Origin of the sequence: Streptomyces sp. NPDC058001, assembly GCF_042886315.1 — a bacterium.
Classification (GTDB): domain Bacteria; phylum Actinomycetota; class Actinomycetes; order Streptomycetales; family Streptomycetaceae; genus Streptomyces.
Window position 1 is genome coordinate 1 of the sequence record NZ_JBHVQT010000013.1, and the last position, 56088, is coordinate 56088.

Sequence of the window (56088 nt, forward strand, 5' to 3'; positions counted from 1 at the left end):
AGTTTCCGCATGGCGTCAGCCTCCTGTGAGTCGGTATTCGGCGTACAGACCAGCACGGCGCGCAAAACTCATCGGTCAGGCCACACTGCCGCAGTAAATACCGGATTTACTGCGGCGGAGCCGTGCATTGACACACGATGCGGAGGACGGCACGTCCACGCCGATGCTGCTGGCCCGCTCCCGCCATGCCTCCGTCCGTTCGCTGGAACGCTACGCCCGTCCCGGAGTCGATGCCGTCGCCCGTCATGTCGCCGAGCGTGACCCCGCCGCACATCGCCGGACGTGACGGCCCTCCGGCTTCGAGCTTGTCGACGTCCGCCCGGTCGGCCGGCAGAAGCGCATTCCCTGGTCAGTGAGGCCCAGGGACGCGACCCCGGGTCACAGCAGTGAGCGGGTGAGCCATACCACTTCGCCGTTGTCTTCCGTGGATACGTGATCGCGCTCGAAGTCGAGCTTCTCCAGGACACGGAGCGACGGTGTGTTCCACGCACCGACGGTCGACCAGAGCCGTTTCCGCCCGGTCGCGATGGCGGCATCGAGCACCGCGCGGGCCGCCTCGGTGGCGTAGCCACGCCCGTGCGCGCGCTGGAACAACTCGTACGCGATTTCAGGCTCCTCCAGGGTGGAGCGGCCGATGATCAACCCGCAATAACCGATGAAGTCGCCTTCGTCACGGCGCTGGATGGGCAGCAGGGCAATTCCCGTCGTCGCCGTCGCAGCGAGGAGTTCCGCGATGGACGTCCGGATGTGCTCAACCGTGGGCGTCCCGTTGCCGCGTTCGGAGAGGAGGGCACAGAACTCAGCGGCGTCCGACTCGACCCACGGCCGCAGAATCAGCCGCTCGGTCTCAAGGTGGAACGACATCGTCTCGTACGTAGACATGGGCCCTACTCTCCCCCATGGGTCACCACGAGCTACGGCTGGCCGTCACGTCGCCGTCTGCTCGATCCGGTGGTTGAGGACGTCCGTGAGGTAGTCGGCGTCGAGCGTGAGGCGGACGATGTGGTGGTCCGAGATGTCTGCCGGGACCTCGATGACGTCCACGTCGGTGACTGCGCCGAGTAGGGCGGCGGAGGTGTAGACGCGGTCGATTCGGGCGTCCGGGCCATGTGTTGCGCAGGCGTTCACCGTGTGGGACACCGCGTCGTCCGTGCCGCCTTCCGTCGTCGCCCAGTGGCGGGCGACGTCCTCCAGGCCCGCTGTGCGCAGCACCTCGTCGGGGCGCGTGTCCATCACCCGTGTGCCGTCGGGGCCGTAGTGCGAGCGGTGAAGGCGGTGTGGCTGGTCGGCGATGGCCTTCAGTTCCGGCAGCGGTACGTCGCCCTCCACCCCCGGCACCGGGTACGAGTTGTTGTCGCCGGCCATGAGCGCGGGCATCCGTACCGTTTCACCGTCCGGCCTTGTCCACTTCTTGTCGGCCCACACGGTGAGCCATTCGGTTTCGGCGAGTCGGTTCGCCGACGAGGCGTAGTTGAGGTGGTACGAGGCCACCGCGATCGGCATGGACTGGCGGCCCGCCGGTGTGAACCGAAGGGTGAGCGCGGTCGGCGGGAGCAGCCACATGGGGCCGGTCAACGGCCACTCCCGCACCGGCCGGAACGTGGCGGGGTCGGCGAAGACCGCGGTGCAGGCACCGGGACCGAGCCAGCCGCGCATACCTAGCACGTCCTCCAACTCGTACATGATCTCGTTGCCGTTGGCGTCCGCTCCCCACATCTCCTGCCGTAACACGAGGTGCGGGTCGAGAGACGCCAGTACCTCGTGGGCGTGGACGCGCATGGACTCGTCGCCCGCGCCGTTCCGCTCGTAGTTCCAGGACAGCACGGTGATGTGCCCGTTCTTGCTGTTCTTACTGTTCCTACTGCTGCGCTCGTTGCTCATGACTTTGTGGCTCCTTCATTTCGTGTATCCGTAGAAACGGACCCGCTCGGGGTGGCCTATCGGCAGGTCAGGGGCGCGGGCTCCCCACTCGACCAGCCAGGCGTCCACGCCCGTTGGGCGGATCAGGCGGACACGCGGTACGGGGAATCCGGCGCGCCCTATCAGTGCCGTGCGGGCGGCCAGCGCCACCGTCACGGAGGCCCCTATGTCTATGAATCCGCCGCGCCGACATCCGCCTACCGGCACCGCCAGCAATGGGACCCGGTAGACGCGGACGGCGATGCTCCCGTTCAGCAGGTCGATGTCGTGAAGGCGGGAGGCGACGAACTCGTAGTCGTAGGCTTCGTGGGCTGGTAGCACGTCGATCGCCAAGGGCTGGACGCCGCTCGGACCGCCGTCAGCGGGTGGCGCGCTCACGGCATCTCCTCCAGCAGCTCATCGAGCAGTCCCGCCACGGTCACGGCGAGGCGCCGCAGATATCCGAGTGCCAGGGTGAACTCGTGCGGAACCCGCTCTTCCAAGAGGCCACGAGAAGCCTCGACCGTCCCGGGACTCACCCCACTGTTCGTCTGCCGCGCCACACACATCACCCGGCGGAAGACTGTGTGGAGGCGTGGGGTCAGCTCCGCGATGTCGGCTGCGGTCAGGTCGGCGTACGGGCCGAGCACGGCCTCAAGGTCTTCGAACACCTCGTCGGCCACGGGCACTTCGGGTGACTCCAGCAGGAACCGTTCTCTCATTTTGGCCAGGATCACGGCCGTGACCCGGCGGTCGGCCCGGCGCACTGGCGTGGCCGTCGTCATCGGTTCGTCCCCGTGGGCCTGGTGAGAACGCACCAGGTGGCCGTGCCGTCCGCGCTCACTCCCCAGGAGGTGGCCAACGCGTCTACCAGGAACATCCCTCGGCCGTTCTCGTCATCGCATCCGGCGGTACGGACCTGGGGCAACTGGGAGGAACCGTCGCGCACTTCCAGGACGAGGAACTCCGTTCCGATGACGAGCCGGAAGGCGACCTCGGGGCCGGTGCCGTGCCGTAAGCCGTTCGTGACGAGTTCGCTGATCAGTAACTCTGCGTCGTCAACGAGGTCCGAAAGTCCCCACGCGGACAGCTTTTTGGCCCCGATCCGACGGAGGTCTCCGACCCGGACAGCGGTCGAACTCGACACGTCCGGGGCACCGGTTACGTACCCGCGTTCGATGGAAAGGGAGAGGTCTTCCAGGATGGCCGGCACGGGGTCCGACGGGTCCGCGAAGCGCAGTATCGCGACAATCTCCGGGCCCAGAGTGGTGACACCCATGCCTCGTTCCTCCGCAGGTCAGAGGGGCAGCGCGAGAGGGAACCCGCCTAGCCCGTAGATCGGATTCACCACTTCACCGCCCGCGATCACGCCGACCCAACTACCGTGACGGGTGGGCTGGTTCACCTGCAACCGGATCTGTGTTGAAAATTCGGCGTGGACGAAAGTGGACTATGCGCGAGCCTGCACAAGGGGCTGTCGGACCGGAGCACGAGGTGCAACTCTCCGCACACGCCACCGCGAGATCGGCACAGGAACACAAGGAGGGCGCACAAGTGGCAGCGAAGCGTGGGGCGACCGGTAGGCGCCTCGAACTCGGGCTCCGGTTACGGGGCATCCGAGAGAGCATCTTGGTCAACGGCAAACCGATGACCCGCAAGCAGGCCATACAGGGCACCAAACTCTCGGAGGCCGCACTCCAGCGCATCGAGACGGGAAGTCTCAACTTCCGCAACGTGGGCGACCTGAAGAAGCTCTTGGCCAAGTACGGGGTGGACGACGAAGAAACCATCGAGACGTTCGTCGACCTGAACCGCGATGCGACCAGCCACGACTGGGTGACGCAGTACCGAGGCCACATGCTGCCCGCGATGCAAGGCTTCGTGGGTATCGAAGCCGAGGCCGAGGAGATCCGGGCCTATCACCCGCAGATCATCCATGGGCTGCTCCAGACCAAGGCATACGCTCAGGCGATCTTCGAGATCGAGAAACCGCTCCAGGAGACCACCAGCGAGTTCATCCACTACAACGTGGCGCTGCGTATGGAACGCAAGCAGCGGGTGCTGACCCGCGAGCCCAAGCCGGTCAAACTCTGGGTCATCCTGGGCGAGGCGGGCCTGCGAAGCACCGTCGGTGGTGCGGACGTCATGCGTGAGCAGTACGCAGAAATCACGAGGCTGTCCGCACTCGGCAATGTCAAAATCCAGGTGTTGCCCATCAACGGTCTGGGGTACCGCGCGACTAACGACCTGGCCATCCTCGAACTGGGTGCTGGGCTGCCCCCGATGGTGCAGGTGGACAACCCCTGGGGGGCGGTGTCAACGTCGGACAAGCCCGGCGAGGTAGCACGGTTCACCAGGCGGTTCGACTACATGATCGCCTCGGCCCTTCCGCCCGAGGACACACCGGATTTCATGCAACGACTGGCAGGAGAGTTGTAGAGCCATGAACACTCACATCCCCGCCTCTGAGCTGGCCCCCGAAGATGCCTGGTACAAGTCGTCGTACAGCAGCGGCTCGGGCAACAGTTGCGTCGAGATTGCCAGCCGACTCCAGAGGCATGCCGACATCCTCGTGCGAGACTCGAAAGACAAGCACGGCCCGGCCATGCACATCAGTCGGGCTGGGTGGGACGGACTCTTGGATTTCGTCCGCACGAACGAAGGTGACTCGGCCTGACCTGAACCGTGCTCGACTCCAAAGGTATGGAGGCGATGGATACTCACATCCCAGCCCCTGAGCTGGCACCCGAAGATGCCTGGTACAAGTCGTCCTACAGCGACAGCACAGGCACCAACTGCGTCGAGATCGCCGACCTCACCGCTACCCACGGAGTGCTCGGTGTTCGCGACTCCAAGGATCCGAGCGGCCCAGCCCTACGGTTCGGCCCGGCCGAATGGTCCTCCTTCGTCGGCCTCATCCGCACCGGCAAGGTCTGAGCGGTCACGAACTCCGGCCGCACGCAAGCCGATGGCCCTCCTCCGGCGATGACCATGAGGGGAGGGCCATCGGTATTCGCCAGGCAGGAAATTGAAGGAGTTGCCGTGTCCTACCGTGGATTGATCCTCGACTTCGGCGGGGTCCTCACCACCCGTATGAAGCTCAACGGGGACGCCTTCGAGAAGTCCGAAGGGCTCGCACCCGGCACCTACTTCGCCGCTCTGGGCCGGCACCCGGAGGGGATCCGCGTCTACGCCGACCTGGAGGTGGGGCGCGCCACCCAAGACGATTGGAACCGGGTCATCGGCGGCATCCTGGGAATCGACCCCACCGACCTGATGCGACGGGCGCTCGCCAACTTGCGCCCCGAACCGGTGATCGTAGACGCGGCCAGGCGGGCCCGTGACGCCGGAATCAGGACCGCCCTGCTGTCCAACAGCTTCGGCCTGGAGCCGTTCAATCCGTACGAGGAGCTGGGCATACTCGGCGACTTCGACGCGGTGATCCTCTCCGAGCTGGAACGGGTGCGGAAGCCCTCCCCCGCCATCTACCAAAGGGCCCTCGACGACCTGGAGTTGACCGGACCCGAGTGCGTCTTCGTGGACGACCACGCCCCGAACCTGCCCCCGGCCGAGGCACTGGGCATCACGACGATCCACCACACGGACCCCGACGCCACGGCAACCCAACTGAACGCCCTGTTCAGTCAGTAGGCAACCAAGACGGAACTGGCCGGGGCGCATCCGCACACAGTGACCCTTTCCCGGTAACCAGTCGCCGCTCGCTGTGATCGCCGCTGCCTCCGTGTCCCTGCTGTCTCCAAGTCCGGGCAACCGTAGGGCCCCTGGTAGGAACGATCTTGCGACAGAAGGATCCGGCCGAGGGGCCTCACGGGCCGACCAGTGTCACATACACCGCCGTGCTCGATGTCCGACGTTTCACCGCCGAGCACCTGTCGGCGAGGTCGCCGCCTGACTCCCCGACATCACCCCGTCCGCGATGGCAAAGTGACCGGTGACCTGGTGCTGCTGATCGGCACCTCGGCGTGGGCGGAGTTCGCCGGTGCGGTGAGGTTGCCTGCTTTGGTATGGAAAGACGACCTATTCGGACCTGCTACCGATGCCATGATCGGCACCCTTAGTATCCGTATGGCTACCCGACGTAGGGGGTCGCTGTCCTGTCAATCACCGTGTCCTGACGGAGGTTTCAGCATGCCCCGATTCCGTAAGAAGCTGGCGGGAGCCGCAGTAGCCGCGGCTCTCTGCCTGCTCGGCGCCGGCGCGTCATCGTCCGCCCCGGCCGCAGCAGCAGGCAGCTTGCAGTGGGTCGCGCTCGGTGACTCCTACACCGCCGGCGCCATCCCCGCAGCGGGCGACACCTTCGAGGAACCCCGCGACGGCTGTCAGCGCACCACCGAGTCCTACCCCGAGGTCATCAGGCGGGACCTGGGCTCGCTGGTCCACCTACGCAACGTCAGCTGCGGCAACGCGACCATCGCCGACGTCTACCGCGAAGAGCAGACGCCGATCGGTTACGAGCTGCACATCCCCGGCGTGATCGACAAGCACGACCCCGACTACCCCTTCGCTCCGGTCCCCCCGCAGATCGACGCCCTGTCCCCCTCCACCGACCTGGTCACCGTGGGTGTCGGCGGCAACAGCCTCGGCTTCGGCGAACTCCTTGGCAAGTGCATCGAGCTCGGTCCCCAGGGATCCGTCGGCTCCAGCCCCTGCAAGGACCACTTCGAGGCGAGCATGCCAACCCGCCTTGAGACCGTCCGCGCCGAGTACGACCGGATGCTGACGGCGATCCACGCGAAGGCACCCTTCGCCAAGGTCATCACCGTCGGCTACCCGACGGTCATCCCCGACGACCCCGCCAACTGCCTGTACGGCAACCTCCTGCAGTTCTCCACCATCCGCCACGCGGATCTGAACTGGCTGCGGAAATCGGCTCTTGAGCCGCTCAACGCCGTCATCCAGCAGGTCACCGCCGCGCACGGCGACCGTTCCGTCGACATCTACTCCTCCAGCAAGGGCCACAGCGTGTGCGCTCCCGGCCAGCAGAAGTGGGTGGAAGGCATCCTGCAGCGCCTCCAGCCCCCGACCTGGGCCCTCGTCCACCCCAACGCCCGTGGCCAGGCCAACGCCGCTGCGCAGGTCGAGGACGCGATCCTCGGCGGCTGACCGTCGTACGCCGGACAGCTTGAGGCGTCCGCCGCACCCTCCGGTGGGTTGCGGCGGACGCCGCGTTTCACCCGACCTTGTGCAACTCCCCGTCCGTGAACACCGCGACATCACTTGGTCCATTCGCCTCTTCTTGGTCCAGCCGCTGACGGCTGGCCCATTCGATCGGCCAGCCGTCCGGAGTGGAAATGACCTGTACGTTCCCGCCGTGACGGCGGTGCTTCCCGCACCACCACAGGTCCGCGCCATTGGGCCCGGGGGAGCGTACGGACTACGGTGCCGTCCAGGTTCAGGTGCGTCAGTCCGGCTGTTTTCGCCCGCTCCAGCGCGGTGTGCAGATCCGGCGCCCCGGCCGCCAGGGCGGTCAGTCCTTCGTGCAGGTATCGGTAGGCGGTGGAGGACGACAGGCCGTTGTCACGGGCGAGTTGGGCCAGGCGGGTGCCGTCAAGGAACCAGCGCAGGATGAGCACGGCCTGCCGGAAACAGCCCAGCGCACGCCGTCCCCGGCGAGTGCCGATCGCCGCACGGTGGTCGCGCAGCAGCCGGGCCGGATCCTTCTGTCGCAAGATCGTTCCTACCAGGGGCCTTACGGTTGCCCGGACTTGGAGACAGCAGGGGCACGGAGACAGCGGCGATCACAGCGAGCGACGACCGGTTACCGGCAAAGGCTCAGTGTGCGTAACCGGCACACCATGTGCGCCCGTACGCCCTACCGGCCCCTGCACGACGCCGCTACCGTCGTCCCTCCCGTCGGTACGCAGGAGTTCCCATGGGCCACAGCACGCAGGACTTAGGGGCCGTCATCCGCGGCGCCCGCATCGCCCTCCGCCTGACGCAGAAACAACTCGGCCGCATGGTCGGCTACTCGGCGTCGGCGATCTCCCGGATCGAGGGCAACAAGATGCGGCTGGACTCCCACGTGGTGCCCCGCATGTCCATGGCGCTGGGCATCCCGCCCGGGTGGCTGAGCGGTGCAGGTGTGGCCGAGGGACCCACGATCGCTACGGTGGCCACCGGGTGTATGCCGGATGAGGAGGATGCGGTGCGTCGCAGGGAACTACTGACCGGGACACTGGCAGTCGGGGCAACGGCCATCGTCGGTACAGGCACAGCGGCAGCACTGCCGACCTCCGACCTGGAGGATGTCATTTTCAGACTGCCGAGCGCCGAACCGGTACCCCTTGCGTCCCTGGTGTCCCAGACCGCCGCCGCGCGCCAGACGTTCACCGCCGCACGCTACGGCGACCTCGGCCGTACGCTGCCCGTCCTGCTCGCCACTGCCGAGGCGACGAGGGATGCCGCCGGCGGCCGGGCGCGTCAGCAGGCGTCCGCCGTACTCGCCCGCGCGTATGTGCTGGGCGCGGAACTCGCCTCGAAGCAGCATTCCGACGCGGCCTGGGTCGCGGCCGACCGCGCCCTGTCCGCCGCGCGAGCCAGCGGCATGCCGGTCCCCGTAGGAGAGGCATCCCGCGTCCTGGCGATCACCATGCGCCGGTCCGGCCGCTGATCCTCCGCCGTACACCTCCTCACCCGCCGGGCAGCCGAACTCGACACCACCGAGGCACGGACCGCAGCCGTACGAACCACGCTGCTGCTCACCGCCGCGTACTCGGCGGCGGCCGGAAGAGACCGTGCGACAGCGCTCGCCCTGCTCGATGAGGCCGCGGAAGATGTCGAGCGCTGTTCTGAGACGCCCGGCGGCCTGTTCACGGTCGACGCCACCCGCACCCAGGTCGACGTCTACCGCATCGGTGTCCTCAACACCCTCGGCACCCCCGATGAGGGCGTTCAGATCGCAGCCGGCCTCAACATCGACTGCGTGCCCACGGCCGAGCGCCGCGCGCGGGCCTGGACCGACACCGCTCGCATGTGGCACGCCCTGGGCGACGGACAGCAGACTTTCGCCGCCCTGCGCCATGTCGACCAGGCGGCACCGCAGGAGGCACGACGCCCGGCTCTCAGGGCGTTGACGTCAGACCTTCTGTACGGACCCGCCCGAGTCCAGGGCCTTCGCGAGTTCGCCGTACGCACGGGGGCGCTGGTCGGAGAACCGTGATCGACAACCCGCGCTCCGGCGACCGAGGAATACCCGAACCAAGGCCGACGGCCACATCATTTCCGTCCCGGTCGGCGGCCCGATCCGGCACTGAGGTCGCCGCCCGCGTTCGCCTCGCCGGGACCAGGGGCCGCACGTGATGTACCGGCGCCCCTGAGTGGATCGGGGTGTCCGCGAGGGATCTTCGGTGAGTCACCGCGTTGCGCGGTCACCTTGAGCAACTGCTCGCCGAGCAGGGCCGGCTCGGGGCCGTCATCGCCACGGTCAGGCGCACCATCTCGGAGCTGGAATCGACGCAAGGAGGCCGACCATGCCCACGGTCAACCGCCGTACCGTTCGGGTACATCGCGCCACGGCGCCCCAGCCCGGGTCCGCCACCACCGAGGCACGTCACAAATCGATGGCCGAGCGTGCGAGCGAGCGTCAGAATCACCGTCCATGGAACCTGTCTCACTGACGACACAGCGCCTGCTCCTACGCCCGCACGGCCCCAGCGACGAGGACGCTGTCTTCGCCGCTTGCCAAGATGCCGACATTCAGCGGTGGACGGACTTTCCCCATCCGTACGAACGTCAGCACGCTTCCTTCTACTTGCGCGAACTGGTGCCACGTGGCTGGCACGACGAAACGATGTACCACTTCGCGGTGGAGGACCAGGAAAGCGGAGAGCTGGTGGCATCCGTCAATGTGCATCGCCACGCTGACACATGGGGGATCGGGTACTGGACCGTGGCAGAGCATCGAGGTCGAGGCTATGCGACGGAGGCGGTGCTCGCCCTGGCCACGTGGTCCTTCACGGAACGAGGAGTCCAGCGCCTTGAGTGGAGAGCGGAGGCGGGGAACTGGGCCTCCTGGGCCGTGGCAGAGAGGGTCGGCTTCGTCAGAGAAGGCACCCTGCGTGCGGCGCAGGCCAGCAGGAACAGCCTCAGGGACACTTGGATCGGCGCTCTCCTGCCCACCGACCTCGGTCTCCCCTTCGCCCTCCCATACTGCCCCGCACAGAGCGATCTTCCAGGGTGACGCACAGGCGTCCGCAACCCAGAGCCGCCAGAGCGAGGTGCCCCAGGCGCGGCACCCCAGGCCCCGTCCAGCACTCTCGCAACAGGCCCGAGGCGTTCTGTCCCGGGAGGTCGTGATCCCTCCCGGGATTCGTCCCCGTGATCAACGAGCTCCTGCAAGCACCCGGTTGATCACAACCTCGAACAAGGCCCTAGAAAACCGACTCCGCCTCGTCCATCCGGTCCTTCGGGACCGTCTTGAGTTCCGTGGTCGCCTCGGCCAGCGGCACCATCGTGATGTCGGTACCGCGCAGCGCCGTCATGCGGCCGTGGTCGCCCCGGTGGGCGGCCTCCACCGCGTGCCAGCCGAAGCGGGTCGCGAGGACCCTGTCGTACGCGGTGGGTGTGCCGCCGCGCTGGACATGGCCGAGGATGACCGGCTTGGCCTCCTTGCCGAGGCGCTCCTGGAGTTCGAAGGCGAGCGCGGTGCCGATGCCCTGGAACCGCTCGTGACCGAACTGGTCGATCTCGCCCTTCTGGTAATCCATGCTGCCCTCCACCGGGTGGGCACCCTCGGCGACGCAGATCACCGCGAACTTCTTGCCCCGCGCGAACCGCTCCTCGACCATCTCGACCAGGTCGGCCGGGTCGAAGGGCCGCTCGGGCAGACAGATGCCGTGCGCGCCCGCCGCCATCCCGGACTCCATCGCGATCCACCCCGCGTGCCGGCCCATGACCTCGACGACCATCACCCGCTGATGGGACTCGGCGGTGGTCTTGAGCCGGTCCATCGCCTCCGTCGCGACGCCGACGGCGGTGTCGAAGCCGAAGGTGCGGTCGGTGGACGAGATGTCGTTGTCGATGGTCTTGGGGACACCGACCACCGGCAGCCCCGCGTCGGCGAGCATCCGCGCCGCGGTCAGGGTGCCCTCGCCGCCGATCGGGATGAGCACGTCGAAGCCGATCTCGCCGGCCAGGTGAACGACGTTCTCGCAGGCCGCGCGGAACCGGTCGCGCTCCAGGCGTGACGAGCCGAGGATGGTGCCGCCCCTGGCGAGGATGCCGCTGACCGCGTTCAGGTCGAGATGCTGGTAGCGGCCGTCGAGGAGTCCCGCGTACCCGTCCTCGAAGCCGATGACGTCGTCGCCGTAGTGCGTGACGGCGCGGTGCACGACCGACCGGATCACTGCGTTCAGGCCAGGACAGTCGCCGCCTGCGGTGAGAACTCCGATACGCATCGTGCTGTGTCTCCTGCTCGCTGGTCACTTGGTCTGCTGACGGTCCCGATGAGCCGGTCCGATTGTTTCACGGCACCCCGGCCGTCGCCGATTCCGTCCCCTGACGGACCCCCGTTGTTCGGCGGGCGTTTAAACGATACGCGCAGGTATTGTCAAGAGGGCCCGACAGCGACCATACGGGAACACGTGTACGAAAACCCGAAGACCCGCATACGACGACCCCCGCACGAAAGCCCCCGTACAAAGACCCCCGTACAACAACACACCTACGAAACGGAGAGCACGCGTGACGCGGAGCGTGTACGTGACCGGGATCGACCGGGGCGACGGCCGTCAGGTCGCCGAGCTGGGGGTCATGGAACTCCTGACCCGCCAGGTCGACCGCGTCGGGGTGTTCCGCCCCCTCGTCCATGACGGACCGGACCGCCTCTTCGATCTGCTGCGCGCCCGCTACCGGCTCTCGCAGGACGCGTCCACCGTGTACGGCCTCGACTACCACGAGGCATCCGCGCTCCAGGCCGAGCGCGGCACCGACGAGCTGGTCTCGACGCTGGTGGACCGCTTCCACCGGGTGGCCCGCGACTACGAGGTCGTCCTCGTGCTCGGCACCGACTTCGCGGCCACCCAGCTCCCCGACGAACTGGCGCTGAACGCCCGCCTCGCCAATGAGTTCGGCGCCTCCGTGCTCGCGGTCGTCGGCGGCCGTGGCCAGAACGCCGAGTCCGTACGCGCCGAGGCCCGCAACGCGTACCGCGCTTACGAGGTCCTGGGCTGCGACGTCCTCGCGATGGTCGTCAACCGGGTCGCCCCCGAGGACCGCGACGAGATCCACGAGCGGCTGGAGTCCCGGCTTCCGGTGCCCTGCTGGGTGCTGCCCGACGAACCCGCGCTCGCCGCGCCGACCGTCGCGCAGATCACCCACGCGCTCGGCGGCGAGGTGCTCCTCGGCGACGACTCGGGCCTCGCCCGTGACGCGCTCGACTTCGTGTTCGGCGGCGCGATGCTGCCGAACTTCCTGAACGCCCTGACCCCGGGCTGTCTCGTCGTGACCCCCGGCGACCGCGCCGACCTCGTGGTGGGCTCGCTCGCCGCGCACAGCGCCGGCACGCCGCCGATAGCCGGCGTGCTGCTCACCCTCGGTGAGCGGCCCAGCCCGGAGATCCTGACCCTCGCCGCCCGGCTCGCCCCCGGGACGCCGGTGGTGTCCGTCGCCGGGACCAGCTTCCCGACGGCCACCGAACTCTTCGGCCTGGAAGGCAAGTTGAGCGCGGCGACCCCGCGCAAGGCGGAGACCGCGCTCGGCCTGTTCGAGCGGTACGTCGACACCGCCGACCTGCTGAAGCGGGTGTCGGCGCCCAGCAGCACCCGGGTCACGCCGATGATGTTCGAGCACAAACTGCTGGAGCAGGCCCGTTCCGACCGGCGCCGGGTCGTCCTTCCCGAGGGCTCCGAGGAGCGGGTGCTGCGCGCCGCCGATGTCCTGCTGCGGCGCGGGGTGTGCGATCTGACCCTGCTCGGGGATGTCGAGCAGATCCGCAAGAAGGCCGCCGACCTCGGCGCCGACCTCGCGGACGCCCAGCTCATCGACCCGCAGACCTCGGAGCTGCGGGACCATTTCGCCGTGCTCTACGCCGAGCTGCGGGCGCACCGGGGCGTGACCGTCGAACTCGCCTACGACGTGGTCGCGGACGTGAACTACTTCGGCACGCTGATGGTCCAGGAGGGCCTGGCCGACGGCATGGTGTCGGGCTCGGTGCACTCCACGGCCGCCACCATCAGGCCCGCGTTCGAAATCATCAAGACGAAGCCCGACGCGTCGATCGTGTCGTCGGTGTTCTTCATGTGCCTCGCCGACAAGGTCCTCGCGTACGGCGACTGCGCGGTGAACCCGGATCCGGACGCCGAGCAGCTCGCCGACATCGCCATCCAGTCGGCCGCGACCGCCGAACGGTTCGGCGTCGAGCCCCGGATCGCGATGCTGTCGTACTCGACGGGCACCTCGGGCTCCGGCGCGGACGTCGACAAGGTCCGTGACGCCACCGCGCTGGTGCGTACGCGCCGACCGGATCTGATGATCGAGGGCCCGATCCAGTACGACGCGGCCGTGGAGCCGACCGTCGCGGCGACCAAGCTGCCGGGCTCGAAGGTCGCGGGACAGGCGAGTGTGCTGATCTTCCCCGACCTCAACACCGGCAACAACACGTACAAGGCCGTGCAGCGGTCGGCGGGCGCCATCGCCGTGGGGCCCGTGCTCCAGGGGCTGCGCAAGCCGGTCAACGACCTCTCGCGCGGCGCGCTCGTGCAGGACATCGTCAACACGGTCGCCATCACGGCGATCCAGGCCCAGACCCCCTCCGACTGACCGCCCCCCGACCATCACCTCAGCAGAACAGAAGGCACCCCACCCGTGACCGAGCACCGCGTGGCGCACCGCGTCCTCGTCCTCAACTCCGGCTCCTCGTCGCTGAAGTACCAGCTGCTCGACATGCGCGACAGCTCCCGGCTCGCGGCCGGTCTGGTCGAGCGCATCGGCGAGCACACCTCGCGTCTGGTGCACACGCTGTTCGTGGACGGCGCCGAGCGGCGGGAGCGCACCGGACCGATCGGCGATCACGACGCGGCGCTGAAGGCCGTCGCCGACGAGTTGGCGGCCGACGGGCTCGGTCTGGACTCGCCGGAGCTGGCGGCGATCGGTCACCGGGTGGTGCACGGCGGCCGGCAATTCACCGAGCCGACGGTCGTGGACGACGCCGTACTCGCCGAGATCGAGCGGCTGATCCCGGTGGCGCCGCTGCACAACCCGGCGAACCTCACCGGCATCCGCACCGCGCGCGCCCTGCGCCCCGATCTGCCGCAGGTCGCCGTCTTCGACACCGCGTTCCATACGACGATGCCGGAGTCGGCGGCCCGGTACGCGATCGACGTGGAGACCGCCGACGCCCACCGCATCCGCCGCTACGGCTTCCACGGCACCTCGCACGCGTACGTCTCGCGCCGCACGGCCGCCCTCCTGGGCAAGGAGCCGTCCGAGGTGAATGTGATCGTGCTGCATCTGGGCAACGGCGCGTCGGCGTCGGCGGTGCGCGGCGGGGTCTGTGTGGACACCTCGATGGGCCTGACGCCCTTGGAGGGCCTGGTGATGGGTACGCGCTCCGGGGACATCGACCCGGCGGTCGTGTTCCATCTGAAGCGGGTCGCGGGGATGGCGACCGACGAGATCGACGACCTGCTGAACAAGCGCAGCGGCCTGGTCGGGCTCTGCGGCGACAACGACATGCGGGAGATCCGCCGCCGTATCGACGAGGGCGACCGGGCGGCGCAACTCGCCTTCGACATCTATGTGCACCGACTGAAGAAATACATCGGCGCCTATTACGCGGTACTCGGCCGGGTGGACGCGCTGGTGTTCACGGCGGGTGTCGGTGAGAACGCGGCGCCGGTACGGGAGGCTGCCGTGGCGGGCCTGGAGCAACTGGGCCTGGTGGTCGACGGCGGGCTCAACTCCGCACGGGACGGCGGGGAGCGGCTGATCTCGCCCCCGGGCGCCCGGGTCGCCGTCGCCGTCGTGCCGACCGACGAGGAACTGGAGATCGCCACGCAGACCTATGCCCTCGTGCACGGGAAGTTGGCCACCGTTTGCGCAGTTCCCCGCGCCCCTGACGGGGCACGACCCCGAACGCGCCCCTGAAAGGGGCGCGGGGAACTGCGCGACCGGCCACGGAGGGCCCGCACTGTGGAGCGGCTGAGCGCCACGGAGCACGCCCGCGCACGCTCCCGACCCGGGCCGCGCACGCCCTCTACTGAGCACAGTCCCGCCCATTTGTATCTTCCGCCAGACGGAATATTCCGTAGCGAAACAAACCGATAGGATCCGCCCTATGCGCCGTTCCAAAATCGTCTGCACGCTGGGCCCCGCCGTCGACTCGTACGAGCAGCTGAAAACGCTCATCGAGGCCGGAATGAATGTGGCCCGTTTCAATATGAGCCACGGATCCCACGAGGAGCACAAGGCGCGGTACGAGCGCGTCCGCCAGGCCGCCGGGGACACCGGCAGGGCCGTCGGCGTCCTCGCCGACCTCCAGGGCCCCAAGATCCGTCTGGAGACCTTCGCCGAGGGTCCCGTCGAGCTGGAGCGCGGTGACGAGTTCGTCATCACCACCGAGGACGTCCCCGGCGACAAGTCGATCTGCGGCACCACCTACAAGGGCCTGCCCGGCGACGTCCAGAAGGGCGACGCGGTCCTCATCAACGACGGCAACGTCGAGCTGAAGGTCACGTCCGTCGACGGCACCCAGGTCCGGACCATCGTCATCGAGGGCGGTGTCATCTCCGACCACAAGGGCATCAACCTGCCCGGCGCCGCGGTCAATGTGCCCGCGCTGTCCGAGAAGGACATCGACGACCTGCGGTTCTCGCTGCGCATGGGCTGCGACATGGTCGCGCTCTCCTTCGTCCGGGACGCCGACGACGTCAAGGACGTCCACAAGATCATGGACGAGGAGGGCATCCGGGTCCCCGTCATCGCCAAGGTGGAGAAGCCGCAGGCGGTCGCGAACATGCTGGACGTCGTGATGGCGTTCGACGGTGTGATGGTGGCCCGCGGTGACCTGGCCGTCGAGTACCCCCTCGAAAAGGTCCCGATGGTGCAGAAGCGGCTCATCGAGCTGTGCCGCCGCAACGCCAAGCCGGTGATCGTGGCGACCCAGATGATGGAGTCGATGATCACCAACTCCCGTCCCACGCGCGCCGAGGCGTCCGATGTCGCCAACGCCATCCTGGACGGCGCGGACGCGGTGATGCTGTCCGCCGAGTCGTCGGTCGGCGCGTATCCGATCGAGACGGTCAAGACCATGTCGAAGATCGTCGTCGCGGCCGAGGGCGAGCTGCTCTCCAAGGGCCTTCAGCCGCTGGTGCCCGGCAAGAAGCCACGTACACAGGGCGGTTCGGTGGCCCGCGCGGCCTGTGAGATCGCGGACTTCCTGGACGGCAGGGCCCTGATCGCCTTCACCCAGTCCGGTGACACGGCCCGCCGCCTTTCCCGTTACCGCGCGGCCCAGCCGATCGTCGCCTTCACCACCGATGAGTCGACCCGCAACCAACTGACGCTGAGCTGGGGCGTGGACGCCTATGTCGTCCCGCACGTCGACAACACCGACGCGATGGTGGAGGTGGTCGACGCCGAACTGGTCAAGCTGAACCGCTTCAACGACGGCGACATCGTCGTGATGACCGCCGGTTCGCCCCCCGGCGTGGCCGGCACCACCAACATGGTCCGCGTCCACCACCTGGGCGGCGGCGAGCGGGCCTGACCGGTCCCCGGCCCGTTTCCGCGTACGACACTCTTCGCGTACGACACCGAGGGCGCCCCCTGCGACAGGGGGCGCCCTCGGTGTTTCTGCGGCTCCCGGAAAGGTCTGGTGTCCTGACGGGCCGGTTCCGCGCTTCAGCCGGTGAACGACCGGTCGTCAGCCGGTGATCGACTGGTGCAGTCCCGGAATGGTCAGATCCCCGCCGAACTGGCCGGCCTGAATGATCTTGACCTTGGTGAAGTACGCGATCGGGATGTCGAGCGGCGGCGGGTGCTCGGGGTCGAACACGATCGGGATCAGCCCGAAGAGGTTGCCTTCGAGGCGTTCCGTGTACATCGTCACGCGGCCGTTGCGGATCGTGGACGTGGACCCCTTGGCGGCCTGGACGTGGTACCTCTTGCCGCCGGGACCGTCCACGATCTGGTGCAGGTCGCCGATGTCGACGCCGTCGTCCGCGGTGAACTTCAGCGCCTGCTTGGTCTGTCCGTTGGGCATCGTCAGATTCACGACGCCCACGTAGTCGAGGCCCTTGAGCAGCAGCGAGCTGGCTTCCAGGTTCCACGGCTGGTTCGGAATGGTGGCCGGGGGCCGCTCGGCGTCGCCCGCGACCTTGTCCTCGACCACGCAGGGGAACGGCTTCTTGCCGTTCTCGTCCGGTGCCAACGGGTCGGACGCGCTCGGCGTGGGCGTCGGTGTCGCCGACTCCTTGGCCTGGTCCGCCGTGTCCTTGGCGGCGTCGGCGGCGTCCTTCGCGGCGTCGGTGACCTTGTCGACCGTGTCCTCGACCGGCTTGGTCACCTTGTCCAGGCCGCCCCCGTTGTCCTGCGGGTCGTCCTTGGTGTCCTTGGCGGGCGCGCTCGCCGACGGGGTCGGGGTCGGGCTCGCCGACTTCTTGTCGCCGGGCGTGAGCAGGTCACTGATGGCGTCGCCGAGGCCCAGCGGGTCGAGCGGGTTCGTCGTCTTGGACGGCGAGGGGCTCGGCGCGGGGTCCTTGGCTCCGGACTCGGCCGGCGCGGACGGCTTGGGCGTGGGGCTGGTGTCGCCATCGGAACCGGAACCTGAATCCGGGTCCGACGGACCGCTCGACGGACCACCCGACGGATCACCTGACGCACCGCCAGACGACGGCGAAGGCGTGGGCGTGGCCCCGTCCTTGGCGTCGTCCTTGCCGGTGTCGTCCTTCTGGTCCTTCTTGCCGTCCGCCTTGCCCGCCTCGTCGGGCGCCGTGACACACGGGCCGTCCTGGAACGGGTTCTTGGGCAGCGGCTTGGCCTGCGCCAGTGTGGGGGTGAGGCCCATTCCCATGAGGACGGCGGTCGGCATCGCGGCGATGGCTATCGCCTTGCCCGCGGGAACGTGCAACCGGGTCAGGAAAGGCTTCTTGGGCGCGGCGTGCCGCGGCCCGGTTCTCGCACGGGACTCACCTCCCGTGTCCGTCCCGTGGTGCACCTCGTCAGCCGGCACGGTGCCTCCCGTTCGTCCCGTCGTTCGGGCTCGTTCCTGACAGATCGCCGGGCTCGCCGCCCAGGCCGTTCACTGCCCCGGCGGTCGCGGGCTCCGGGTCGATGCCGGTGGCGGTGTGCTTCGCGAGCGGCTCCGGCGCCTCGTCGCTGCCGGGGGCCCAGGAAAGGCTGAGGGCGCCGCCGATCAGGGCGAGCAGGAAACCTATGACGAAACCACCGAAGTTGGAGACGACCAGGGAGACCAGGGCGAGCAGGATGGCGGCCACACCCGCGAAGATCCGCGAGTGTTTCTGGTACCACATGGTCAGGCCGAGCACGACCAGCAGCACGCCGATGATGAGCGAGCCGGCGCCGGTCGGCGTCCCCATCCGGATCGTCAGGGTGCCGAGCGTGAGGTTCGCGTACGGGAAGTACATGATGGGAATGCCGCCCAGCAGCGTCAGCAGACCACCCCAGAATGGGCGCTGACCGCGCCACCCTCGGAACGATCGGCGCATCCGGCCGAGCCTGTCGCCCAACCCTGTGTGCGCTTCGGCGCTCATGTCGTACAGCTCCTCGGGTATGGCGTTGGTTCTGTGATCGTGCGGATGCGGGCACGGGGACGGCCCGGGAAGTGACCCGTGCGCCCCCGCGCCCGGCCGTTCAGCACGGCGAGTGCCTCAGGGCGCCGAAACGCCTAGTAGCACTCGTGCTTGCCCTTCTGGACCTTCATACTGAGGCCGGAGAGCTTGAAGGTGCCGGCGGTGGTCGCCCACGCACGCTGCTTGACGTCGGTGAACGTCACCGACTCGGCCTGCTGCGCGAACGAGTCGGGGACGTACCTGTCGCCCTTCGACGGGCCGGGGCCCTTCGTCGTGCTGTCGACCGACACGCCGATGTCGACCTTGTTGAAGGTCGCGTTGGCCTGAAGGTCGTCGGCGTCGATGTAGAGCTTGTTGGCCTCGACCTTGGGGCCACCGGGCTTGCCGGCCGTGAGCGTCATCGACACGTCGCCGAAGACCGGCACCGGGACGACGACCGACTGGCACAGGTTGGTGATCGTGGCGTCCTCAAGGCCCACGACGGCCACCGGGTGGGCACCGGACTTACCGGTGTCCAACGACCCGTACTGAACGAATCCGGTGCCGTCCAGACGGTCGGCACTCACCTTGAACTGCTGACCCGACACACTGAACGATGCCGCGAGCGCACCCTGCGAGAGTGCGACACCTATCGCGGCGGTCGCCGCGACACTGGGCACCATGACAACGGCGAACCGCTTCCATCTGGTTCCGCCACGAGCCACGGACTCCATGATTTCCTCCTTCTCGGACGTACATCTCCGGCCCTGACTGGCCATCTGCGGCTCAGCCGGGCTGGGATGGGAGAAGTGCTACGTCCTCGGGAAGGAGAGCGCCCGCTTCTCGGTGGCGCTGACGCGCCCGATCACCGGCGATCACCCCCGAGCGACAACCACTGGGTCGCGCCTGAACGCATCACGCACAACCTCCGGACAGGCTCCGTCGCTTGGACGGAGACCCCCCTGCCCAAGACCGGCGCCAGGTGCCGCCGGCCTACTCGGTGGGGACCCAGAAACCCCGGGCCCGACTGGTGTGCCGGGTGGGGGGAACGGACCGAGCGTCGCCGATGGTGGTGCATTCTCGGCGCCCGCACAAGGGGGTTCGTTACTCGCTAGTAACGGCCGGATAACCGAACCACGACGGGCGGGCGTCAACTGGCGACACAGGGTTGCCCTCACCCCAACGTCACATCGGGCGATCCATGGGCGAATGCGGACACAATCCTGGCCTCGTCTTACTGGAAGTAACACGAGCCTCCTTTACCAAGTTTTGGTAAAGGAGGCTTCGGTGCCAAGAGTCGACGAATCTTTCACCCGGGCATCACATGCCCCAGTGTTTACGGACTGGTCAACGCCCGCCCGCCGCGGCGAAAGGACACCGACGGTCAGAACAGCGCCCGCGCCAGGGCCTTGCGCGCCGTGGCCACGCGGGGATCGTCCGCGCCCACCACCTCGAAGAGTTCAAGAAGCCGCAGCCGTACGGCGTCCCGGTCGTCGCCCGCCGTGCGCCGCACGGTGTCCACGAGCCGGCCGAAGGCGTCCTCGATATGACCGCCCATGAGATCCAGGTCGGCCGCGGCGATCTGCGCCACCGCGTCGGCGGGCCGGTCGGCCGCGTCCTTGCGGACCTGCTGCGGGTCCATCCCCTGCACACGCTGCATCAACTCGGCCTGCGCGAGCCCGAGTTTGGCCTCCGGGTTGCCCGGGTCGTCGGCCAGCACGTTCTTGTACGCCTGCACGGCACCGCCCAAGTCGCCCGCGTCCAGCGCCTGCTGGGCGGCGTCGAGCAACGCGTCGTACGGCCCGACGGGCTCTTCGGCGGGCGCGGCGTCGGCCACCTGGCCCTCGGCGTCCGGGTCGACCGTCAGACCGGTCAGCCCGAAGCGCTCTTCAGAGACCTGGATGAGCTGGTCGAGCGTCCCGCGGATCTGCGCCTCCGGGGCCGCGCCCTGGAAGAGGGGCAGCGCCTGGCCGGCGACCACCGCGAAGACGGCCGGGATGCCCTGGATCCCGAACTGCTGCATCAGCATCTGATTGGCGTCGACGTCGATCTTGGCGAGGACGAACCGGCCGTTGTACTCGGCCGCCAGCCGTTCCAGGACGGGGCTGAGCTGCTTGCACGGCTCACACCACTCGGCCCAGAAGTCGATGACGACGGGCACTTCGGCGGAGAGCTGAATGATGTCTCGCTCGAATCCCGCCTCGTCGACATCGATCACGAGGCTCGACGGGGAGACCGCGCCGCCCCCGCCCTGTCTGACCGTCTCGGCGCGCGCCTGCTCCGCCTTCGCCTTGGCCTCCTGGGCCGCCTTCACCGCGGCGAGGTCGACGACTCCGCTCATGGACATGTTCCGTGGCTGCATGAGTACATCCTCCCCCCTCCGCGCGCGGCTGCGAAAAGCCCGGTGCCGGGGTCCCCACCTCGGCGCCCACATATGGTTGTCACTCGACTGTTCACAGGGTGACCGGTACGGGGACGTCCACCCCGCACACGATTACGCTACGGGCCGTAGCGTAATCGACGACGCCCGCCGCGTCGCCCCCTTATCGGTGATCTCTCTCACGAACCTCCGCACGACCCCGCGCCGCGTTCCCTACTGGCCGGTATGGTCAGGTTCATGCAGAGCCGCATCCCGTCCACCGCCCGTACGGGCCGTCCGCGCAGCGCCGCCACGGATGCCGCGATCCTGGAGGCGACGCGCGTCGCCCTGGTCGAACTGGGCTGGTCGAAGCTGACGATGGGGGACGTGGCCACCAGGGCCGGGGTCGCCAAGACCACGCTCTACCGGCGCTGGGCGGGCAAGAACGAACTCGTCGTGGACGCGGTGGCGGAACTCTTCGACGAGCTGGAACTCCCGGACCGGGGCAGCCTGTCGGCGGACATCGAGGGCGTCGTCCTCCAGTTCGCGGCACTCCTGAACCGCCCGGAGGCCAAGACGGCACTGATGGCCGTCATCGCCGAGTCGACCCACGACGAACCCTTGCGGGAACGCATCCGCACATCGATCGTGGAGCGCCAGAAACGCCTGGTCCTCCAGGGCCGCGCCCGCGCCCAGGCCCGCGGCGAACTCCCCCTGGAACAGGACCCGGAAACAGCCTCCCGCACGGCCGACCTGATCTTCGACGTAGCAGCGGGAGCGGTGGTGCACCGCACCTTGGTCAGCGCAGAACCGGTGGACGAGGACTGGGTCCACAGATTCACGGCCCTACTCCTGACGGGCCTCCAGGGCTAAAGCTCCCATCTGTGAACCAACCTCAGAACCCGGGCGGCTCCGTATAGGTCCCCCACTCCTCACGAAGCGCGTCACAGATTTCCCCCAGGGTCGCCTCAGCCCGCACCGCGTCCAACATGGGCGGAACCATGTTCCCCGAGCCCCGCGCAGCGGCAAGCATCGCCTGCAAGGCAGTACGGACGGCCCCCTCATCCCGCCCCGCCCGACGCGCCGCGAGCCTCCGTACCTGCTCCCGCTCCACCTCATGACTGACCCGAAGAATCTCCAGATCCCCGGTCACAGACCCATGGTGGACATTCACCCCCACCACCCGCTTCTCCCCCTTCTCCAACCCCCGCTGATACCGGAACGCCGACTCCGCGATCTCCCCGGTGAACCACCCGTCCTCGATCCCCCGCAGAATCCCCGAGGTCATCGGCCCGATGGGATGCCGCCCATCGGGCCGCGCCAGCGAACCCCGCTCCCGGATCTGCTCGAAGATCCTCTCCGCGTTTGCCTCGATCCGATCCGTCAACTGCTCCACGTACCAGGCACCGCCCAGCGGATCGGCGACATTGGCGACCCCGGTCTCCTCCATGAGCACCTGCTGGGTCCGCAGCGCGATCTCGGCGGCCTGAGCGGACGGCAGCGCCAGGGTCTCGTCCAGGGCGTTGGTGTGCAGCGAGTTGGTGCCGCCGAGCACCGCGGCAAGGGCCTCCACGGCCGTCCGTACGACGTTGTTGTACGGCTGCTGCGCGGTCAGCGAGACACCCGCCGTCTGGGTGTGGAACCGCAGCGACTGCGCCTTGTCCGTCCGCGCCCCGTACACATCGCGCAGCCAGCGGGCCCAGATCCTGCGCGCCGCGCGGAACTTGGCGATCTCCTCGAAGAAGTCGAGGTGCGCGTCGAAGAAGAAGGACAGGCCGGGCGCGAAGACGTCCACGTCCAGACCGCGGCTCAGCCCCAGCTCCACGTACCCGAAGCCGTCCGCCAGCGTGTACGCCAGCTCCTGCGCGGCCGTCGCCCCCGCCTCACGGATGTGGTAGCCGGAGACCGACAGCGGCTTGTACGCGGGGATGCCCGACGCGCAGTGTTCCATCAGGTCGCCGATCAGCCGCAGATGGGGCTCGGGCTGGAACAGCCACTCCTTCTGGGCGATGTACTCCTTGAAGATGTCGGTCTGGAGCGTGCCGTTGAGGACGGCCGGGTCCACGCCCTGCCGCTCCGCCGCGACCAGGTACATGCAGAAGACGGGGACGGCCGGGCCGCTGATCGTCATCGAGGTCGTGACGTCGCCGAGTGGGATATCCCGGAACAGGACCTCCATGTCGGCGGCCGAGTCGATCGCGACACCGCAGTGGCCGACCTCGCCGAGCGAGCGCGGGTCGTCCGAGTCGCGGCCCATCAGCGTCGGCATGTCGAAGGCGACGCTCAGCCCGCCACCGCCGGCCGCGAGGATCATCTTGTACCGCTCGTTCGTCTGCTCGGCGTTGCCGAAGCCGGCGAACTGGCGGATGGTCCAGGTACGGCCCCGGTAGCCGGTCGGATACAGACCGCGCGTGAAGGGGTACTCGCCGGGCCAGCCGATCCGCTCGAAGCCCTCGTAGGCATCTCCGGGCCGGGGCCCGTAGACGGGCTCCACGGGGTCACCGGAGAGCGTGGTGAAGTCCGCCTCCCGCTTGACCGAGGCGTCGTACCGGGCCTGCCAGCGTCGGCGGCCCTCTGCGATGGCGTCAGCGTCCATACCATCGAATTTACTAGGACGTCAAAGTAAACGTCGACAGCACACCGCCGCGAGCCGTACTCGCGGCGGCGAACGTCAGACGGAGGTCAGACGAAAGTCAGAGGGGCGTCGTCAGACGGAGTCAGGCTTTGACGGTCGCCGGGGTGTCGTCCGTGACCTTGGCGGCCAGCTCCCGCGACACCTTGCGCTCCACGAAGAACGCGGCCGTGGGAATCGTCCCGGCGAGGAGCACCCACAGCTGCTTGGCGACCGGCCACTTCGCCTTGGACCCCAGATCGAAGGCGAAGACCAGGTAGACGACGTACAGCCAGCCGTGCGCGATGGACACGACACGGGTGACGTCGGCCGCGCCGTTCACGTCGAGGATGTACTTGGCGATCATGCTCAGGCACAGCAGGACCAGCAGAACACCGGTGACATAGGCCATGACGCGGTAGCGGGTCAGCACGCTCTGTTTCATGGCACGAGCGTAGCCACCCGTTTCGGGCGATCTTGCGGCGGGTCGGGCCCCCGCCGGGCGGGTCACTCCTCGTCGAAGTCCTGCGCGGCGACGCGCAGGGGCCGGAGCATCGCGAAGATCTCCAGGCACTCGTCGGCGTCGTACGCGCCCAGGCCGAACTCCATCGCCATCAGGTCGCGGGTGGCCGCGTCGACCGCCTCGCGGCCCTTGTCCGTGATGGAGGCGAGGGTGCCGCGCCCGTCGTTGGGGTTGGGGCGCTTGTCGACCAGGCCGGAACGGACCAGCCGGTCCACGGTGTTCGTGACGGAGGTGGGGTGCACCATCAGCCGTTCGCCGATCTTCGACATCGGCAGCTCGCCGGCCTTGGAGAAGGTGAGCAGTACCAGCGCCTCGTACCGCGCGAAGGTCAGCCCGTACGGCCTGACGACGGCGTCGACCTCGGCGAGCAGGATCTGGTGTGCCCGCATGATCGACGTGATCGCGGCCATCGACGGCACGGATCCCCATCGCTGTTTCCAGAGTTCGTCAGCTCGGGCGATGGGATCGAAGGCAAGGCTGAGCGGCTTCGGCACGGCCATGACCTTACCGGCCGGTCATATGGCGGTCAGCCCCGTCTCGCCCTTCGGTCCAGGCGGCCCCGCGTGCTCGGGCCCAGAGGTCCTGCGCACCTCGGCGACGAGCAGCAGACAGACGACCGTACCGATCACTCCGGCGCCCGTGACGACGGTACTGACCGCGAAGAACTCGGCGGCGAGCCCGGCGAGCGCCATGCCGACGCCCTGGATGGTCATCAGCCCTGCGGTGTGCACGGTCATGGCCCGGCCGCGCAGCTCCTCCGGTACGGAGTCGACGAACCAGCGGTCGAGCCCGAGCGTGTACGCGAATCCGGCGCCGGCCAGCACGAGGACGAGGGGCGCCCAGACCAGGTCCGGGACGAAGGCGTACGCGAGCAGGGGCAGCAGCATGGTGGCGGCGAGGGGCAGCGTGATCCGGGCACGCGTCGCGGGCGACAGGGCCGAACCCGCGTACAGCTCACCCGCGACGGTCCCGACAGGCATCGCGCACATCAGCAGACCGACGCCCGCCGTGCCGACACCGATCTCGTCGGCGTAGGGGGCGGCGAGCGCCTCGGGCGCGACGACGAACATCGGGGGCGCCCAGAGCAGCAGGAGCAGCGCGCGGATACGGCGGTGGCCGAGGATCTGCCGGGCGCCGGCGAGCGAGTACCGCATCAGGGCGCCGGTACCGGAGTCGCGGGCGGGCCTGCGACGGGTGCCGCAGCGCAGGAGCACGGCGGATACGAGGAAGGTGCACAGGGTGATGATCAGGGCGCCGCGCGGCGGGACGACGGTGAGCAGGATGCCGCCGACTCCGAAGCCGACCAGGACCGCGCTCTGCGAGACGATCCGGAGCAGGGAGCGGCCGAGGACGAAGAGGTCACCGTCGCCGAGCACGTCGGCGAGGGTCGCCATGCGGGTGCCGTTGAACACGGGCGAGACAACGGCGATCACACACCGCAGGGCAAGCAGCGCGGCGACCGGCGTCAGGGGCAACGCCATGAGCGCGGCACACCCGGCACAGACGAGATCACAGACGACGAGCACCCGCCGGGCCGGAAACCGGTCGGCGATCCCCGCGAACAGGGTGCCGCCCACGAGATACGGCAACATCCCGAGCGCGAAGGTCAACGCACTGAGCAACGGCGACCCGGTAAGCCCGTACACCAACACGGTGAGCGCGATTTCACTGACGACCACACCGAGCAACGAAAAAAGGTGAGCGACAAAGACGAACCGGAACTCACGAACGGCAAAAACTCGGCGATATCCGGTCTCTTGACCTTGTGGGCAATCGTCCCGCTGGGCGGGACGGGTGGGCACAGCCGAAGTACCGGCCAACTCCTCAGACATACGGAGGACGATGCAACCGCTCAACAGAACCCCGTAATGTTTCGGCACCAGACGAATCTTCACCACCCCGGAGGGGGAAACCGTGCCCCACCACCTCCGCTTCGGCGAGGACGACCTCCTCGCCTGCCGCTTCGCGGTCTCCCCCCTCTGGGAGACGCAGGAGGCGGTCCGTACCCTCAAGCGCCCCGAGCGCCAGGGCTACCACCCGCACTGGCTGCGCCGCGTCCGCGCGTCCGGCGCGGACCTCGACTTCGCCCCGCTCTGGCTGCTGATGCCCCAGCGCGGCCACAGCCCGGACTGGCTCGGCCCGCCACCGCTCCGCCCGTCGGGCACCTTCGACGAGGAGATCGCCGCGGTACGGACGGCCGACCCGGAGGCGGCGCGCGAGGAGATGGTGCGCGCCCTGGCCTGTACGCCGGGCGCCGCCGACACCGCGCTCGGCCGCCATCTGCTCGCGGATCCGGCACGCACCGTACGGGAGTTGGCGGATCTGATGGAGCGGGCGTGGCATGTGCTGGTCGAGCCGGACTGGCCCCGGCTGCGCGCCCTGCTTGAGGCCGATGTGGCGTTCCATTCGCGGCGGCTGGCCGATGTGGGCCTGGGCGGGCTGCTGCGGGAGCTGGATCACCGGTTCACGTGGCGCGAGGGAACGCTGACGGTGGAGTGGAAGGGACAGCACGAACGGGATCTGGACGGGCAGGGCCTCGTACTGATGCCGAGTGTGTTCTCGTGGCCGGACGTGATCAGCGGCTACGAGCCACCGTGGCAGCCGACGCTGGTGTATCCGGTACGCGGGATCGGCGGCCTGTGGTCGGCGCCGACGGAACAGACCACGGAGGCACTGGTCCGTCTCCTGGGCAGACATCGCGCGGCGGTACTCGCCGCCCTTGACCTGCCGGCCACGACGACCGCGCTGGCGCACCGGCTGGATCTGGCAGCGTCGTCGGTGTCGGCACACCTGAAGGCCCTGCGGGACGCGGGGCTGCTGACCTCGCGGCGGTACGGGCATCAGGTGCTCTACGAGCGGACACCGCTGGGGATCGCGCTGGCGGCGGGGGGCTGACCGGTACGCGGTGCCCGCGCGGGCACGTCATCGCGCGGTCATCGGACAGGGCGCAGCGGTGCCGAAGCGGTGTCACATCCCGGAGGAAACGCGCCGTTATGTCACGATTGCGCGAAAAGTCCGTCACTGTTTGGGGGCAGGATGTCCCGCCTGATCCGTAGCCGTGGGGTTTCCCGCGTACTGGCGCTCGCGGTCGTCACCGTGCTCGGGCTCGCCGCCTGCGCCGAGGGCTCCGACATCGAGGAGGCGTCCGCCGTCCGGAAGCCGTCGAAGGCGTCGGCGGGGTCTCCCGCGCAGTCGCCGTTCTGGGTCGACCCCCAGAGCCCGTCGGCCCGTCAGGTCGCCGACTGGCAGCGGACGGGCCGCGCCTCGGACGCGGAGCTGCTGCGCCGGATCTCCGAGCAGCCGGCGGCGATCTGGCCGGCCGGTGAGGACCCGGCGACGATGATGCGGGCGGCCACGGCGGGCGCCGCGAAGGACGGCCGTACCGCGCTGTTCGTCGCGTACGACATCCCGCACCGCGACTGCGGGCAGCACTCGGCGGGCGGGGCGACGAGCCCGGAGGCGTACCGGACGTGGATCGACCGGTTCGCGGCGGCGCTCGGGGACAGCAAGGCCGTAGTCATCCTTGAGCCGGACGCGGTCGCGCACACCGTGGACGGGTGCACCCCGGAGGAGTACCGCGCGGAACGGTTCCAGCTCCTGTCGGACGCGATCGACCGGCTGAAGCGGCAGCCGCACACCACGGTGTATCTGGACGCGGGCAATCCGGCATGGATCACGGACGCGTCGAAACTGCGGGAGCCGCTGACCCTGTCCGGGATCGAGCGCGCGGACGGGTTCGCGCTGAACGTGTCCAACTTCCAGACCGACACGGCCGTCCGGACCTACGGCCAGGAGCTGTCCCGGATCCTCGGCGGCAAGCACTTCGTCATCGACACCAGCCGCAACGGCAAAGGCCCGCTGACCGGCGACACGGACAACGTCTGGTGCAACCCGCCGGACCGGGCGCTCGGCACGGGGCCTACGGCTGAGACCGGTGATCCGCTGGTCGACGCCTTCTTGTGGATCAAGCGGCCCGGTGAGTCGGACGGTGAGTGTCGTGGGGGGCCGGCGGCCGGGACTTGGTGGCCGGATTATGCGTTGGGCCTTGCCCGTAACAGTTCATAGGCGGATGGCTGGTCGCGCCCACGCGGCGGAGCCGCACATGTCACAGCCCCGCGCCCCTTTCAGGGGCGCTTTGCCTACGGCACTTTGATCCACTTTGCCTCTGACGGTGTTCCTTCCGCGTCCGTCACGAAGAGCATGTACCAACCCGGTGGTACGAGAGTCCGGTCGTCCGGGACCTCGACCGTGAGCGAGTCCTTTGTCCTGGTCAGGGTGAGTGCGATGGAGCGCTGTTCGACGTCGGTGGTGTGGGTGACCGCGCTGGGCCGCATCAGTCGGGCGCCCGTGATCCGGTCCGTGTGCTCGGTCGCGAAGGTGGCGCGGCGGTTCGCGGTGAGGGTGTCGGGACCGGCGCCGAGTACGGGCCGGCCGGTGCGGTTCTTGAGGAGGGCGGGCGGGGTGAAGATCTCCATGCGCTGCTCGAAGTGGCCCAGCTTGGTGTTCTGCTGGTCGTCGAAGAGCGGGTCGGAGCCGAAGGTGGCGACGCGTCCGTCCGGCAGGAGCAGCGCCTCGGAGTGGTAGTTGCGGCCGACTCGGGGTGAGGCGGCGTCCCGGAAGGCGTTCCGCTTGGGGTCGTAGAACTGCGCCTTGAGGACGTTGCTGGCGCTGCGGCCCCGGTAGTCCGTGGAACCGTTGGTGGTGAACACCGAGTCGTCCGGCATGATCACGCTGTTGAGATAGCGGGTGCCCTGCGGAAGGTCCGGTCCGTTCACGAAGGCGGGGTTGTCCTTCTTGAGGTCGACGACGGCGGTACGGCGGGTCGCCTTCTTGGACTCGCCGACGCCTCCGCCGCCGAGGATCATCACCTTCTGGTCCTGCGCGGGCGGCAGCAGCAGTGAGGACGAGGTCTCGGTCTGGTCGATGTCGGCGAGGCCGGGGATCTTCTTGAACTTATTGGTCTTCAGATCCCACAGACCCGGCTCGCGCCCCTGGTCGGCGGGCCCGTACCCGGCGTTGGACGCGGGGTAGAAGAGCTTGCCGCCCTCGGTGAGGAACAGGGCGGGATAGGTGGGGAAGTAGCGGTGGGGGCCCATCGTCCACTTCTTGGTCCTCGGGTCGTATATCTCGTTGTCGCCGGGGTCGATGGCACCGACGTCGTCAAGGCCGGAGACGGCGAGGACCCGCCCGTCGTCCAGGCCGACGAGCGTCGGGTACCAGCGGGCCTTGCGCATGGGGTCGACGGGTATGTACTTCTCCGCCGTCGGGTCGAACTCGTAGGCGGCCCTGATGCCCTGGAAGTCCTGCTTGTCGAGGGTGATCTGCTCGGAGAGCCCGTAGGTGTTGTCGGCGTCCTTGCCGCTCAGACCGACGATCTCGTACTGGGCCTGCTTGTCGGTGACCGACTGCGGCCCCTCCTCCACGGCCTCCACGAAGACCCGCGCCTCGCTGGCGGTGACGGTGGTCTGCCAGGGCTGCATCTGGCCGGACTTGCCGTACGTGATCTTGTTCTCGCGGAGCGCCTTCGGCACGGTGACGTCGAATTTGCTGACGTACTCGACACCGGCGGGCGAACGGAAGCGGGTGCCCTTCTTCAGGGTGACCACCTTGTCGGGGTTCTCGTTCTTGACGCGCATACCGCCGCCGGGCCGGTCGACCTCCCCGTCGAGGAGTTCGTAGCGCGCGGTGCCGCCCGCCACCAGGAGCCGCCCGTCGGGAAGTGCCGCGTGTCCGGAGCAGAAGAAGTCGTCGGGGGTCGCGATCTTCTTGAAGGTGTTCGCCCTCGGGTCCCACAGGACGGTGTCGAAGGAGCCCTTGTCGAACTTCTTCTGCTCATTGCCGGACCCGGCGACGATGAGGACCTTGCCGGTGTGCAGGAGCGCCGCGTGGATGGCGTTGGTGCGGTACCGCGCGGGTATGTCGACCTGGGTCCAGGAGCCGTACTTGGCCTGGTAGGCGGGCTGCGCGATCTTGTACTCGTAGTAGCGCTCCTCGGCGAAACCAAGGGCCGCGGGCGCGTTGAGTCCGACCAGGACGGCGCCGGCGCCGACACCGAGCACGGTCTTCTTCAGCTTCTTCGACGGCTGGTATGCCATGGGTCACGAGCCTCCTGTCGTGCTGCCGGTGACGGTGGTCGACTGCGCGCGGACACGGGGGCCCTGGGCGAGCACGGCGGTGGGGGTGCGCAGGATCTCGTCGTCGAGCAGGCGCGGGGTCCCGAGCAGTGCGGCGGCCCGGCGTTCCTGGTTCCGGGTCCAGGCCCACACCGAGACGGGCGCGAGCGAGATGACCAGGGCGAGGACGGCCCAGGTCCGCATGGCCGCGTGGGTGTGGTCGAGGACGACGGACGCGACGAGCGAGGACGCCAGGAGTGCGGCCCAGCTCAGATGGATCCGGAAGGTCAGCAGCCGGTCCGGGCTGGTGCCGTCACCCTTCGGGGTGACGACGAAACGGCTGGGGCGGCGCAGTACCGCGTTGCCGAGCGAGGTGGCGTAGATCGGCGCGGACAGCGCGGACATCGCCATCCCGGCGAGACCGCCGGAGCCCTCGGGTTCGTGCGGGGACACGTTGTGCCGGCGGTTCCAGAGGTAGAGGCCGATCTGGAGGGCGGCGGCGTCGCTGTAGAGCATCAGCCACACGGAGGCGGCGACCTGGGTGCCGGAGGCGCCGAACCAGAGGAACAGCACACAACTCAGAATGCCAAGCAGCCAGTTGACGGCGGTCATCGGGTAGTAGACCAGCATCAGCGTGTACGAGAAGAGGCGCCCGGGAGACATACTGAAGGGCGCCTTCCAGTACTGCGTGAAGAGGGTCTCGTAGGTGCCGCGCGACCAGCGCATCTGCTGCGTGAAGAAGTCGGTCCAGGAGGCCGGACCCTCACCCACCGCGAGCACGTCGGGTGTGTAGACGGACTGCCACGCGTGCCCGGTACGGGGGTTCTCGCGCCGGTGCAGTTCGAACCCGGTGGCCATGTCCTCGGTGATCGAGTCGTACAGGCCGCCGATCTGACGGACGGCGGCGATACGTACGACGTTGTTGGTGCCGACGAACATGGCGGAGCGGTAACGGTTGCCCGCGCGCTGGATCAGGGTGTGGAAGAGGAACTGCTGCGACTCGGCGGCCTTGGTGACCGGGGTCTCGTAGTTGCCGTAGACCTGCGGTCCGACGACGAACGCGACATCGGGGTCCCGGAAGTACCCCATCATCCGCTCCAGGAAGGAGGGGAGCGGGACGTGGTCGGTGTCGACGGAGGCGAAGAACTCGTAGTCGCCGCCGTGCATCGCGATCCACGCGTTGTAGTTGCCGTGCTTGGTGCGGGCCTTGTGGACGCCCGTGGCCCGGTTCCACTCGGGGACGCCGTGCCGGGTGAAGTGCCGGACGCCGAGTTCGGCGCAGAGGTCCTTGGCCTGAGGGTCGTCACCCTCGTCGAGGAGCCATATGTCCAGGGGTCCGGTGTGCCGGACCCGTATCGCGCCTTCGAGGGTGGCGCGGGCCATGGCGAGGGGTTCCTTGCCGGGCACATAGGTGGTGAGGAAGGCGACCTTGGTGCCGGTCTCGGGTAGGACGGGTATCGGGTCGCGGGCGACGAGGGTGGCGTGGGCGATGCTGACGACGTTGACGAGCATGAACAGCTCGATCAGGCCGATGGATATGAGCATGGTGGCGTCGAGGACGACGAGCCAGCTCTCACCACCCTCACGGTCGGTCCAGTGCGAGGGCCACACCAGGTAGACGAGCAGGACTCCGGTGAGCACCGGTGCGAGCGTCATCAGCAGGACGGCCCGTATCCGATGGGGTTCACGGGAAAGGAGCGTGGTGTACCGCACCCGGTACGCGTGGCCGGCCGGCTCGGTGAGCGGCCCGGCGAGCGTGCTGTGGGTCTCGTAGTCATAGCCCTCAGTCCGCACGACGCCCTCCCATTCTGTTGATCGACAAGCCAATAACCTCACAAAAGTGGAGATATGGCGGCGTGTCGACTGGAAGGGACCCGAGAGGGCGTTTTTGGGGGCAAGGTTGCGCCGGTCGGCGGGGTCCGGCGGGCGGTCAGGTCGGAGGGGTGCGGCGCAGTCGGGCCGGTACCGCTCGCTGGGTCAACGGGCCCAGGGATCCCGCCGGGTCGGTGAACTCGGCGAGCGGGGTCGCCGCGAGGACCCGGGTCAGCACCTGCTCGATCTCCGCGATCCACAGGTCGAGCCCCGCCACCGTGGCCGCGCCGAGCCGTGGATTGGTCTGTGCCCCGGCGAGCAGTTGACCCAGCCGGGCGACATGTCCCCCCGCCCGCTCCTCCTCGTGCATCTCGCGCCCGAAGGCGAGAGCGATCGCTCAAATCGGTACACACGCAGGGTACGCGAAAGCCCCGGCCCACCCGGGGCCGAGGCTTCGACAGTTGACGACTGGTAGCGGCTGCTGGCGCGGAAGGGGTTACTCGGCGGCGAGTCGGCGCTCCACCGTCGCGACCTTGGACGTGAGGCCGTCCGTCACTCCGGGGCGGATGTCGGCCTTGAGGACGACGGAGACCCGGGGCGCGCGGGCCTCGACGGCGGCGACCGCCCGCTTCACCACGTCCATCACCTCGTCCCACTCCCCCTCGATGGAGGTGAACATGGCGTCGGTCCGGTTCGGCAGACCCGATTCGCGTACCACGCGGACGGCGTCGGCGACGTACTCCCCCACGTCCTCGCCGACCCCGAGCGGAGTCACGGAGAAGGCGACGATCACGCCTTCACGACGCCTTCGTTGCGGGCGCGGGACGCGATCACGGCGTTCTCGGCCTCGCGCTTGAGCATGCGCTCGGCGAAGAAGCCACCGGTCGGCAGCACCGAAAGGACGAAGTAGAGGGCGGCCGTACGGAGGGGCCACTTGGTGCGGTTCCAGGCGTCGGCCCAGAAGAGCACGTACAGGATGAACAGGACACCGTGGATCATGCCCATCGCGGGGACCGCGTTGAACTCGGTCGTCCGCTTGAGCACGGAGCAGACGAGCAGCAGCAGGAACGAGACAGCCTCGGGCGCCGAGACCAGGCGCAGGCGGCGGAGTGCGGATGCGGTCTTGATGTCCACGGGTCACCTTCGGTGGGGAATCGGGGTCCCCTCAGGGTACGTATTCCTTCTACGGATGCTGTCGGGGGGCTCTGTGCAACGGCTACCGTCGCTCCGTGGCAATGTTCCGGCTCCAAGGGAGCAAGGTGCTCGCCGTCGACATGTCCGGCGACTCCGTCAAGGCGAAGAACGGCTCGATGGTCGCCTATGACGGCCAGATGAGCTTCAAGAAGATGACCGGCGGCGGTGAGGGCATCCGGGGGATGGTGACCCGGCGCCTGACCGGTGAGCAGATGACCGTCATGGAGGTGCGGGGACAGGGGACCTGCTGGTTCGCGGACCGCGCGAGCGAGATCAACCTCGTCCACCTCCAGGGCGACAAGCTCTTCGTCGAGTCCAGCAATCTGCTGGCCACCGACGCGGGCCTGCGCACCGGCACCTCCTTCACCGGTCTGCGCGGTGCCTCGCAGGGCAACGGCCTGTTCACCACGACCGTCGAGGGCTCGGGCCAGGCGGCGATCATGTCGGACGGTCCTGCCGTGATCCTGCGCGTCTCACCGCAGTTCCCGCTCACCGTCGACCCGGGCGCGTACATCGCGCACCAGGGCAATGTGCGGCAGAGCTTCCAGTCGGGCGTGACCTTCCGCACCTTCCTGGGCGAGGGCGGCGGCGAGGCGTTCCAGATCCGGTTCGAGGGTGACGGGCTGGTCTACGTACAGCCCAGCGAGCGCAACACGATCGGAGGGGACGCCTGATGCCTTTCCGCGAGATCAACTCGAAGATGGTCGAGGCGACCGTGATGCCCGGCCAGACGATGTACAGCCAGCGTGGCGCGATGCTCGCGTACAAGGGCGAGGTGTCCTTCACGCCGAACATCCAGGGCGGTCAGGGCGGGGTGATGTCGATGATCGGGCGCCGGATGGCGAACGAGGCGACACCGCTGATGACCGTCGAGGGCAGCGGCACGGTGCTGTTCGGGCACGGCGGCCATCACATCCAGGTGATCAGCCTCACCGGCGACACCCTCTATGTCGAGGCGGACCGGCTGCTCGCCTTCGACGGGACCTTGCAGCAGGGCACGATGTTCATGGGCTCGCAGGGCGGGGTCATGGGCATGGTGCGCGGCCAGGTCACCGGGCAGGGCCTGTTCACGACCACCCTCAAGGGGCATGGCTCTGTGGCGGTGATGGCGCACGGCGGTGTGATCGAGGTGCCGATCACCCCGCAGCGGGCGGTGCATGTCGACCCGCAGGCGTATGTCGCCCACCATGGCGACGTACGCAACAAGCTGTCCGCGGCCCTGGGCTGGCGGGACATGGTGGGGCGCGGTTCGGGCGAGGCGTTCCAGTTGGAACTGAGCGGCAATGGCGCGGTGTTCGTCCAGGCGTCGGAGGAGAAGCTGTGAGCGCGTACGGAGCCACCGGGCCGACCGTGTACGACCCGATGACGCTGCCGGTCGACGACAACGTCAACAGCTACACCTTCTGTGTGGAACTCAAGAGCAGTGAGTGGTTCCTCCAGAAGGGCAAGATGATCGCCTACTACGGCTCGATCGAGTTCAACGGGATCGGGCACGGCCGGCTCGACCGCCTGGTGCGGACGGCGTTCCATTCGCCGTTGCACGCGAGCGACTGGGTGGTGGCGTCGGGATCGGGCAAGATGCTCCTCGCCGACCGGGCCTTCGACGTGAATTCGTACGACCTGGCTGAGGGCAACCTGACCATTCGCTCGGGCAATCTGCTCGCTTTTCAGCCAACTCTCGCGCTCAAGCAGTCGATCGTTCCGGGCTTTCTGACGCTCATCGGGACGGGCAAGTTCGTGGCCGCGTCGAACGGTCCTGTGGTGTTCATGGAGCCGCCGATCCGGGTGGACCCGCAGGCCCTGGTGGGCTGGGCCGACTGCCCGTCGCCGTGCCACCACTACGACCACGGTTATATGACCGGTGTGCTGGGCGGTCTACGTGCGATGACAGGCATCGGCGGGGCCTCCGGCGAGGAGCACCAGTTCGAGTTCGTGGGGGCCGGCACGGTGCTGCTCCAGTCCACGGAAGTGCTGATGGCGGAGCAGGCCACGGGGGCGGTGCCGCAGGCGGCGGGGGTGCCGGGTGGTCAGGGAGCGGGCGGACATCCGGGACAGCAGGGTGCGGCACCGCGTCTTCCCGGACAGCTCGGCGACCTCCAGCGTCGCTTCGGGCTGTGAGCGGTAGTCTGCGGAGTGTGACGTTCGAACGCGTGCGCACCGTCACACTCCGACCACTCGTTCAGTTTTCAACCTCTTAGGTAGAATCGCAAATATGGAGACCGAGACGGCCACGCCCTGGCTGACCGAAGCCGAGCAGTGCGCCTGGCGCACTCATCTGGAGGTCAACCGCCTGCTGACGCACCAGCTGGAGAAGGACCTCCAGCCGTTCGGCCTGACGATGAACGACTACGAGATCCTGGTCAATCTCTCCGAGTCCGCGGAGCTGCGGATGCGGATGAGTGATTTGGCGTCCGCGACCATGCAGTCCAAGAGTCGGCTCTCGCATCAGATCACCCGGATGGAGAATGCCGGGCTGGTCCGCCGGGAGAACTGTGAGTCCGATCGGCGGGGGCTTTACGCCGTGCTGACCGAGGACGGCTTGGCGACGATGAAGAGGGTGGCTCCGCATCATGTCGCGTCCGTACGGCGGCATTTCATCGACCTGATCTCGCCCGAGGCGCTGGAGGAACTCCATAAGTCGCTGTCGCCGATTGCCGACCATCTGCGGGGGCAGCGGCGGAATTGACCGGGACGGGGTTGGGTACCTGAGCGGTTGCGCAGTTCCCCGCGCCCCTGATGGGGCGGTGGTTGATGCCGTCGCGCAGGTGCCGGCCCGTCGTGGTTGTTTGCGCAGTTCCCCGCGCCCCTAGGGAAATCGTCCTGCCGGGACATCGGCTCGCCCGTGCGCAGTTCCCCGCGCCCCTGACGGGGCGCTTACCGGTGCGGTAGGTGTAGTTCGAAGAGGGCGCCCCCTGTTGGGGAATCTCTTACCGTGAGGGTGCCTCCGTGGCGGGTTGTTATGTCTCTTGCGATGGCCAGGCCCAGGCCGGCGCCTCCGTCGTCGCGGCTGCGGGCGTCGTCCAAGCGTACGAAGCGTTCGAAGACGCGTTCCCGTTCGGCCGGCGGGACCCCGCCGCCGTCGTCGGCGACCGACAGTACGGCGGCGCCGTCGCGTATGCGGACCTCGACCGAGACCGCCGACGCCGCGTGCCGCTGGGCGTTGTCCACGAGGTTGCCGAGAATGCGCGCCAGTTGACCGCGTGACCCGGTCACCTCGGTCGGGTCGAGGCCGACGGTCCTTACGGGGATCCGGTCGCCGGTGCGCTGCGCCAACTCGGCACGGACCAGCGCGGCCAGGTCGAACCGCTTCTCACCCGGCCGCTCCCCCGCGTCAAGGCGGGCCAGGAGCAGCAGGTCGGCGGCGAGTGTCTGGAGCCGCACGGTGTCCGCGACGGCGCCGTCCACGTCCAGCAGGTCCGGGTGTGCGGCACCCACTTCCAACTGGGTGCGCAGCGACGCGATGGGGCTGCGCAACTCGTGCGACGCGTCGGCGACGAACCGTCGCTGCCGCTCCACGGACGACTCAAGGGCGGCCAGCGTCTCATTGGTGGTCCGCGCGAGCCGTGCGATCTCGTCGTGCGAGTCCGGCTCGGGCACCCGTCGCGCCAGGTCCTGCGACGCGGTGATGGCCGCCATCTCGCCCCGGATGCCCTCGACGGGCTTCAAGGCGCGCCGCGTCACCAGCCAGGTCACCCCGGCGACGACCACGAGCAGCAGCGGGAAGCCGATCAGCATGGCCGTCAGCGCGGTGTTCACGGCACTGCGCTCGGCGGACAGCGGGGCACCCGCGTACACGGTCAGGTCGCCCTTGCCCTGGACGTTCACGCCGACCCGGGCGAAGCGGTACTCGGCCGTCGTACCGTCGACGGTCGCCGAACCGTTGGTGAATTTGACGTCGTCGGAGATCTCACCCGGCTCCAGCAGATACTCGTCGTCGTCGCCGTTGCCCCTGCCTCTGCCCTTGTGGTCGTCGTCATCGTCGTCGTGCGAGGTGATCGTCGGCGTCGGCTGCGGCCGGACGGCGCCGCTTCCCGTACCGCTGATGCGCTCCAGGTCCTCGCTCGCCGCGACGAGCCGCCCGTCGTCGTCGAGGACCTGCACCGGTGTGTCACCGCCATCGGGCAGGTCGAGTTTGTCGTACGCGATGCCGGTGGCCAGCCTGGTCGCCACCTTGTTCGCCGTCGACTGGGCGGCGGTGCCCGCCTCGTCGGTGAGGCTGGAGCGCAGCGCGAGCAGGACGGCGGACCCGGCGGCGAGCAGCGCCACGGCGACGACGAGGGTCGCGCCGAGGGTGGCCTTGGCCCGTACGGAACCGAACAGCCGGCTCATCTGGTGGACTCCAGCCGGTAGCCGGCGCCACGGACCGTGCGGATCAGCGAGGCGCCCAGCTTGCGCCGCAGCGCGCTGATGTACACCTCGACGATGTTGGGGTCGCCGTCGTACGCGAAGTCCCAGACGTGCTCCAGGATGTCGGCCTTGGACACCACCTCGCCGGGGCGCAGCACGAGTTGCTCCAGGACCGCGAACTCCTTGGCGGTGAGCGGAAGTTCCTCCTCACCGCGGCGGACCCGGCGGGCGGCCGTGTCGACCTCCAGATCGCCCAGGACATGCACGGGTGAGGCCCCCGCGCGCCCGCGCCGCCGCAACAACGCCTTGACCCGCGCCACGAGGACCACATACGAGAACGGCTTGGTCAGATAGTCGTCGGCGCCCGTGTCCAGACCCTCGGCCTCGTCGTACTCGCCGTCCTTCGCCGTGAGCATCAGGATCGGTACGTCGTGGCCCGCGGCGCGCAACGCGGCACAGACGCGGTAGCCGTTCATGCCGGGCAGCATGATGTCGAGGATCACCAGGTCGTACGCGCCGTCGCTCGCCCGGTGCAGTCCTTGCAGGCCGTCGTGGACGACATCCACGGCGTACCCCTCGGCGGTGAGACCCTTCGCGAGGGAAAGGGCCAGACGCTTCTCGTCCTCCACGATCAACAGGCGCATGCGCACAGCCTCGCAAATCGAACCTGAAGAAGTCTTCAGCCGACTTCAGCGGACCTTAAGCATCGCTCAAGCACATTGGTCCTCGTCGCACAGAACGACGACAGACCGGGCAGACCGTCCGGCCGAATCGGGGAGGACACCCATGAAGCGCAACCTCGTCATCGCCACGCTGGCCGCCGCGACCCTCGTCGGAGGCACCGCAACCGCCTTCGCGGTGGCGGGCGACGACGACGCGCCGAGCCGCGGGTCGAGCGTGCGGACCACGGACGACAACGGCAAGGACGACAGGGGCACCGATGCCCCCGGCACGGACGACAACGGCACGGATGCCCCCGGTACGGACGACAGCCGGGACGACGACGGGCGCGACGACGACAACGGCCGGGACAACGACGCCGCCGCGGCCAAGGGTGCCAAGGTGACGGCCGCTGACGCCATCGCCGCCGCGCTGCGCCACACCTCCGGTACGGCGGTCAAGGCGGAGCTGGACGACGACGATGACGACACCCCGGTGTGGGAGGTCGGCGTGGTCGGTCAGGACCGTAAGTGGTACAGCGTGCACGTGGACCGGGGTACCGGGAAGGTGCTGACCTCGCACATCGACCGGGACGACGATGACGACGCGGCCGGGGCGCTTGCCGCTGTGCGCGGGGCCTCCGTGAGCGCCGAGGCCGCGGCTCGGGCTGTCGCCGACTCGCACGGGACCGTGACGTCGGTCGAGGTGGACGACGACGGGACGTCCCGTGGGTGGGAGGTCGACTCCGTCGTGGGTGGTACGGAGCGGGAGTGGCGGGTGGACTTCGGGTCCGGGTCCGTCTCGGTGCACCGGGCTTCGGACAACCACGGGTCCGATGACCGGGGTTCCGATGACCGGAGGTCCGATGACCGTGGCCGTGAGTCCGACGACCGGGGGTCTGATGACCGTGGCCGTGGGTCCGACGACCACGGGTCCGACGACCATGGCCGTGGGTCCGATGACCGCGGGTCCGACGACCACGATGACCGTGGGTCCGACGACTGACGTGTGACGGCTGTGCTGGGTGCCGGGTGTCCTTCGGGGCGCCCGGCACTTGGGCGTTGAGGTTCAGGCCCCCTGCGTCAGGCCCGCGACCAGTTCGTCCGCCGCTCCGTACGGGTCCAAGTCACCCGTAACCACGCGTTCCGCGAGAGCGGTTACGTGGGTGTCGCCTCTCAGGTCCGCGATTTTCGCGCGCAGCGCCGTGACGGCGATCGTTTCGATTTCGTGGGCCGCGCGTGCCCGGCGGCGTTCGGTGAGGACGCCTCGTTCCTCCATCCACGCGCGGTGTTTCTCCAGGGCCTGTACGACCTCGTCGATGCCCTCGCCGCGCGCGGCGACCGTCTTGATGATCGGGGGGCGCCAGTCGCCGGGGCCTCGGGACTCGCCCAGGCCGAGCATGTGGTTCAGCTCGCGGGCGGTCGCGTCGGCGCCGTCGCGGTCGGCCTTGTTGACGACGTAGACGTCACCGATCTCCAGGATGCCCGCCTTCGCGGCCTGGATGCCGTCGCCCATGCCGGGCGCGAGGAGCACGACCGAGGTGTCGGCCTGCGAGGCGATCTCGACCTCGGACTGACCGACCCCGACGGTCTCCACGAGGATCACCTCGCATCCGGCGGCGTCCAGGACCCGGATCGCCTGGGGCGCGGCCCACGCCAGACCGCCGAGATGGCCACGGGTCGCCATGGACCGGATGTAGACGCCGGGGTCGGACGCGTGCTCGGACATCCGTACCCGGTCACCGAGCAGCGCGCCGCCGGAGAACGGCGAGGAGGGGTCGACGGCGAGGACGGCGACCCGTTTGCCCTGCCGCCGGTACGCGCTGACGAGCGCCGACGTGGACGTGGACTTGCCGACGCCCGGCGAACCGGTCAGCCCCACGACGTACGCGTTGCCGGCGAGCGGTGCGAGAGCCGCCATCACCTCGCGGAGCTGCGGGGACGCCCCCTCGACCAGGGAGATCAGCCGGGCCACGGCCCGCGGCCTGCCCTCCCTGGCCTGGGTGACCAGCGAGGAGACGTCCTGCTTCACAGCGCACAGCTCCGTTCTTCGGGCTTCGGCCCCGGGGTCGAAGCTCTCTCGTACGCGCTCGTACGCGCTCGTACGCGCGGTCAGCCCTTGGGCACTCGCACGATCAGCGCGTCGCCCTGGCCGCCGCCCCCGCACAGCGCGGCGGCGCCCACGCCACCGCCCCGGCGCTTGAGTTCCAGGGCCAGATGCAGCACGAGCCGGGCGCCGGACATCCCGATCGGGTGACCCAGGGCAATCGCGCCACCGTTGACGTTCACCTTTTCCGATGACACGCCGAGGTCCTTCATTGACTGCACGGCGACCGCGCCGAACGCCTCGTTGATCTCGATGAGGTCGAGGGCGTCGACGCCGATGCCCTCCTTCTTGAGGGCGTGCTGGATGGCGTTCGACGGCTGTGACTGGAGGGAGTTGTCGGGTCCCGCGACATTGCCGTGGGCGCCGATCTCGGCGAGCCAGTCAAGGCCCAGTTCGACGGCCTTGGCCTTGCTCATCACGACGACGGCGGCGGCGCCGTCGGAGATCTGCGAGGAGGAGCCCGCGGTGATGGTGCCGTCCTTCGTGAAGGCGGGCCGCAGCTTGCCGAGCGACTCGGTGGTGGTCTCGGCGCGGATGCCCTCGTCCTGGCTGAACAGCACCGGCTCGCCGCGTCGCTGCGGGATCTCGACCGGGGTGATCTCCGCCTCGAAGAGGCCGTTCTTCTGTGCCGCCGCGGCGCGCTGGTGGGACTGGGCCGCGATCTCGTCCTGCTCGGCGCGCTTGATACCGAGGCGGGTGTTGTGCTTCTCGGTGGACTCGCCCATCGCGATGTTCTCGAACGCGTCGGTCAGCCCGTCGTGGGCCATCGCGTCGAGCATCTCGATCGCGCCGTACTTGTAGCCCTCACGGGACTTCGGCAGCAGATGGGGCGCGTTGGTCATGGACTCCTGGCCGCCCGCGACGACGATGTCGAACTCACCCGCACGAATGAGCTGATCGGCGAGGGCGATGGCGTCCAGGCCCGAGAGACAGACCTTGTTGATCGTGAGGGCGGGTACGCCCATCGGGATGCCCGCCTTGACGGCGGCCTGACGTGCCGGGATCTGCCCTGCCCCGGCCTGGAGCACCTGGCCCATGATCACGTACTGCACCTGGTCGCCGCCGATCCCGGCCCGGTCCAGGGCGGCCTTGATGGCGAAGGCGCCGAGGTCGGCTCCCGAGAAGGACTTCAGCGAGCCCAGGAGCCGTCCCATGGGCGTACGCGCGCCCGCGACGATCACTGAGGTGGTACCGGTCGTTCCAGACATGACGTGCGATCCCCTTTCAGCGTGGAAGCTGAGGAGTGAACGAGGGTTTACCTGAATGTACTGAGCAGTATGCGTTGCGTCACCGCCACGGCGGTGTGATCGCGCGCACGTTGCGTAACCACCTCCCGGGGCGCTGCACTGAGGGAATGCTGACGCGAATCGACCACATCGGAATCGCCTGTTTCGATCTGGACACGACTGTCGAGTTCTACCGCGCGACCTACGGATTCGAGGTGTACCACTCCGAGATCAACGAAGAGCAGGGCGTCCGGGAGGCCATGCTCCGGATCAACGGTACGTCGGACGGCGGAGCCACCTACCTCCAGCTTCTGGAACCGGTGCGCGAGGACTCCACGGTGGCGAAGTGGCTGGCCAAGAACGGTGAGGGTGTCCACCACATCGCCTTCGGCACCGCCGACGTCGACGCGGACGCGGCCGACATCAAGGGCAAGGGCGTCCGGGTCCTGTACGACGAGCCCCGGCGCGGTTCGATGGACTCGCGGATCACCTTCCTGCACCCGAAGGACTGCCACGGCGTCCTCACCGAACTCGTCACTTCCGCCCCACAGGACCCTTCCGCCACGACCGAGCACTGACGGAATCCGTGCCGCGACACCGTCTCCGGCCCGATCCCCCGCTTCGCCGGGCAGGAAATGCACGTCGGCCAGGCCAACCGGAAGACCGGGCCCGGTAGGGTTGGCTGCGGCCGTCCGAGTGTGGGGCGGTCGCAGCCGGGGTCCGGGTTTCGGGGGGCGAGCGTCCGGGCAGAAGCCCATGCTCCGCCGATTGTCTGACACCATTCCCCGGGGGCCCCGTTCGGCGGACGGGTGGGGTCTTTCGGAGAGATTTGCGACCAGGGGACGGATGGGACCGCGCAGTGCGGGGCTACGAACGCCAGGAGCGAGAGCGAGCTGACGTCGACCATCTCTCTCGGTTCGAGGCCGAGATGGAGCGGCTGAAGACCGAGCGGGAAAAGGCCGTTCAGCACGCCGAGGACCTCGGCTACCAGGTCGAGGTGCTGCGCGCCAAGCTGCACGAGGCGCGCCGCAACCTCGCGACACGTCCTGCCTATGACGGCGGGGACCTCGGCTATCAGGCCGAACAGCTCCTCCGTAATGCCCAGATCCAGGCCGAGCAGCTGCGCGCCGACGCCGAGCGCGAGCTGAGCCACGCCCGCGCCCAGACCCAGCGCATCCTCCAGGAGCACGCGGAGCAGCAGGCCCGGCTCCAGTCCGAACTGCACGCCGAGGCGATCTCCCGGCGCCAGCAGCTCGACCAGGAACTGTCGGAGCGCCGCGCGACCGTCGAGTCCCACGTCAACGAGAACGTGGCCTGGGCCGAGCAGCTCCGCGCCCGTACCGAACAGCAGGCCCGCCGGCTCCTCGACGAGTCCCGCGCCGAGGCCACGCAGTCACTGGGCGCCGCCCGCGCCGAGGCGCAGCGCCTCACGGACGAGGCGAGCCGGCGCGTGGGCTCCGAGGCGGAGGCGGCGCGCGCGGAAGCGGAAGGCATCCTGCGGCGGGCCCGTACGGACGCCGAGCGGCTGCTGAACGCCGCGTCGAACCAGGCGCAGGAGGCCACCGACCACGCCGAGCAGCTGCGCAGCTCGACCACCGCCGAGTCGGACCAGGCCCGCCGGCAGTCCACCGAGCTGAGCCGCAACGCCGAGCAGCGGATGCAGGAGGCCGAGACCGCGCTGCGTGAGGCGCGGACCGAGGCCGACAAGGTGGTGACCGAGGCGAAGGAGGCCGCCACCAAGCGTCTCGCGGCGGCCGAGTCGGCGAACGAGCAGCGCACCCGTACGGCCAAGGAGCAGGTCGCCCGGCTGGTCAGCGAGGCGACCAAGGAGGCCGAGACCACCAAGGCGGACGCCGAGCAGGTCGTCGCGGACGCCCGCGCCGAGGCCGAGAAGATCGTCGCGGAGGCGTCCGAGAAGGCCCGCGCGCTGACGGCCGAGGAGACCGCGTCCCAGCTCGCGAAGGCGGCCCGTACCGCCGAGGAGGTCCTGACCAAGGCGTCCGACGACGCCAAGGCGACCACCCGGACGGCCACCGACGAGGCCGAGCGGATCCGCCGCGAGGCGGAGGCCGAGGCGGACCGGCTGCGCGACCAGGCGCACGACATCGCCGAGGAGCTGAAGGGCGCGGCGAAGGACGACACCAAGGAGTACCGCGCCAAGACCGTCGAACTCCAGGAGGAGGCGCGGCGGCTGCGCGGCGAGGCCGAGCAGTTGCGGGCCGACGCGGTCGACGAGGGCGAGGGCATCCGGGGCGAGGCGCGCCGCGAGGCGGTCCAGCAGATCGAGGAGGCGGCGAAGTCCGCCGAGGAGATCCTCGCCAAGTCACGGGCCGACGCGGACGAGATGCGCTCCTCCGCGACGACCGAGAGCGAGCGGGTCCGCACCGAGGCCATCGAGCGGGCGACGACCCTGCGCAAGCAGGCCGAGGAGACCCTGGAGCGCACCCGCGCCGAGGCCGAGCGGCACCTCGCCGAGGCCACCGAGCAGGCCGAGACGGTCAAGGCGGACGCCGAGCGGGCCGCCGATGAGCTGCGTGAGGAGACCGAGCGGGCCGTCGACGCGCGCCGCGCGGAGGCCGCCGACGAGCTGACCCGGCTGCACACGGAGGCCGAGGAGCGCCTCGGGTCGGCCGAGCAGGCGCTGAACGACGCGCGGGACGAGGCGGAGCGCATCCGCCGGGAGACCGCCGAGGAGACGGAGCGGCTGCGCGCCGAGGCCGCCGAGCGGATCCGTACGCTCCAGGCGCAGGCCGAGACGGAGGCCGAGCGGCTGCGTACGGAGGCCGCGGCGGACGCGGCGCAGTCCCGCGCCGAGGGTGAGAACGTCGCGGTCCGGCTGCGCTCCGAGGCCGCCGCGGAGGCCGAGCGGCTGAAGACGGAGGCCCAGGAGACCGCCGACCGGGTCCGCACCGAGGCCGCGGCGGCTGCCGAGCGGGTCGGTACCGAGGCGGCCGAGGCGCTGGCCGCCGCCCAGGAGGAGGCCGTACGCCGTCGCCGTGAGGCCGAGGAACTGCTCGGCTCCGCGCGCGGCGAGGCCGACCAGGAGCGGGAGCGGGCCCGCGAGCAGAGCGAGGAACTGCTCGCGTCCGCGCGCAAGCGGGTCGACGAGGCACAGACCGAGGCGGTCCGCCTGGTCGAGGAGGCCGACCGGCGCGCGACCGAGATGGTCGGCAGCGCCGAACAGACCGCCCAGTCCGTACGGGACGCGGTGTCCGGACTCCAGGAGCAGGCGCAGGAGGAGATCGCGGGACTGCGCGGCGCCGCCGAGCACGCGGCCGAGCGCACCCGGCGCGAGGCGCAGGAGGAGGCCGACCGGGTCCGCGCCGACGCCTATGCCGAGCGGGAGCGGGCCGGCGACGACGCGTCGCGGGTCCGCCGGGAGGCCGCCGAGGAGTCGGAGGCCGCGAAGTCCCTCGCGGAGCGCACCGTTTCGGAGGCCATCGCCGAGGCGGACCGGCTGCGGACGGACGCGAACGAGCATGCGCAGCGGGCCCGTACGGACGCGTCGGACACCATCGCGACGGCCGAGCAGGACGCGTCGCGCACCCGGGCCGAGGCCCGCGAGGACGCCAACCGGATGCGGTCCGACGCGGCGAACCAGGCGGACACCCTGATCGGTGAGGCCCGACGTGAGGCGGAGCGGCTCCAGACGGAGACCACCGCTCAGGCGGAGCGGGTACGGAGCGGGTCCGTCGCGAAGGCCGAGAAGCTGATCTCGGACGCCACCGGCGACGCGGAGCGGCTGCGTGCCGAGGCCGCCGAGACGGTCGGTTCGGCGCAGCAGCACGCGGAGCGGATCCGTTCCGAGTCGGCGCGGATCAAGGCCGAGGCGGACGCCCATGCGGAGCGGGTGCTCGGCGCGGCCAGGCGCGAGGCGGAGCAGACGCGCGACGCGGCCCGTCAGGACGCCAACAGGCGGCGTTCGGAGGCCGCCGAGCAGGTCGACGCGCTCATCACGGAGGCCGTATCGGAGGCGGACAAGCTCGCGAACGACTCGCAGCAGAAGGCGCACAAGACCACGGCGGACGCCGAGGCGCAGGCCGACCGTATGGTGGGCGCGGCCCGTTCGGAGGCCGAGCGACTGGTCGGCGATGCCACGGTCGAGGGCAACACCCGGGTGGAGCGGGCCCGTACGGACGCCGATGACCTGCTGGTCGGGGCGCGTCGGGACGCGACCGCCATCAGGGAGCGGGCCGAGGAGCTGCGGGACCGGATCACCGGTGAGATCGAGGAGCTGCACGACCGGGCCCGCCGGGAGTCCGCCGAGGCGATGCGTTCCGCGGGCGAGCGGTGCGACACGCTGGTGAAGGCCGCCCAGGAACAGCTCGCCAAGGCCGACGCGAAGGCCAAGCAGCTGATGTCGGACGCGAATTCGGAGGCGAGCAAGGTCCGTATCGCCGCCGTCAAGAAGGCCGAGGGTCTCCTCAAGGAGGCCGAGCAGAAGAAGGCGGAACTGGTACGCGAGGCCGAGCGGATCAGATCCGACGCGCAGCAGCAGGCGAAACGAACCGTCGACGAGGGGCAGCGGGAACTCGACATCCTGGTCCGGCGCCGCGAGGACATCAATGCCGAGATCTCCCGGGTGCAGGATGTCCTGGAGGCGTTGGAGTCCTTCGAGGCCCCGGCGGTCGGCGGTTCGTCGACGGGCGGTGGTGTGAAAGCCGGCGCCTCGGCGGGCGCCACACGTTCGAGTGGCAAGCCGTCAGAAGACTAGCCAGAACCGCGAATTACATGCTCTGTAAGGACGGTCGGACCGGTCGCTGGCAAGTGCTCCGACCATCAGCCACTCAAAAGGGGTGTCATTCTCCAGATCAAACAGGCATCTGCTCGTTGACACGCCGTCCGGCCCCCTAGGATTCCCCCTATCACCTCACCGGTCTCATTCGACAGGAACCCCATGAGCGACACTTCCCCATACGGCTTCGAGCTAGTGCGGCGTGGGTACGACCGCGCTCAGGTGGACGAACGCATTGCCAAGCTCGTCTCCGACCGCGACAGTGCCCTGGCGCGTATCACCGCCCTGGAGAAGCGCATCGAGGAACTCCACCTCGAAACGCAGAACGCCCAGGCGCAGGTCAGCGACGCCGAACCGTCGTACGCCGGTCTCGGCGCGCGCGTAGAGAAGATCCTCCGCCTCGCCGAGGAGGAGGCGAAGGATCTGCGCGAGGAGGCGCGCCGCGCCGCCGAGCAGCACCGTGAGCTGGCCGAGTCGTCCGCGCAGCAGGTGCGCAACGACGCGGAGGCGTTCGCCGCCGAGCGCAAGGCCAAGTCCGAGGACGAGGGCGTCCGGATCGTCGAGAAGGCCAAGGGCGAGGCGTCCACGCTGCGTTCCGAGGCCCAGAAGGACGCGCAGTCCAAGCGCGAAGAGGCCGACGCGCTCTTCGAGGAGACCCGTGCGAAGGCCGCGCAGGCCGCCGCCGACTTCGAGACGAACCTCGCCAAGCGCCGGGAGCAGTCGGAGCGCGACCTCGCGTCCCGTCAGGCCAAGGCCGAGAAGCGTCTCGCCGAGATCGAGCACCGGGCGGAGCAGCTGCGCCTGGAGGCGGAGAAGCTGCGCACGGATGCCGAGCGCCGGGCCCGCCAGACCGTCGAGACGGCGCAGCGCCAGGCCGAGGACATCGTGGCCGACGCCAACGCCAAGGCGGACCGGATCCGCAGCGAGTCCGAGCGTGAGCTCGCCGCGCTGACGAACCGTCGCGACTCGATCAACGCGCAGCTGACGAACGTCCGCGAGATGCTGGCGACGCTGACGGGCGCGGCCGTGGCCGCGGCCAGTTCGCCGGAGGACGAGCCGATCTCGCGCGGTGTGCCGGCGCAGCAGACCCGGTAGGTCGACGGGGCCTCAGGGTCCCGACCGGTCGCTCGGTTCCCGCGACTCCGCGACGCACCACCCCGTGCCCCGTACCGCCGCTCCTGGCGGTACGGGGCACCGTCGCGTTCACCGGGACATCGGTCATATGTTCCCCAAGCCGACAGGCGGAGGTCCGGGGCAGCCCTTAGCCTGGTGGCCATGATCGAGCTAGAGGGGCTGAGCAAGCGGTACGGCGACAAGATGGCGGTCAACGACCTCACCTTCTCCGTCAGACCCGGCATCGTCACCGGCTTCCTCGGCCCGAACGGCTCGGGCAAGTCCACCACGATGCGGATGATGCTCGGTCTCGACCATCCGACCGCGGGGGACGTCCGTATCGACGGACAGCACTACGCCGGGCTGCGCGATCCGCTCAAGTACATCGGCGCGCTGCTGGACGCGAAGGCGATGCACGGGGGCCGTAGCGCGTACAACCATCTGCTGTGTCTGGCGCAGAGCAACGGCATCCCCAAGGCGCGGGTCGGTGAGGTCCTGGACACGGTGGGGCTCACCTCGGTCGCGCGGAAGAAGGCGAAGGGGTTCTCGCTCGGTATGGGGCAGCGGCTCGGGATCGCGGGGGCGCTGCTCGGTGACCCGCGGATCCTGATGTTCGACGAGCCGGTGAACGGGCTCGACCCCGAGGGCATCCACTGGATCCGCAATCTGATGAAGTCGCTCGCCGGCCAGGGCCGTACCGTCTTCGTCTCCTCGCACCTGATGAGCGAGATGGCGCTGACCGCCGACCATCTGGTGGTGATCGGTCAGGGACGGCTCCTCGCGGACACGTCGATGGTGGAGTTCATCCGGCAGAACTCCCGCTCGTACGTGCGGCTGCGCACCCCGCAGCGGGAGCGGCTGCTCGATGTGTTCCACCAGGCCGGTGTCACCGTCGTGGAGGCGGGCAACGGCACGCTGGAGGTCGACGGGGTCGGCGCCGAGAAGCTCGGTGAACTGGCCGCCGAACACCATCTCGTCCTGCATGAGCTGAGCCCGCAGCAGGCGTCCTTGGAGGACGCGTTCATGCAGCTCACCGCCGAGTCCGTGGAGTACCACGCGCACGCGGACTCACCGGACGCGGGGCTCGTGGCCCCGCCGCCCGGGGCCGGCTGGGGCGAGAGCTGGCAGCAGCCGCGGAAGGGGGCCTGACATGGCGGTCACCCAGGTCGTCAGGTCGGAGTGGACCAAGATCCGGTCGGTGGCGTCCACCGTGTGGACACTGAGTCTGGCCGCCTTCGTCACGATCGCGCTCGGGATGTTGATCAGCGCCCTGGCGAAGAGCGAATTCGGCAATATGAGCGTCGAGAGCCAGGCCACGTTCGACCCGACCTTCGTGAGCTTCGCCGGGATGAGCCTCGGTCAGCTCGCGATGATCGTCTTCGGGGTGCTCGTGGTGTCGAACGAGTACAGCACCGGCATGATCCGCACCTCGCTCGCCGCCGTGCCGCAGCGGGTGAACTTCCTGTTCAGCAAGGTCGCGGTGGCCACCGTCCTGGCCTTCGTGGTCGGCATCGTCACCAGCTTCCTCGCCTTCTTCCTCGGACAGGCCATGCTCGGCTCCCTCAAGGCGTCGATCAGTGACCCGGGGGTGCTGCGCGCCGTCATCGGCGGCGGGCTCTACATGACGCTCATCGCGATGTTCTCTATGGGCGTCGCCGCGATGCTGCGCAGCCCGATGCTGTCGCTCGGCATCCTGATGCCGTTCTTCTTCCTGATCTCGAACGTCCTCGCCAATGTCTCGGCGACCAAGAAGATCGGCCAGTTCCTCCCCGACCGGGCAGGCAGCAAAATCCTCCAGGTGGTCACCCCCCTCAACGACGACACCCCGTACGGCCCGTGGGGCGGCCTGGGCATCATGGTGCTGTGGGTGGTGGCAGCGCTGATCGGCGGCTTCGTACTCCTGCAACGCCGAGACGCCTGACGACTATGCGGGTTCGCCCGGCTGTGCGGGCTCCGGAGGCTGTGCCGGCTGCGGAGGTGGTGCGGGACGCGCGGGCTCCCCGTCTTCACCGGACGCGTCGCCGGCGGATTCCCGTCTCGGGGACGGTACGGGTGGAAGCAAGCCGTCGAAGTCCCGCCAGCCCGTCCACTGCCACACATCTCGTTGGAAGTCCGGTTGGAGGGGGACGAAGCGGCCTTTCTCGAAGTCGCCGGCGTCCACGTCGAACCAGCGTTCGTCCGCGACCTCGGTGCCCAGCCGTACCGTCCGCGCCGTGACCCGTACCAGGAGTTTCACGCCGAAGGAGTGGGACAGGTCCTTGCCTTGGATCTCGGTGAACGGCAGCTCCGGCACCGGTGCGTCGACCGGTATCCACACCGTGAACGGGGCGCCGCGCTCCACGGCGAGCCAGTAGCGCTCGTCGGCGGGCTCGCCCTTCTCGTCCAGGACCTTGAGCCACTTCTTGTAGATGACGAGGCTGTTGTCGTGCGGTGAGCGCTCCAGATAGCGCAGATGGGCGCGGGCCCGCAGATCGACCACGGAGAGATTGTCGAAGCGGTTGTAGAAGCGGACGGCGATGATGGCGTCCTGGCTCTCCGCGTGCCGCCGCGCGTACCCGGGGAAGTCGGCGGTCCAGGCGTGGGAGATGCTGGCCCGGCGCCGCCAGACGAAGGGCCGCAGCGCGAACATCTTGATCAGCACGATGCCCAGAAGCACGGCCGGTGCCAGCGCTCCCGTCACCGAGGCGACCGTCGCGAGGAGTTGGTGCGCGGTGCTGTCCGGCTCGGGGCTGAGACTGTCCGTACCCACACAGGCCCGCAGCACCGCGAGGCTCTGGTCGAAGATCCGCTCGGGCTCGGTGAACCGCTCCGCCAGCGAGCGGTCGGAGTGCTCGGTGAGGGTCCACAGGACGGCGATGGCGACGGCCAGGGTGGCGAGCCCGCCCAGGGTCATCAGGAGCAGCGCGTGGACCGAATGCCCGGCGATCCACCAGCGAACGGACTTACGGAACCTGGGATGGCCGCCACCGGCGCCCGGCCACCACCGCATCTGCCTCAACTCAACGCCCCCGTAAGCAAGTCGGCCGCCCATCGTAGGCGGTTCGTACAATGGGAGGACAGCAATTCCCGGTCTCCGTTCCGGCCAACCGCCGTGCGGAGGGCGATTCCTGGGCGCGGGCCCGGGTACACCTCGCGTGGAAGGCTGTGCTCCTGTCGCGCGATCACCCCGAAGGGCCTCACCGTGACCACGAATCGAAGCCTGGCGGCGCTGGGCCTGGACGACGTGCCCGCCAAACAGCCGCTCACCTATCCGGGCCGGCCCACGCCCGGCCCGTCGCTGCTCACCGGCGACGAACTCCTGGAACTGGACGTACAGCCGCTGCGGCTCGGCGAGTGGTTCGTGGAGGAGCAGCAGGAACAGCAGCGGCTCGACGAGGTGCTGGCCGAGCTGGGCCAGGCCGCCACCGGCCGCCGGCATCCGGTGATCTCGGTCGGCTCCAACGCGTCACCGGGCCAGGTCGCCCACAAGCTGACCCGCCTCGGCATCCCGGCGGCGGTGCCGATGGTCCCGGTGCGGGTGCGCGGCATCGGCGTCGGCTGCTCGGGACACATCAGCCCGGCCGGGTATGTGGCGGGTACGCCCTATGTCGACCGGGACGCGGAGACCACGCTCATCGTGACCTGGCTGGACTCGACGCAGCTCAAGGCCGTGGACGACACCGAGTTCCCGGACTACCGGCGGGCGATACTGCCCGGCGCTGACTTCGCGATGACGATGCCGTCCGGGGAGCGGCTGCGCGCGGCGTACATCTACTTCTCCGCGCACGGTGTCCTCGCCGACCCGGCCACCGGACTCCCCCGGCCCGGCGGCGGCGACCAGTCGACGCTCCTCGCGGCACTCCTCGCGGACTCGGCGCGGCTGCGGGACCTGCTCGGGTCCGACCCCGTGTCCTGGGTGCGGGCGGCGGGCGCGGACCGGGCGCTGCGTGAGCGGGGCACGCTGATCTTCGGTGAGGAGGGCTGGGTCCTGCCCCAGACGGACTTCCTGCCGTATGTGGACGACGCGGCGGATCTGCGGCTGTACGACGACCTGCCGCCCCTGGACGGCTCGCTGACGTAGGCCCCTCGTGCCCGCCCCCGTCGCCGCCCCGTCGCCGCGTGCGGTCGTCGCGTCACAGCTGGTCGATGTTTTACTTTGTTTTGGCCGGAACCGTCAGCTCGCCGATATCCTCCTAAGCCTTACGGGGGCGTGTGCCCCGACGTCCTGACCTGTCGATGGGTGCAGCATGATCGAGGCAGTCGGCCTGACGAAGCGCTACGGCGCCAAGACAGCCGTGTACAACCTTTCCTTCCAGGTACGGCCGGGCTCAGTGACCGGCTTCCTCGGTCCGAACGGCTCGGGCAAGTCCACGACGATGCGCATGATCCTCGGCCTGGACAACCCCAGCTCGGGCCAGGTCACCATCGGCGGCTACCCGTACCGCAAGCTGCCGAACGCGCCGCGTCAGGTGGGCGCCCTGCTCGACGCCAAGGCCGTGCACGGCGGCCGGCACGCGCGCAACCATCTGCTCTGCCTCGCCCAGCTCTCCGGCATCCCGGCCCGCCGGGTCGACGAGGTGCTCGGCGTCGTGGGCCTCCAGGACGTCGCGCGGAAGCGGTCCAAGGGGTTCTCGCTCGGTATGGGGCAGCGGCTCGGGATCGCGGCAGCGCTCCTCGGCGACCCGCAGGTGCTGCTCTTCGACGAGCCGGTCAACGGCCTCGACCCGGAGGGCATCCTCTGGGTCCGCAATCTGATGAAGTCGCTCGCCGCCGAGGGACGGACCGTCTTCGTCTCCTCGCACCTGATGAGCGAGATGGCGCTGACGGCGGACCACCTGATCGTGATCGGCCGCGGTCAGCTGCTGTCCGACATGAGCATCAAGGACTTCATCTCGCACAACTCCGCGGACTTCGCACGGGTGCGGACGCCGGACGCGGAGCCCGCGCAGCGCGAGAAGCTGACGGCCGCGCTGACCGAGGCGGGCGGACAGGTGCTGCCCGAACCGGACGGCGCGCTGCGCGTCACCGGACTGCCGCTGCCCCGGATCAGCGACCTCGCGCACGGGCACGACGTACGCCTGTGGGAGCTGTCGCCGCACCAGGCGTCCCTTGAGGAGGCGTACATGCGGATGACGCAGGGCGCCGTCGACTACCGCTCCACGATCGACCAGCGGGCCGGGCTCATGCAGCAGCTCCCGCCCGGCGCCATGCCGCCACCGCAGATGCCGGTGGCAGGCCAGGGCCAGCCCGGCTGGTACGCGCCGCCGTCGCCCCAGCAGGGCGGCCAGCCCTTCGCGATGCCGCCGGGCCCCGGCGGCGGGTACGGCGCCCCGCAGGCTCCGGGCGGGTACGGCGCGCCGCCGCCCAACCCGTACGCGCAGCCGCCCGTCGCACCACCGGCGCCCGCCCAGCCGGCCGCCGCCCCCGACACGACCGAGCACAACAGCGAGGGACCCCGATGAGCACGCCGCACCAGCAGCCCCCCGCGGCCCCCGGCGCCCCGGCCCCGACCTGGCAGCCGCCGCAGCCCGGCGGCTCGTACACCTCGCCGATCCCGATCACGCGGACCCACCTCGGGCATGCGATCACCTCCGAGTGGACGAAGATCAAGTCGGTCCGTTCCACGGTGTGGACGCTCGGCACCTTCCTGTTCCTGGTGATCGGCATCGGGCTGCTCATCGCCGGGCAGACCACCAGCGACGACTACGTGGACGTGCCGTACACGATCCCCGCGTTCTTCGGCCTGGTACTCGGGCAGATCTGCCTCATCACGCTCGGCGTGCTGGTCATCGCCTCCGAGTACGGCACCGGGATGATCCGGACCACGCTCACCGCGTCGCCCGCGCGGCACCGGGTGCTCACCGCGAAGTTCCTGATCTTCTTCGTCGTCGCCTTTGTCGTGTCGGCCTTCGCGATCGGGTTCGTCGGCCTGGCCACGGCCGGGATGCACAGCGGGTCGTCGGACCGGGACTGGATCGGCACCGTCTTCAAGGGCGCGCTGTACGTGTCCCTGCTCGGGGTACTCGCGATCGCCGTCGGCTCGATGCTGCGGCACTCGGCTGGAGCCATCACCGCGATGCTCGGTGTGGTGCTGGTACCGGCGATCATGCCGGCGTTCCTGATGATCTCGCAGAGCACCCGCAACATCGGCGAGAAGATGATGGACTACAACGCCCCCAACTCCCTCGCCAAGATCTTCCAACTCGACACAGGGTCTTCGAACGGCACCCCTCAACTGGTGCTCCTGCTCGTGGTGACAGGAGCCGCCATCGCGGGCGCGTACGTACTGCTTGAGCGCAGGGACGTTTAACCGCCCACTGGGGTCCAAAGGGGGTTCGCCCCCTTTGTTTCCGGTTTCCGCCGCAGCGGCGCTCAGCCACCGCGGCGGAAACCGGCGGTGCCGAACCGCCCCCGTGGGGATCGGGGTTCAAGGGGCTCGCCCCTTGTCAGTAGCGCGGCTTCCGGCCACGCATGGGCCGGGCCGAGCGGAGCGACCTTGCGGACCAGCACGCCTTGTGCCAATGACGGCGGTCGTCCACCCCCGCGTGCTGCGGCCAGACCACCACATGGGGCATCCCGGACGGGATCAACTGGTCGCACCCGGGGCACCGGTACGACTTCCCCTCGACACTGGCGCCGGCCACGTGCCGGACCGTCCACTGCTCGCCCTGCCAGGTCTCCGTACCCTCGAAGCCGCCGTAGCGGCCCCTCTCATCGTCCGGATCCCCGCCACCGGGATCCGATGCCTTGGGACGGTTACGACGCGGGGACACGGGCCCACCTCACGAGCTATACAAGGAACAACAAAGGGTCGCACAAAGCCTACGCGTCGCCACCGCGCGAAGACTCCGGCCACCAATCCCCGCAAAACGCTGCCGATTACGCCGACAATCCGCCAATCTCTCTGCCGGACCGTGCCTTTGGCACGTGTCAGACGTTGTTGCCGGCAAGGGGAGTGCCCGCGTCGGCGCCCAGGAGGCAGGAGTGCGATGCGCGTAGGAAGTTTTGTTCTGGCCGCCCAGTTCCCGGGACAGGGGCAGGGGGAGGCGCTGCACCGCGCGGTGCGCACCGCGGAGGTGGCCGAGGAGTCGGGCCTGGACGCGGTCTGGCTCGCCGAGCACCACTTCGTGCCGTACGGCACCTGCCCGTCCGCGATCACGCTGGCCGCGCTGCTCCTCGGCCGCACCCGCCGCCTGCGCGTCGGCACCGCCGTGACCGTCCTGCCCACCGTCCACCCGGTCGCCCTCGGCGAACAGGCGGCGCTGCTGCATGTGACGTCCGGCGGCCGGTTCTCGCTGGGCGTGGGCCGCGGCGGCCCCTGGGTCGACCTGGAGGTGTTCGGCGCGGGCCTGGCGGCATACGAGAAGGGATTCCCGGAATCCCTCGACCTGCTGCTGCGCTGGCTCGGCGATGCCAGGGTCGGCGCCGAAGGGGAACGGTTCAGCTTCCGCGAGGTGGACGTCGTACCGCAGCCGGCCGAAGCCCTGTCCGGCGCGACCGGACCCGAGGTGGTCGTCGCGTGCACCTCACCGGCGAGTGTGAGGCTGGCGGCCGAGCGGGGACTGCCGATGCTGCTCGGGATGCACGCGGGCGACGAGGAGAAGGCCGAGATGGTCGCCCTGTGGCGCGGCCACGCGCGCGCGGCGGGCCGCTCCCCCGACGAGGTCGCCGGCGCGGCTCATGTGTCGGCGGGTGTCGCCCAGATCGCGGACCGGGGCGCCGAGGCGTCGGAGGCGCTCCTGAAGGCGATGCCGGGCTGGCTGAAACAGGGCCTCGACGCCCATGTCACCGTCGACGGCCGCGCCCGCGCGATGCGGGATCCGGTCGCGTACACCGAACTGCTGTGCCGGCTGCACCCGGTGGGGACGCCCCGGATGTGTGCCGACCGGCTCGCCGCGACCTCGGAGCGGACGGGCATCACGCGGTTCGCGCTGCTCGTCGAGGGATCGGGCGACCTCGCGGCGACGGAGGAGAACGTACGGCGGCTGGGGACGGACGTGCTGCCGCAGCTGGGCTGAGCAGCGCGGTCGACGGGGGCCGCCGCCCCGGACTTGAACACCTCCCCCGTCCGGCGCGGCGAACCATCCGACACATCCGACAAGGCCGGTCAGCAGTCCCGGAATTCGGGCGACTGGTTCAGCAACTGGTTCCGTATCGAGGTGAAACGGGCCAGGGTGTCGTCCACCGACGCGTCCAGCGGGAACACCGCCACACGGTGGCAGTTCTGGAAGGCCAGCCGTACTCCGAAGTGCCTTTGCAGCGCGCCGCGTATCGCGTCACTCGCGAGGGCGCGCAGTAGCTGGCCACGTGCCTGCTCGTCCGGCGGCGGCGTCTGGTTGTCGGCGAACGCGCCGCCGTCCACCTTCAGTTGGGCCACCAGGGAGCTGATCATCTCCCACGCGTAGGGCAGGGAGGTCCGGACGCAGTCGACGAAGGCTGCTTCGTCGACCTCGCCTCGCTCGGCCTGTTCGAGTAGGGCCGGTGAGACGTCGAGCGACATGGGTTCTCCTCTCGCACCCCCGACGGACGGGGGCTGACAGACAGGGAAGGAGTTCGCATACGCAGCGTGCACGCATGGCAACCTCCTGCTTCCACGGTAAGCATCCGAACGTGGTCGCACCAGGAGAACGCGCGTACAACCGGCCACTGTCGAACGGGGTCCT

The 56088-nt window shown here is 69.2% G+C and carries 54 protein-coding genes and 2 pseudogenes; 29 read left to right on the plus strand and 27 right to left on the minus strand.

Annotated features, from left to right (window positions below; translation table 11 throughout):
- Positions 1-127 precede the first annotated feature (127 nt).
- A complete protein-coding gene (locus ACFVT5_RS30055; RefSeq protein ID WP_389894469.1) occupies positions 128-286 on the plus strand; it encodes a PmrA in 159 nt (52 codons plus the stop codon).
- 92 nt (positions 287-378) lie between these two features.
- Here ACFVT5_RS30055 and ACFVT5_RS30060 read toward each other — a convergent pair whose 3' ends face one another.
- Genes ACFVT5_RS30060 through ACFVT5_RS30080 form a run of 5 tightly spaced genes read right to left on the minus strand, consistent with a single transcriptional unit; the run spans position 379 to position 3178 of the window.
- Entirely contained in the window at positions 379-882 is a 504-nt protein-coding gene (locus ACFVT5_RS30060; protein ID WP_389894471.1) for a GNAT family N-acetyltransferase, read from the minus strand.
- Between the two features lie 45 nt (positions 883-927).
- Positions 928-1881 (minus strand): endonuclease/exonuclease/phosphatase family protein, encoded by a 954-nt coding sequence (locus tag ACFVT5_RS30065; RefSeq protein WP_389894473.1) that lies wholly within the window; start codon positions 1879-1881, stop codon positions 928-930.
- Between the two features lie 15 nt (positions 1882-1896).
- Positions 1897-2298, minus strand: a complete 402-nt coding sequence (locus ACFVT5_RS30070; protein WP_389894475.1) for a DUF6302 family protein — start codon at positions 2296-2298, stop codon at positions 1897-1899.
- Positions 2295-2684 carry a DUF6415 family natural product biosynthesis protein gene (locus ACFVT5_RS30075; RefSeq protein ID WP_389894477.1) on the minus strand — a complete coding sequence of 130 codons (390 nt, stop codon included), beginning with the start codon at positions 2682-2684 and terminating at the stop codon, positions 2295-2297. Before ACFVT5_RS30075 ends, ACFVT5_RS30070 begins: the two co-directional genes overlap by 4 nt.
- Positions 2681-3178, minus strand: coding sequence for an ATP-binding protein (locus ACFVT5_RS30080; protein ID WP_389894479.1), 498 nt, complete (start codon positions 3176-3178; stop codon positions 2681-2683). The genes ACFVT5_RS30075 and ACFVT5_RS30080 overlap by 4 nt, the downstream gene beginning before the upstream one ends.
- 368 nt (positions 3179-3546) lie before the next feature.
- Between ACFVT5_RS30080 and ACFVT5_RS30085 the strand changes: the two genes are divergently transcribed.
- From ACFVT5_RS30085 to ACFVT5_RS30105, 5 genes are all read left to right on the plus strand, one after another.
- The gene (locus tag ACFVT5_RS30085; RefSeq protein WP_389894481.1) at positions 3547-4338 is read left to right on the plus strand and encodes a helix-turn-helix domain-containing protein; all 792 of its coding nucleotides are present in this window, start codon (positions 3547-3549) and stop codon (positions 4336-4338) included.
- A 4-nt stretch (positions 4339-4342) separates the two neighbouring features.
- The gene (locus ACFVT5_RS30090) at positions 4343-4576 is read left to right on the plus strand and encodes a DUF397 domain-containing protein (protein ID WP_389894483.1); all 234 of its coding nucleotides are present in this window, start codon (positions 4343-4345) and stop codon (positions 4574-4576) included.
- A gap of 35 nt (positions 4577-4611) precedes the next feature.
- Positions 4612-4836 (plus strand): DUF397 domain-containing protein, encoded by a 225-nt coding sequence (locus ACFVT5_RS30095; RefSeq protein ID WP_389894485.1) that lies wholly within the window; start codon positions 4612-4614, stop codon positions 4834-4836.
- Positions 4837-4941: 105 nt separating this feature from the next.
- On the plus strand, positions 4942-5550 hold the full coding sequence (locus ACFVT5_RS30100; protein ID WP_389894487.1) for an HAD-IA family hydrolase: 609 nt from the start codon (positions 4942-4944) through the stop codon (positions 5548-5550).
- A 498-nt stretch (positions 5551-6048) separates the two neighbouring features.
- A complete protein-coding gene (locus ACFVT5_RS30105) occupies positions 6049-7023 on the plus strand; it encodes an SGNH/GDSL hydrolase family protein (protein WP_389894489.1) in 975 nt (324 codons plus the stop codon).
- Positions 7024-7153: 130 nt separating this feature from the next.
- Here the strand turns inward: ACFVT5_RS30105 and ACFVT5_RS30110 are convergent.
- Positions 7154-7565, minus strand: a pseudogene (locus tag ACFVT5_RS30110) (IS5/IS1182 family transposase); the annotation flags it as partial.
- 227 nt (positions 7566-7792) lie between these two features.
- On the opposite strand from ACFVT5_RS30110, the gene ACFVT5_RS30115 reads away from it, so the two are divergent.
- The 3 genes from ACFVT5_RS30115 to ACFVT5_RS30125 all read left to right on the plus strand — a co-directional run bounded on the left by ACFVT5_RS30115 (position 7793) and on the right by ACFVT5_RS30125 (position 10099).
- On the plus strand, positions 7793-8530 hold the full coding sequence (locus ACFVT5_RS30115) for a helix-turn-helix domain-containing protein (RefSeq protein ID WP_389894491.1): 738 nt from the start codon (positions 7793-7795) through the stop codon (positions 8528-8530).
- Positions 8531-8842: 312 nt separating this feature from the next.
- Entirely contained in the window at positions 8843-9079 is a 237-nt protein-coding gene (locus ACFVT5_RS30120; protein WP_389894493.1) for a hypothetical protein, read from the plus strand.
- Between the two features lie 438 nt (positions 9080-9517).
- Complete coding sequence (locus tag ACFVT5_RS30125; protein WP_389894495.1) at positions 9518-10099, plus strand: GNAT family N-acetyltransferase; 582 nt, start codon at positions 9518-9520, stop codon at positions 10097-10099.
- Positions 10100-10289: 190 nt separating this feature from the next.
- Here the strand turns inward: ACFVT5_RS30125 and ACFVT5_RS30130 are convergent, their stop codons facing one another.
- Entirely contained in the window at positions 10290-11315 is a 1026-nt protein-coding gene (locus ACFVT5_RS30130) for a 6-phosphofructokinase (protein WP_389894497.1), read from the minus strand.
- 286 nt (positions 11316-11601) lie between these two features.
- On the opposite strand from ACFVT5_RS30130, the gene pta reads away from it, so the two are divergent.
- The 3 genes from pta (at position 11602) to pyk (ending at position 16624) form a co-directional block, all read left to right on the plus strand.
- Positions 11602-13677: a phosphate acetyltransferase gene (gene pta, locus ACFVT5_RS30135; protein WP_389894499.1), complete on the plus strand. Its 2076-nt coding sequence runs from the start codon at positions 11602-11604 to the stop codon at positions 13675-13677.
- Between the two features lie 45 nt (positions 13678-13722).
- The gene (locus tag ACFVT5_RS30140; protein WP_389894501.1) at positions 13723-15003 is read left to right on the plus strand and encodes an acetate kinase; all 1281 of its coding nucleotides are present in this window, start codon (positions 13723-13725) and stop codon (positions 15001-15003) included.
- A gap of 190 nt (positions 15004-15193) precedes the next feature.
- Positions 15194-16624: a pyruvate kinase gene (gene pyk / locus ACFVT5_RS30145; RefSeq protein ID WP_389894503.1), complete on the plus strand. Its 1431-nt coding sequence runs from the start codon at positions 15194-15196 to the stop codon at positions 16622-16624.
- Between the two features lie 156 nt (positions 16625-16780).
- Here pyk and ACFVT5_RS30150 read toward each other — a convergent pair whose 3' ends face one another.
- From ACFVT5_RS30150 to ACFVT5_RS30165, 4 genes are all read right to left on the minus strand, one after another.
- Entirely contained in the window at positions 16781-17986 is a 1206-nt protein-coding gene (locus ACFVT5_RS30150) for a hypothetical protein (RefSeq protein ID WP_389894505.1), read from the minus strand.
- A gap of 91 nt (positions 17987-18077) precedes the next feature.
- Positions 18078-18629 carry a DUF6114 domain-containing protein gene (locus tag ACFVT5_RS30155; protein ID WP_389894507.1) on the minus strand — a complete coding sequence of 184 codons (552 nt, stop codon included), beginning with the start codon at positions 18627-18629 and terminating at the stop codon, positions 18078-18080.
- Positions 18630-18763: 134 nt separating this feature from the next.
- The gene (locus ACFVT5_RS30160) at positions 18764-19381 is read right to left on the minus strand and encodes a DUF6230 family protein (RefSeq protein WP_389894509.1); all 618 of its coding nucleotides are present in this window, start codon (positions 19379-19381) and stop codon (positions 18764-18766) included.
- Between the two features lie 650 nt (positions 19382-20031).
- Positions 20032-21009 (minus strand): tetratricopeptide repeat protein, encoded by a 978-nt coding sequence (locus ACFVT5_RS30165; protein WP_389894511.1) that lies wholly within the window; start codon positions 21007-21009, stop codon positions 20032-20034.
- A gap of 255 nt (positions 21010-21264) precedes the next feature.
- Between ACFVT5_RS30165 and ACFVT5_RS30170 the strand changes: the two genes are divergently transcribed.
- Positions 21265-21879 carry a TetR/AcrR family transcriptional regulator gene (locus tag ACFVT5_RS30170; protein ID WP_389894513.1) on the plus strand — a complete coding sequence of 205 codons (615 nt, stop codon included), beginning with the start codon at positions 21265-21267 and terminating at the stop codon, positions 21877-21879.
- Between the two features lie 22 nt (positions 21880-21901).
- On the opposite strand, the gene ACFVT5_RS30175 is transcribed toward ACFVT5_RS30170, so the two are convergent.
- The 4 genes from ACFVT5_RS30175 to ACFVT5_RS30190 form a co-directional block, all read right to left on the minus strand.
- Positions 21902-23602, minus strand: coding sequence for a methylmalonyl-CoA mutase (locus ACFVT5_RS30175; RefSeq protein ID WP_389894515.1), 1701 nt, complete (start codon positions 23600-23602; stop codon positions 21902-21904).
- A gap of 121 nt (positions 23603-23723) precedes the next feature.
- Entirely contained in the window at positions 23724-24062 is a 339-nt protein-coding gene (locus tag ACFVT5_RS30180; RefSeq protein ID WP_389894517.1) for a DUF3817 domain-containing protein, read from the minus strand.
- Positions 24063-24124: 62 nt separating this feature from the next.
- Entirely contained in the window at positions 24125-24634 is a 510-nt protein-coding gene (locus tag ACFVT5_RS30185; protein WP_389894519.1) for a MarR family winged helix-turn-helix transcriptional regulator, read from the minus strand.
- 21 nt (positions 24635-24655) lie between these two features.
- Positions 24656-25972 carry an MFS transporter gene (locus ACFVT5_RS30190; protein WP_389894521.1) on the minus strand — a complete coding sequence of 439 codons (1317 nt, stop codon included), beginning with the start codon at positions 25970-25972 and terminating at the stop codon, positions 24656-24658.
- 82 nt (positions 25973-26054) lie between these two features.
- Here ACFVT5_RS30190 and ACFVT5_RS30195 point away from each other — a divergent pair, with 82 nt between their 5' ends.
- Positions 26055-27035: a DUF5937 family protein gene (locus tag ACFVT5_RS30195; RefSeq protein ID WP_389894523.1), complete on the plus strand. Its 981-nt coding sequence runs from the start codon at positions 26055-26057 to the stop codon at positions 27033-27035.
- Positions 27036-27176: 141 nt separating this feature from the next.
- Positions 27177-28205 (plus strand): glycoside hydrolase family 6 protein, encoded by a 1029-nt coding sequence (locus ACFVT5_RS30200; protein ID WP_389894525.1) that lies wholly within the window; start codon positions 27177-27179, stop codon positions 28203-28205.
- Positions 28206-28279: 74 nt separating this feature from the next.
- Here the strand turns inward: ACFVT5_RS30200 and ACFVT5_RS30205 are convergent, their stop codons facing one another.
- The 5 genes and pseudogenes from ACFVT5_RS30205 to ACFVT5_RS30225 all read right to left on the minus strand — a co-directional run bounded on the left by ACFVT5_RS30205 (position 28280) and on the right by ACFVT5_RS30225 (position 33199).
- Entirely contained in the window at positions 28280-30235 is a 1956-nt protein-coding gene (locus ACFVT5_RS30205) for a galactose oxidase-like domain-containing protein (protein ID WP_389894527.1), read from the minus strand.
- Between the two features lie 3 nt (positions 30236-30238).
- On the minus strand, positions 30239-32047 hold the full coding sequence (locus ACFVT5_RS30210) for a glycosyltransferase family 2 protein (protein WP_389894529.1): 1809 nt from the start codon (positions 32045-32047) through the stop codon (positions 30239-30241).
- A 136-nt stretch (positions 32048-32183) separates the two neighbouring features.
- Positions 32184-32453, minus strand: a pseudogene (locus tag ACFVT5_RS30215) (TetR/AcrR family transcriptional regulator); the annotation flags it as partial.
- Between the two features lie 108 nt (positions 32454-32561).
- Positions 32562-32858 carry an MTH1187 family thiamine-binding protein gene (locus tag ACFVT5_RS30220; protein ID WP_389894531.1) on the minus strand — a complete coding sequence of 99 codons (297 nt, stop codon included), beginning with the start codon at positions 32856-32858 and terminating at the stop codon, positions 32562-32564.
- Positions 32855-33199, minus strand: a complete 345-nt coding sequence (locus tag ACFVT5_RS30225) for a DUF3817 domain-containing protein (RefSeq protein WP_389894533.1) — start codon at positions 33197-33199, stop codon at positions 32855-32857. The genes ACFVT5_RS30220 and ACFVT5_RS30225 overlap by 4 nt, the downstream gene beginning before the upstream one ends.
- A 101-nt stretch (positions 33200-33300) precedes the next feature.
- Here ACFVT5_RS30225 and ACFVT5_RS30230 point away from each other — a divergent pair, with 101 nt between their 5' ends.
- From ACFVT5_RS30230 to ACFVT5_RS30245, 4 genes are all read left to right on the plus strand, one after another.
- The gene (locus ACFVT5_RS30230; protein ID WP_389895024.1) at positions 33301-33933 is read left to right on the plus strand and encodes an AIM24 family protein; all 633 of its coding nucleotides are present in this window, start codon (positions 33301-33303) and stop codon (positions 33931-33933) included.
- Positions 33933-34583, plus strand: coding sequence for an AIM24 family protein (locus ACFVT5_RS30235; RefSeq protein ID WP_389894535.1), 651 nt, complete (start codon positions 33933-33935; stop codon positions 34581-34583). Before ACFVT5_RS30230 ends, ACFVT5_RS30235 begins: the two co-directional genes overlap by 1 nt.
- 38 nt (positions 34584-34621) lie before the next feature.
- The gene (locus ACFVT5_RS30240; RefSeq protein WP_389895026.1) at positions 34622-35377 is read left to right on the plus strand and encodes an AIM24 family protein; all 756 of its coding nucleotides are present in this window, start codon (positions 34622-34624) and stop codon (positions 35375-35377) included.
- 94 nt (positions 35378-35471) lie between these two features.
- Positions 35472-35945: a MarR family winged helix-turn-helix transcriptional regulator gene (locus ACFVT5_RS30245; RefSeq protein WP_389894537.1), complete on the plus strand. Its 474-nt coding sequence runs from the start codon at positions 35472-35474 to the stop codon at positions 35943-35945.
- Between the two features lie 188 nt (positions 35946-36133).
- Here ACFVT5_RS30245 and ACFVT5_RS30250 read toward each other — a convergent pair whose 3' ends face one another.
- Positions 36134-37588 (minus strand): sensor histidine kinase, encoded by a 1455-nt coding sequence (locus ACFVT5_RS30250; protein ID WP_389894539.1) that lies wholly within the window; start codon positions 37586-37588, stop codon positions 36134-36136.
- On the minus strand, positions 37585-38250 hold the full coding sequence (locus ACFVT5_RS30255) for a response regulator transcription factor (protein ID WP_389894541.1): 666 nt from the start codon (positions 38248-38250) through the stop codon (positions 37585-37587). Before ACFVT5_RS30255 ends, ACFVT5_RS30250 begins: the two co-directional genes overlap by 4 nt.
- A 142-nt stretch (positions 38251-38392) precedes the next feature.
- Between ACFVT5_RS30255 and ACFVT5_RS30260 the strand changes: the two genes are divergently transcribed.
- Positions 38393-39271 (plus strand): PepSY domain-containing protein, encoded by an 879-nt coding sequence (locus ACFVT5_RS30260; protein WP_389894543.1) that lies wholly within the window; start codon positions 38393-38395, stop codon positions 39269-39271.
- Between the two features lie 63 nt (positions 39272-39334).
- Here the strand turns inward: ACFVT5_RS30260 and meaB are convergent, their stop codons facing one another.
- Positions 39335-40297 carry a methylmalonyl Co-A mutase-associated GTPase MeaB gene (gene meaB, locus ACFVT5_RS30265; RefSeq protein ID WP_389894545.1) on the minus strand — a complete coding sequence of 321 codons (963 nt, stop codon included), beginning with the start codon at positions 40295-40297 and terminating at the stop codon, positions 39335-39337.
- Between the two features lie 80 nt (positions 40298-40377).
- Positions 40378-41580: an acetyl-CoA C-acetyltransferase gene (locus tag ACFVT5_RS30270; protein ID WP_389894547.1), complete on the minus strand. Its 1203-nt coding sequence runs from the start codon at positions 41578-41580 to the stop codon at positions 40378-40380.
- 146 nt (positions 41581-41726) lie between these two features.
- Here ACFVT5_RS30270 and mce point away from each other — a divergent pair, with 146 nt between their 5' ends.
- From mce to ACFVT5_RS30295, 5 genes are all read left to right on the plus strand, one after another.
- Positions 41727-42176, plus strand: coding sequence for a methylmalonyl-CoA epimerase (gene mce, locus ACFVT5_RS30275; RefSeq protein ID WP_389894549.1), 450 nt, complete (start codon positions 41727-41729; stop codon positions 42174-42176).
- A 281-nt stretch (positions 42177-42457) separates the two neighbouring features.
- Entirely contained in the window at positions 42458-46312 is a 3855-nt protein-coding gene (gene scy, locus ACFVT5_RS30280) for a polarized growth protein Scy (RefSeq protein WP_389894551.1), read from the plus strand.
- Between the two features lie 183 nt (positions 46313-46495).
- Entirely contained in the window at positions 46496-47428 is a 933-nt protein-coding gene (locus ACFVT5_RS30285; protein ID WP_389894553.1) for a cellulose-binding protein, read from the plus strand.
- A 180-nt stretch (positions 47429-47608) separates the two neighbouring features.
- On the plus strand, positions 47609-48595 hold the full coding sequence (locus tag ACFVT5_RS30290; protein WP_389894555.1) for an ATP-binding cassette domain-containing protein: 987 nt from the start codon (positions 47609-47611) through the stop codon (positions 48593-48595).
- A gap of 1 nt (position 48596) precedes the next feature.
- Positions 48597-49367, plus strand: coding sequence for an ABC transporter permease (locus ACFVT5_RS30295; protein ID WP_389894557.1), 771 nt, complete (start codon positions 48597-48599; stop codon positions 49365-49367).
- A 3-nt stretch (positions 49368-49370) separates the two neighbouring features.
- Here the strand turns inward: ACFVT5_RS30295 and ACFVT5_RS30300 are convergent, their stop codons facing one another.
- Complete coding sequence (locus ACFVT5_RS30300) at positions 49371-50435, minus strand: hypothetical protein (RefSeq protein WP_389894559.1); 1065 nt, start codon at positions 50433-50435, stop codon at positions 49371-49373.
- Between the two features lie 192 nt (positions 50436-50627).
- On the opposite strand from ACFVT5_RS30300, the gene ACFVT5_RS30305 reads away from it, so the two are divergent.
- The 3 genes from ACFVT5_RS30305 to ACFVT5_RS30315 all read left to right on the plus strand — a co-directional run bounded on the left by ACFVT5_RS30305 (position 50628) and on the right by ACFVT5_RS30315 (position 53735).
- The gene (locus ACFVT5_RS30305) at positions 50628-51506 is read left to right on the plus strand and encodes a hypothetical protein (protein WP_389894561.1); all 879 of its coding nucleotides are present in this window, start codon (positions 50628-50630) and stop codon (positions 51504-51506) included.
- A 166-nt stretch (positions 51507-51672) separates the two neighbouring features.
- Complete coding sequence (locus ACFVT5_RS30310; RefSeq protein WP_389894563.1) at positions 51673-52887, plus strand: ABC transporter ATP-binding protein; 1215 nt, start codon at positions 51673-51675, stop codon at positions 52885-52887.
- A complete protein-coding gene (locus tag ACFVT5_RS30315; protein WP_389894565.1) occupies positions 52884-53735 on the plus strand; it encodes an ABC transporter permease in 852 nt (283 codons plus the stop codon). The genes ACFVT5_RS30310 and ACFVT5_RS30315 overlap by 4 nt, the downstream gene beginning before the upstream one ends.
- Before the next feature lie 136 nt (positions 53736-53871).
- Here ACFVT5_RS30315 and ACFVT5_RS30320 read toward each other — a convergent pair whose 3' ends face one another.
- Complete coding sequence (locus tag ACFVT5_RS30320) at positions 53872-54198, minus strand: ATP/GTP-binding protein (protein WP_389894567.1); 327 nt, start codon at positions 54196-54198, stop codon at positions 53872-53874.
- 216 nt (positions 54199-54414) lie between these two features.
- Here ACFVT5_RS30320 and ACFVT5_RS30325 point away from each other — a divergent pair, with 216 nt between their 5' ends.
- Positions 54415-55443 carry an LLM class flavin-dependent oxidoreductase gene (locus tag ACFVT5_RS30325; protein WP_389894569.1) on the plus strand — a complete coding sequence of 343 codons (1029 nt, stop codon included), beginning with the start codon at positions 54415-54417 and terminating at the stop codon, positions 55441-55443.
- 89 nt (positions 55444-55532) lie between these two features.
- On the opposite strand, the gene ACFVT5_RS30330 is transcribed toward ACFVT5_RS30325, so the two are convergent.
- Entirely contained in the window at positions 55533-55925 is a 393-nt protein-coding gene (locus tag ACFVT5_RS30330; protein ID WP_389894571.1) for an SCO5389 family protein, read from the minus strand.
- Between the last annotated feature and the right edge of the window lie 163 nt (positions 55926-56088).

Coding starts and splice junctions, on each gene's coding strand:
- ACFVT5_RS30060 (WP_389894471.1), bottom strand. CDS start 882: ATGTCTACGTACGAGACGATGTCGTTCCACCTTGAGACCGAGCGGCTG.
- ACFVT5_RS30065 (WP_389894473.1), bottom strand. CDS start 1,881: ATGAGCAACGAGCGCAGCAGTAGGAACAGTAAGAACAGCAAGAACGGG.
- ACFVT5_RS30075 (WP_389894477.1), bottom strand. CDS start 2,684: ATGACGACGGCCACGCCAGTGCGCCGGGCCGACCGCCGGGTCACGGCC.
- ACFVT5_RS30080 (WP_389894479.1), bottom strand. CDS start 3,178: ATGGGTGTCACCACTCTGGGCCCGGAGATTGTCGCGATACTGCGCTTC.
- ACFVT5_RS30085 (WP_389894481.1), top strand. CDS start 3,547: ATGACCCGCAAGCAGGCCATACAGGGCACCAAACTCTCGGAGGCCGCA.
- ACFVT5_RS30090 (WP_389894483.1), top strand. CDS start 4,343: ATGAACACTCACATCCCCGCCTCTGAGCTGGCCCCCGAAGATGCCTGG.
- ACFVT5_RS30095 (WP_389894485.1), top strand. CDS start 4,612: ATGGATACTCACATCCCAGCCCCTGAGCTGGCACCCGAAGATGCCTGG.
- ACFVT5_RS30105 (WP_389894489.1), top strand. CDS start 6,049: ATGCCCCGATTCCGTAAGAAGCTGGCGGGAGCCGCAGTAGCCGCGGCT.
- ACFVT5_RS30115 (WP_389894491.1), top strand. CDS start 7,793: ATGGGCCACAGCACGCAGGACTTAGGGGCCGTCATCCGCGGCGCCCGC.
- ACFVT5_RS30125 (WP_389894495.1), top strand. CDS start 9,518: ATGGAACCTGTCTCACTGACGACACAGCGCCTGCTCCTACGCCCGCAC.
- ACFVT5_RS30130 (WP_389894497.1), bottom strand. CDS start 11,315: ATGCGTATCGGAGTTCTCACCGCAGGCGGCGACTGTCCTGGCCTGAAC.
- pyk (WP_389894503.1), top strand. CDS start 15,194: ATGCGCCGTTCCAAAATCGTCTGCACGCTGGGCCCCGCCGTCGACTCG.
- ACFVT5_RS30155 (WP_389894507.1), bottom strand. CDS start 18,629: ATGAGCGCCGAAGCGCACACAGGGTTGGGCGACAGGCTCGGCCGGATG.
- ACFVT5_RS30160 (WP_389894509.1), bottom strand. CDS start 19,381: ATGGAGTCCGTGGCTCGTGGCGGAACCAGATGGAAGCGGTTCGCCGTT.
- ACFVT5_RS30165 (WP_389894511.1), bottom strand. CDS start 21,009: ATGCAGCCACGGAACATGTCCATGAGCGGAGTCGTCGACCTCGCCGCG.
- ACFVT5_RS30170 (WP_389894513.1), top strand. CDS start 21,265: ATGCAGAGCCGCATCCCGTCCACCGCCCGTACGGGCCGTCCGCGCAGC.
- ACFVT5_RS30175 (WP_389894515.1), bottom strand. CDS start 23,602: ATGGACGCTGACGCCATCGCAGAGGGCCGCCGACGCTGGCAGGCCCGG.
- ACFVT5_RS30180 (WP_389894517.1), bottom strand. CDS start 24,062: ATGAAACAGAGCGTGCTGACCCGCTACCGCGTCATGGCCTATGTCACC.
- ACFVT5_RS30190 (WP_389894521.1), bottom strand. CDS start 25,972: ATGTCTGAGGAGTTGGCCGGTACTTCGGCTGTGCCCACCCGTCCCGCC.
- ACFVT5_RS30200 (WP_389894525.1), top strand. CDS start 27,177: ATGTCCCGCCTGATCCGTAGCCGTGGGGTTTCCCGCGTACTGGCGCTC.
- ACFVT5_RS30205 (WP_389894527.1), bottom strand. CDS start 30,235: ATGGCATACCAGCCGTCGAAGAAGCTGAAGAAGACCGTGCTCGGTGTC.
- ACFVT5_RS30230 (WP_389895024.1), top strand. CDS start 33,301: ATGTTCCGGCTCCAAGGGAGCAAGGTGCTCGCCGTCGACATGTCCGGC.
- ACFVT5_RS30235 (WP_389894535.1), top strand. CDS start 33,933: ATGCCTTTCCGCGAGATCAACTCGAAGATGGTCGAGGCGACCGTGATG.
- ACFVT5_RS30240 (WP_389895026.1), top strand. CDS start 34,622: ATGACGCTGCCGGTCGACGACAACGTCAACAGCTACACCTTCTGTGTG.
- ACFVT5_RS30245 (WP_389894537.1), top strand. CDS start 35,472: ATGGAGACCGAGACGGCCACGCCCTGGCTGACCGAAGCCGAGCAGTGC.
- ACFVT5_RS30250 (WP_389894539.1), bottom strand. CDS start 37,588: ATGAGCCGGCTGTTCGGTTCCGTACGGGCCAAGGCCACCCTCGGCGCG.
- ACFVT5_RS30255 (WP_389894541.1), bottom strand. CDS start 38,250: ATGCGCCTGTTGATCGTGGAGGACGAGAAGCGTCTGGCCCTTTCCCTC.
- ACFVT5_RS30260 (WP_389894543.1), top strand. CDS start 38,393: ATGAAGCGCAACCTCGTCATCGCCACGCTGGCCGCCGCGACCCTCGTC.
- ACFVT5_RS30270 (WP_389894547.1), bottom strand. CDS start 41,580: ATGTCTGGAACGACCGGTACCACCTCAGTGATCGTCGCGGGCGCGCGT.
- mce (WP_389894549.1), top strand. CDS start 41,727: ATGCTGACGCGAATCGACCACATCGGAATCGCCTGTTTCGATCTGGAC.
- ACFVT5_RS30285 (WP_389894553.1), top strand. CDS start 46,496: ATGAGCGACACTTCCCCATACGGCTTCGAGCTAGTGCGGCGTGGGTAC.
- ACFVT5_RS30290 (WP_389894555.1), top strand. CDS start 47,609: ATGATCGAGCTAGAGGGGCTGAGCAAGCGGTACGGCGACAAGATGGCG.
- ACFVT5_RS30295 (WP_389894557.1), top strand. CDS start 48,597: ATGGCGGTCACCCAGGTCGTCAGGTCGGAGTGGACCAAGATCCGGTCG.
- ACFVT5_RS30300 (WP_389894559.1), bottom strand. CDS start 50,435: ATGCGGTGGTGGCCGGGCGCCGGTGGCGGCCATCCCAGGTTCCGTAAG.
- ACFVT5_RS30310 (WP_389894563.1), top strand. CDS start 51,673: ATGATCGAGGCAGTCGGCCTGACGAAGCGCTACGGCGCCAAGACAGCC.
- ACFVT5_RS30315 (WP_389894565.1), top strand. CDS start 52,884: ATGAGCACGCCGCACCAGCAGCCCCCCGCGGCCCCCGGCGCCCCGGCC.
- ACFVT5_RS30325 (WP_389894569.1), top strand. CDS start 54,415: ATGCGCGTAGGAAGTTTTGTTCTGGCCGCCCAGTTCCCGGGACAGGGG.
- ACFVT5_RS30330 (WP_389894571.1), bottom strand. CDS start 55,925: ATGTCGCTCGACGTCTCACCGGCCCTACTCGAACAGGCCGAGCGAGGC.